This window comes from Pseudomonas avellanae BPIC 631 (assembly GCF_000444135.1).
GTDB classification, from domain to species: Bacteria; Pseudomonadota; Gammaproteobacteria; order Pseudomonadales; family Pseudomonadaceae; genus Aquipseudomonas; species Aquipseudomonas avellanae.
Map to the genome: position 1 here is coordinate 1 of NZ_ATDK01000322.1, position 42,369 is coordinate 42,369.

The following is a 42,369-nucleotide window of genomic DNA, read 5'->3' on the forward strand; positions in this document are numbered from 1 at the left end:
TGTTTTCGAAAAAATCAGCCACCAACTAACGGAAAATTCAAATCTTATCAATAGCTTAGCTTGCAGGTTATGGGTAACTTATTTCGAAAACAGTACACTAGCGTGAACCTGTGCTTGGCTCTGGACACCGCCACATTGACCATACGCGAATCGTCCACAAAACTCAGGCGCCTTGGGCTCTTGTACTTGTCCAGCACTGTAGAAAAAACGATTTCGTCGCATTCCCTGCCCTGAAATTTATGCACGGTATCTTTGACGAAATCAGTTGGCAGATAGGCGCTTGAAAGCGTCGCCTGATTCTTGAATGGTGCAATGAACCCTCTGCCATCTTCGCCCTCCCAGAGGCTTTCACCGCTGCCATCAAGCACCGCCAGCAAAGAATCAAGCTCTCTGAGATTGGAATTATTGCGCGTATGGTTTCCCTTTGCAGTCACCAACAGCGTCAATGACTTTTCGCCATTGTCCGTTGTCATAGGCACGAGCTGATTATCGTAGAACTGCTGATTACAGAACTGAATGATCCGGGGATGGCACCGGTAGTGCTCTTTGAGCAGCGTTATCGGGATCGAGTCGCCGAACACCCTTACGCATGAGTCCAACAGACTGTACCTTTCGCAGTCATACCAAGGCGCTGGCGCTTCCAGACCCAGTTCATCCGGGATGTGCGCAAGTTGCTTTCTGTCACCCACGATAATCAGATTTTTCGCACAACTCAGCGCCAGCACACCTGGGACAATGTCCTGTTGCGACGCTTCGTCGATGATGACGTAGTCGAGGACTGCCTTGCCGCCGAGGGAATTGACGATAGAATGCGTACCACTACCAATGACAGGGTAGCGCTTCAGGAACGCGTCAAGCCGCTTTTTGTAAGTAATGTCGAAGGTATCGTCACTGGAAATATGACCATGCAGATGGTGTTTCAGATGGCGCATCGAAGAAGAGGTCAGCTCATCCAGCAGCGCCTTGAAGTTACCGACTCGCAACGCCTCCTCTTGGCCAGCCAACTCAGCTCTCTTTTCCTGCAGAACCTTATCGTAATAGTGGCGCTGCAGGCTGTAGAAGGCAGACATGCGCTTTTCCCAATTATCGAACGGTCGGGTGCGCAGAATCCTGAAGTTGAACAGCAGCTCGATACGGTCCCTGATTCTAATGCGCTGACTAGCAAGCTGCTCAAGGTAAGCCATCAAGTCCGTCGTTTTTTCCGGCGACAGCTTGTATCGGTCCAGAGATGGGCCGACCACGCCGTTCTCCTGTTGCCACTCCACGAGATAGCGCCGTTCTATCTCCAGCTCGTTAATCTCGACCTGTAATTGCGCCACTGCGTTACGAGCCCCCAGATAGCGTTTGAGCTGCTGCAGGACGCTTTGAATACTTTCCAGTGAGGGCGCAGGTTCGGGGTCCGCCGAAGGTCGTAACGAACGTTCGGCAAAAAAAGCTTTCTGGTTCTGCACGCTGCCTAACCTGGCAACAAGATAATCGAGCCCGCACTTCCCCAGCTTTTCATAAATATTCTCGACCGCAGGGTTGTTGTTTGACACCACCGCAACGGTTTTCCCTTGTAAAAGGATATTGGCAATGATGTTCAGAATCGTCTGCGTCTTGCCAGTGCCGGGGGGACCTTCGATCACACTTATCTGCGAACGGAAGGCCTCCTCCACGGCCTTGAGCTGACTTTCGTTGAGGCCGAAAGGAAAGATGAAATTGCCCGGCGACTCCAGCTTTCCATGCTGCCCTTTGCAGTAGGCATGTAACGCTGTGGCTGGGGACAACGAAATTGTCTCCATTTGACGGTTAATATTTTCGGCTATGCTCTTTTTATCACCAGCAGCGGCAACGCTGACCCGAGCTACGGCCACCGAGCGAAAATAAGTGAATGCGGGTTCATCAGTGATAGACGTCGGGGAAACGAGCTCGATGTTGTCCATTTTGAACAGGTATTTTTGAGCGTTTCCCGAGTATTGAACGAGAGCATATTTTTCACCGTAGATCACCACGCTTTCGACAGGATCGAACAGAGAGCTTCCTTTCTTCAAAAGAAGCATGTCATTCAGTTCAAGGGTAGGAACGACCGTACAATCGCCAAGCGGGGTCTCTTCAGGTTTTTTTGAGGGATAATGGCATGTCAGGGAAAACTCACCCTTGACATTCTTTTTTATTACCCAGTCACTGATCTGCCGGGTCTTATCCTCGCCACACACATAGATGGAAACCATAAATCCCTTACACAGGCTTGACCGCCGCCTGACGCGTCCGTGCTGTAAAATCCGAACCTGATAATTCAGGGTATCGGTACCATTTTGGCAAGACTGTTTGAATGGGTAATATTGTGCGCTTGGGATTACGACCACAGCGCCCTAATAACACAACCAGCCATACCCACCCAAGTCAATCATTTGATTTCATACCCTCTACGCTGATCAAACTGCTCGTACTTTTGAGATATTGCAGGATCACTAAACTCTCCTTCAATAATATCTGAAGAAGCGATCCCATCAAGCCCACGAATAGCCTGAATGGCAACCTCCCAACCGGCCGGATCGAGCGGAGGTGCTATGAAATCTTTCAGATACGCATCCAGAATACCTTTATCGGGCGTCTCGATTTCTTCGCCAAGAGCAGAAAGGTAATCTGACTTGCCTGTCCTCGCCCAATGAATCGAAAAACCGGCGCGATGGCATAACACGGTATGAACGACAAGCATGGTGCGACCATTGCCATCCAGAAAAGGATGAGCGTAAGCAAACAGCCCCATGACTACACCCGGCGATTTTTTCAAGGTCACCCCGTCCTGAGCAAGCTTCAAGCCTTGCTCTACCGCTCGCTGCGAATCCTTCGGATGACAAAAAAAAGTGTCAGCCTTTGAAATGGCTTTGTTGGGCGTGGTTTGCAGTCTGTCCTGGCCCGCCCACGGGTAAAACTCTCCAAATAGAATCTTGTGAACGCATAAGAAATCGACATACTCAATGAAAGGCTTGCTGGCGAGGTACACCATTGCATCCGACAGGTTTGCCGCAAAAAGGTCATGCTCCAGCCGCTTCACTATGTCGGGATTCTTTTCACCCTCGATATTCCGCAAATAGCCTCTCGCTTCAAAATCGTTGAAAGGATCAAACAACTTCTTTCTCCCTGAGATAATAAGTCAGCAGCTTGACCATCTCCCTGCCGGACACCTTTTTGTATTTTTTTAGTGCGATGACCAATTGCTCTACGGCATCGGTTCTTACCTCGTCGCCCGCCAATCTGGAGACGTCCTCGGCCCATGTGTCGGCAAATGTTTTGACGTAGGTAACCTGATAACGCCTCGCAAGTTTCAGCACGTAATCACGAACACCTGTAGTAGGAATAATCAGTTCGCCCGTTTCAGGATTGCGTATGGTCGTATTTTCACCGACCTTGCTGGCGGCGTGATCATAAACGTAAACAACCGTCTTTTCCCCGATAGACAGCTTTCGCTTTATACGTCGTCTACCCGCCACACGCACCCTCACCTCGTTTCCGAGTGTGAGCAGTGACGACTCCCCCAGCGCCTCCTTTTGAGGAATCCAGACTTCATAACCAAGCCTTTTCAGAGCCTCCAATGCAAGATGCTGGAGGTCTACAACGGGGCTTACTCTGCCCGTAGCTGGATCTTTGGACGACTTTGCGTATATACCTGTTCCTATTCTGGTGACATCTCCATCCCTGACTAGCTGGTCCAGCACACCATTAATGCGGGAGGGGCTGCCTAATCCGGAGAAGTCAGCGCGCAGCAGCACATTGCCTTCTTTACGAACCACGACTCTGCGCACCTTGTCTTCGATCGTCATGCAACCTCCCGGAATCTACCGAGGACTTTATCACCTTCAGAAAAAAAGCGTCCCACATCTACAAACCAATGGTCACATACCAAAAAGCCCCCCCGGCCATAGAAGGACGGAGGGCTTCGAAGTGCCTCAGACAATGCCTACGAAGGCTATGCCATGAGGATAACGCTCAAGTACGTCACTCCCACTCAATCGTAGCCGGCGGCTTGCTCGACACGTCATAAGTCACCCGCGAAATCCCCTCGATCTCGTTGATGATCCGGCCGCTCACGACCTCCAGCAGCTCATAAGGCAGGTGCGCCCAACGAGCGGTCATGAAGTCGATGGTTTCTACCGCGCGCAGCGCCACAACCCAGGCGTAGCGACGGCCGTCGCCGACTACGCCGACCGATTTGACTGGCTGGAACACGACGAACGCCTGGCTGACTTTGTGATACCAGTCGGCCTTGCGCAGTTCTTCGATGAAGATGTGGTCGGCGCGACGCAGGATGTCGGCGTATTCCTTTTTCACTTCACCGAGGATGCGCACGCCCAGGCCTGGGCCTGGGAATGGGTGGCGGTAGACCATGTCGTACGGCAGGCCGAGTTCGAGGCCCAGACGGCGGACTTCGTCTTTGAACAGCTCGCGCAGGGGTTCGACCAGCTTGAGGTTCATTTCTTCCGGCAGGCCGCCCACGTTGTGGTGCGACTTGATGACGTGTGCCTTGCCGCTTTTCGCGCCAGCCGACTCGATGACGTCCGGGTAGATGGTGCCTTGCGCCAGGTACTTGATGTTGTCCAGCTTGCAGGATTCGGCATCGAACACGTCGATGAAGGTGCGGCCGATGATCTTGCGCTTTTTCTCTGGATCGCTCTCGCCTTCCAGGTTGTTCAGGAACTGCTCCTCGGCGTTGGCGCGAATCACCTTAACGCCCATGTTCTCGGCGAACATGGCCATCACTTGCTCGCCTTCGTGCAGGCGCAGCAGGCCGTTGTCGACGAATACGCAGGTCAGTTGATCGCCGATGGCCTTGTGCAGCAGCGCCGCGACGACGGAGGAGTCAACGCCGCCGGACAGGCCCAGCAACACGTTATCAGTACCCACCTGAGCGCGAACCTGAGCGATAGCGTCTTCAGCAATCTTCGAAGGGGTCCACAGTGCTTCGCAGCCGCAGATATCGAGGATGAAGCGCGACAGGATGCGACCGCCCTGCTTGGTGTGGGTCACTTCCGGGTGGAACTGCACGCCGTAGTAACCGCGAGAGTCGTCAGCCATACCGGCAATCGGGCAGCTAGGGGTACTGGCCAGAATGTGGAAGTCTTCCGGCAGTTTGGTGACCTTGTCACCGTGACTCATCCATACGTCGAGGCCAAACAGGCCGTCCGCGTCGATATGGTCTTCGATACCATCGAGCAGACGGCTTTTGCCGACTACGTCAACGCGAGCGTAGCCAAACTCGCGCAGCTCGGAACCCGCAACCTTGCCGCCCAACTGCTCGGCCATGGTCTGCATGCCGTAGCAGATACCGAAAACCGGCACACCGAGGTCAAATACCGCTTGCGGGCAGCGCGGGCTGTTGGCTTCGTGCACGGACTCGGGGCCGCCGGCGAGGATCACGCCTTTTGGAGCGAATTCGCGAATCGCTTCGTCGTCCATGTCAAACGGATGCAGTTCGCAGTACACGCCGATTTCACGCACGCGGCGGGCGATCAGTTGGGTGTACTGGGAACCGAAGTCGAGGATCAAGATACGGTGGGCGTGAATGTCGAGGGCCATGGAAACTCTCTGAGCAGCTGCAAGCTATAAGCTGCAAGCGGCAAGTTGTCGGAATCAATGCGGTAGTTACCTTTGCGTAACTACCGCTTGTAGCTGATTGCTTGGGGCTTGAAGCTGGAGGCGTTAGCCGACGCGATAGTTCGGCGCTTCCTTGGTGATCTGCACGTCATGGACGTGGGATTCAGCCATGCCTGCGCCAGTAATGCGGACGAACTCGGGCTTGGTGCGCATCTGCTCGATGTCGGCACTGCCGGTGTAGCCCATGGAGGAGCGCAGGCCGCCCATCAACTGATGGATGATGGCGGACAGCGGGCCTTTGTAGGCAACACGGCCTTCGATGCCTTCCGGCACGAGCTTCTCGGCGCCTGCGGACGAGTCCTGGAAGTAGCGATCCGAGGAGCCTTGCGCCTGGGACATTGCACCCAGCGAACCCATGCCGCGATAAGCCTTGTAGGAACGGCCCTGGAACAGTTCGATCTCGCCTGGCGCTTCTTCAGTACCGGCGAACATCGAGCCCATCATCACGCAGGAGGCACCGGCCACGATGGCCTTGGACAGGTCACCGGAGAAACGGATACCGCCGTCGGCGATCATCGGCACACCGGTGCCTTCAAGGGCAGCGGCTACGTTGGCAATGGCGCTGATTTGCGGCACGCCGACACCGGCGACGATGCGCGTGGTGCAGATGGAGCCTGGGCCGATACCGACCTTGACCGCATCGGCACCCGCAGCGACCAGCGCCAGGGCAGCTTCGCCCGTGGCGATGTTGCCGCCGATGACCTGCACTTGCGGGAAGTTGTCCTTGACCCAGCGAACGCGGTCGATCACGCCTTTGGAGTGACCGTGAGCGGTGTCGACCACGACAACGTCAACACCCGCGGCGACCAGCGCAGTCACGCGCTCGCCAGTGTCCTTGCCGGTGCCGACAGCAGCGCCGACACGCAGACGGGCTTGATCGTCCTTGCTGGCCAGCGGGTAAGCCTTGGCTTTTTCGATGTCCTTGACGGTCATCATGCCTTTAAGGGCAAAGTTGGCGTCGACGATCAGGACTTTTTCCAGACGGTGCTTGTGCAGCAGCTCGCGCACTTCGTTCTTGTCGGCGCCTTCACGCACGGTGACCAGACGCTCTTTGGGCGTCATCACTTCGCGGACAGGGACATCAAGACGGTTTTCGAAGCGTACGTCGCGGGACGTCACGATGCCGACCAGGTCGCCATTGTGCAGCACGGGTACGCCGGAAATGTTGTGCATGCGGGTCAGTTCGAACAGATCACGAACAGTGGCATCGGCTTCAATCGTGATCGGGTCCTTGACGACACCGGCCTCGAACTTCTTGACCTTGCGCACTTCGGCAGCTTGCTGCTCGATGGTCATGTTCTTGTGGATGATACCGATACCGCCTTCCTGGGCCATGGCAATTGCCAGACGGGCCTCGGTGACTGTATCCATTGCAGCAGAGACCAAAGGAATATTCAGCTCGATGCCACGGGTCAAACGGGTTTTCAGACTGACTTCGTTGGGAAGTACCTCGGAATAACCGGGCACAAGGAGAATGTCGTCGAATGTAAGGGCTTCTTGCTTGATACGCAGCATCGCGGGGGCTCCCGGGCGGGAAATTGGAAGCGCGCCATTATACCCACAGACCCCGCCCGGCTCAATGTAAACCTCAGCCTATTATCAAAGCTGTTTATAGACGCACATGAACGAAAGACACCGGGCGATCCAGACGTTCGGCGAAGTCGTCGAGAAAGGCCTGGGTGAAGGAGGCGTCCAGCCAGTTGTTGAAGATGAAACCGAGGTTGGAAAACCCGCAGGCGTCCAGGAACAGAAAGCCGTTGATGTCGTCTTCGTGGCGGCATTCAGGGCAGGTGAAATTGTCGGTGTGGCCAGGCATCCAGTCTTCAAGGCTATCGAACAGCGCCTCGCCGACTTCGCGACGACACTCCGGGCAGCCGGCCTCTTCGGCGAAGTTGTTCAGAGGCGTGAAGATGCAGCGCTTGGTGACGATCTCCAGCCCGTTGATGACCTGCCCGAACGGCAAGGCCTCGGGATTTTTCACGACCTTTCTGGCGCCAGGCGCCACGGCATAGGCCATTTTGTTGTAGGTACGGCCGCAGGTGGTCAGCTCGGGCTCGACCACATCGAGCTTGACCAGCCAGCGCAGAATCAGGCGCGCTCGGGCCTCGTGGCCGGGAAAGGTGGAGATTTGCGGAACGATGATGCTTTGGGTGTTCATGGCAGAGCGTCACTGAAAAGCTGTTCGAGGCCGCAGCTTAATAGGCCACAACCTCAGGTCAAGGCCCAATCCCGTTCACGCGGCGAGGTAGCGGACGATCAGCGCAAGGCCGCTGACCAGCACCAGCCAGGTCACCAGCCTGACAAAGGCTTCGCGGGAGAGCTTTTTAATCAGCGCCCTGCCCGCCAGCGACCCCAGCAGCATTGCGGGCAGCAGACATGCGGCCAGCACGAGCAACGAAATATCACTGTAGACCCCGGCGATCATGAACAGGGTAAGGCGCACCACCGTGCTGCAGCTGATCAACGCACTCTGTGTCGCGCGCGCCTGCTCTCTGGCGGTCAACCGGCTGTTGAGATAAATCGCATAAAGAAAACCGCCGCTGCCGAACAATGCCCCGAACAGACCGCCGATGACACCTGCAGGGATCGCCCAACCGGCGGCGAGTTGGGTCGGCCGTACCTTGACCGCCAGGCTGTACACGGCATACCCCGTGACAAAAAGCCCCATCAACAGCAGCAGGAGGTCGGATTTCAGGTTGAGCAGAAACAGCACGCCGAGTGTGCAGCCTGCGGCCATGCAGGGCAGCAGGCGCATCAGTTCGGACCTGACCACCGATTGCCGGGAAGGCAGCAAATTGCCGAACGCTGCGAGGAAATCCAGCATCACCAATAACGGGATGATCCGCGACAACGGCATGAAGTGAATCAGGATCGGCCCGGCCACCAGCGCCGTGCCGAAACCAGCGACTCCGAACACTATATAAGCAGCGACGATGGCCAGTTCGATCAGCAGCCAGTCGAATGGCGTGAAGCCCAATTGCGAGAATGCTGCGAGTACGTCGGTGTGGCTCACAGATGCTTCCTTCCTGGAGTGTGCTTGAAACGGTGGCGATGAGTGATGATCCAGCGTGCTGCGCAGTAAAGCTGCTCTGGGTGTGCAGTGCCAGGGAAAGCGGCGACCTCGATTTGCCTGATGTACCGTGTGAACCGGTTTTTCTGCCGGTTCCCGGCAGTTCGCGGACAAGCGAAGCGACGCCCGGTCCCGCCTACATCCGGACAGGCGAAGTGTCGCTCGGTCCGTACAGAGCCGTTGTTATTCGTCATCAATAGCAAGCTCGCTCCCACGTGGCATTACCATTATGATGCTGGCCATGATCAAAGACCCTTTCGCAAGACTCGGCCTCGACCGGGAAGTCCTTACTGTCAGCCAGCTCAACGGCCGTGCCCGGGTGTTGCTGGAGGATGTGTTCAGCAGCATCTGGGTCGAGGGCGAGATTTCCAATCTGTCGCGTCCGGCGTCGGGGCATGTGTACTTCACGCTGAAGGATTCCGGCGCGCAAGTGCGTTGTGCGTTGTTCAGGCAGAGCGCTGCACGCGTGCGCCAGGCGCTCAAGGACGGTTTGCAGGTCAAGGTGCGCGGCAAGGTTTCGCTGTTTGAAGGCCGTGGCGATTATCAACTCATTCTCGACACTGTCGAACCTGCCGGTGACGGTGCTTTGCGCCTGGCATTCGATGCGTTGAAGGCCAAGCTCAGCGATGAAGGACTGTTCAGCGCCGAGCGCAAGGTTGCCTTGCCGCTGCACCCACAACGTATCGGGATTATCAGTTCGCCGACGGGCGCGGTGATCCGCGACATCATCAGTGTGTTTCGTCGTCGCGCGCCGCGGGTCGAGCTGACGCTTATCCCTACCGCCGTTCAGGGCCGTGAGGCGATCAATCAGATTGTTCGCGCGCTGAAACTGGCGGATGCCAGAGGCTTTGATGCGTTGATTCTCGCCCGGGGCGGCGGATCGCTGGAAGACCTGTGGTGTTTCAACGAGGAAGCCGTGGCCCGCGCCATTGACGCCTGTGTAACGCCGATTGTCAGTGCCGTCGGGCATGAAACCGATGTGTCCATCAGTGACTTCGTGGCCGATGTGCGAGCCCCGACGCCCTCCGCTGCGGCCGAGTTGTTGGCCCCGGATTCCAGTGACCTGCACCGCCGCGTCGATAATCTGCACCGTCGGCTGGTCAGCCGCATGCAGGATCGCCTGATGCGTGAGCGGTTGCGTCTGGAGGGGATTTCCCGGCGTCTGCGTCACCCCGGCGAGCGATTGCGCCAGCAGTCCCAGCGCCTGGATGATCTGGACATGCGCCTGCGCCGCGCTTTCGAGCAGAGCATGCATAAGAGGCAGGTGCGTCTCGCGCACATGGAAAGTCGTCTGACTGCGCAGCACCCAGGCCGGACCCTGGCCTTTTTGCGTCAGCGCCTCGATGCGCTGGCCGAGCGTCTGCCGAGAGCCATTCGCGAGCAGATCAAGGCGCGCAAACTGCAGCTGCAAAGCCAGATGCAGACCCTCAACGTTGTCAGCCCGCTCGCCACACTGGGCCGTGGCTACAGCATCCTGCTCGATGAGCGGGGTCATGCGATCCGTAATGCCGCGCAGACACAACCCGGCCAGCGACTGACCGCAAAGTTGGGCGAAGGCGAGCTGCAAGTACGCGTCGAAGACAATCACCTCACGCCTGTGACCCTCTCCCTTCTGGACTGACTGCCGATGCTACGTTTTATCGCCCCGCTGTTCGCCCTGCTGCTCTGCCTGCCCGCCCATGCCGACAGTTTTATCACCCGCGCACTCGACAAACCGGTGCCCGGTGGCGTCGCCGTGATTGATCTGGGCACTGGCGCGCAGGCACCGACTGCCACCTATCAGGGCAAACCGGTGCTGGTGGTCAAGGAACAAGGCACTCGCTGGCTGGCCATCGTCGGCATCCCGCTGACCGTCAAACCCGGCACTCAGCAAGTCACCTCGGGTGGGCGCACGCTGAACTTCAAGGTCGGTAGCAAGCAATACCCGGAACAGCACATCACCCTCAAGAACAAGCGTCAGGTCAACCCCAACCCTGAAGACAACAAGCGGATCGAGGGCGAACTGGCCGAGCAGATCCGCGCCTACCGCAGTTTCAGCCCCGGCACGCCGAGCAATCTGATTCTGGACAAGCCGGTCAACGGCCCGCTATCGAGCAAGTTCGGTGTGCGTCGCTTCTTCAACGGCGAAGAGCGCAACCCGCACTCGGGACTGGATTTCGCCGTACCGGCTGGCACACCGATCAAATCCCCGGCAGCGGGCAAAGTCATCCTGACCGGCAATTACTTCTTCAATGGCAACACCGTGTTTGTCGACCATGGGCAAGGCTTCATCAGCATGTTCTGCCACATGTCGAAAATAGACGTGAAGGTCGGTGATCAGGTGCCTCGTGGCGGCGTGGTCGGCAAAGTTGGTGCGACCGGCCGGGCAACCGGTCCGCACATGCACTGGAACGTCAGCCTGAACGATGCACGGGTTGACCCGGCAATTTTCATTGGTGCGTTTCAGCCCTGAATTCATTCGCGAGCAAGCGACACCGCGCTTGTTCGCAATGGCCAGAGCCGCAAACTATCGTTGCGCACATTGTCTTTAGCTAACAATAACTGGCAATTAAAGCTGGAAAACGCGCTATAAAAAATCGGAAAAATGGTAATGACGAGAATATATTCCGATTTTTTTCAAGTGCTTGCCATTGTTCCTGCCAATGGTTACGGTTGGCCTCATGAAAAACCCTCAAACCCTTATTCTGTTGCGCCAACACCGGTGCCTCAGCCTGGTCAGTGCCCGACTGCCAGGCTAGATTGCTGTGCCTCGCCCCTGTGTTCGCTACCCCTATATTTTTAGAACGGCAGGCCGCCTTTATCCGGCCCCTTCACTACAAAAGGATTTCCAGATGACCATGCTCAACGACCCATCGAAGAAGTACCGCGCATTCCCGTCCATCGACCTGCCTGACCGCACCTGGCCATCGAAAACCATCAATGCGGCGCCGATCTGGTGCAGTTCCGACCTGCGCGACGGCAATCAGTCGCTGATCGAGCCGATGGATTCGGTCAAGAAGCTGCGCTTCTGGAAAACCCTGGTCAGCGTTGGCGTCAAGGAAATCGAGGCGTCGTTCCCGGCGGCTTCGCAAACTGACTTCGATTTCGTTCGTACCCTGATCGAAGATGGCCACATCCCGGATGACACCACCATTCAGGTGCTGACCCAGGCGCGTGAAGACCTGATCGCTCGTACATTCGAATCGCTGCGTGGCGCCAAGAAGGCCATCGTTCACCTGTATAACGCCACCAGCCCATCGTTCCGCCGTATTGTCTTCAATCAGGACAAAGCCGGCGTGAAGGAAATCGCGGTCAACGCTGCCAGGCTGTTCGTGAAATACGCAGCCCAACAGCCAGAAACCCAGTGGACGTTTGAGTACTCGCCAGAAACCTTCAGTGCTACCGAGCTGGAGTTCGCCAAGGAAGTCTGCGACGCGGTCATCGAAGTGTGGAACCCGACGCCCGAGAACAAGGTGATCCTCAACCTGCCGGCCACCGTTGAGGTCGCTACACCCAATATCTATGCGGACCAGATTGAATGGTTCGGCCGCCACATCACTCGCCGCGACAGCGTGCTGATCAGCCTGCACACCCACAACGACCGTGGTACTGGCGTGGCCGCGACCGAGCTTGGCCTGATGGCAGGCGCGGATCGCGTCGAAGGCTGCCTGTTCGGCAACGGCGAGCGTACCGGCAACGTCGATCTGGTCACTGTCGCACTGAACCTTTACACCCAGGGCATCAACCCTGAACTGGACTTTTCGGACATCGACGGCGTGCGCAAGGTCGTCGAGGAGTGCAATCAGATTCCGGTTCACCCTCGTCACCCATACGTTGGCGACCTGGTTCACACCGCATTCTCCGGCTCGCACCAGGATGCCATCCGCAAGGGCTTCACGCAGCAGAAGGAAGGCGAGTTGTGGGAAGTGCCTTACCTGCCTATCGACCCGGCTGATATCGGTCGCAGCTACGAAGCCGTGATTCGCGTCAACAGCCAGTCAGGCAAAGGCGGCATCGCCTACCTGCTGGAACAGGAATACGGCATTTCTCTGCCACGTCGCATGCAGATCGAGTTCAGCCAGGTGGTTCAGGGTGAAACCGATCGCCTGGGCCTGGAAATGACCGCCGAACAGATCCACGCGCTGCTGCGCCGTGAATACCTGCAGGCCAACACGCCTTATGCGTTGATCAGCCATAGGTTGCAGGAAGAGAACGGCAACAGCGCGGTAGATGCTGAAGTGCACGTGGATGGCGAAACCCAGCACTGGCGCGGCAAGGGCAAAGGTGCTCTGGAAGCACTGGTCGCCGGCCTGCCGGTTGCCGTTGAAATCATGGACTATAACGAGCATGCCATCGGTTCGGGCACCACGGCCAAGGCCGCTGCCTATATCGAATTGCGCGTGAATGGCGACCGTGCCGTGCACGGCGTAGGTATTGACGAAAACATCACCACGGCCAGCTTCCGCGCCCTGTTCAGCGCATTGAACCGCTCGCTGAGCCAGGCCCAGGCCAAAGCGGCCTGAGTCAACAATGACGATGGCGGACGCAAGTCCGCCGTCCCTTGATCTGTTCTGAAACGCCCTCTTCCTCTCGCAAGCCTGTCGGCTCAGCCTCTTGCAGTCTGTGCATGACCCTGCCTGTTTCGGCATAATCTTTTTCATTTATGCTGTGGTAGCATGCTGCTCTTATCCGAGAATGGCCATAATCCAACAGCAATTCATATGCTGACGATGCCGATCCGGACTTTCCTGCCAGCGACACCTTTCTTATAAAAACCAAGACGACCACTGCATTGATTTCCGGACGAAAAGAATGCTCGGGCAGACTCACCGTGCATTGAAATTACTATCGGCCTCGGTAATGCTGAGCTGATCCAATCACATTTGGAGCGATTATGCCCAAGGCTTCCCATCAAGATTTGCGCCGCAGTTTCCGTGCGCTTACCTCGTCGAAATCGTGCTTTCACACAGCCTCGGTATTTGACCCCATGTCAGCGCGAATCGCGGCAGACCTGGGCTTTGAAGTAGGCATCCTCGGCGGCTCGGTCGCTTCGCTGCAAGTACTCGCCGCCCCTGACTTCGCACTGATCACGCTCAGCGAATTCGTCGAACAGGCCACGCGCATCGGTCGCGTCGCACAGCTCCCGGTGATCGCGGACGCAGACCATGGTTATGGCAATGCCCTTAACGTCATGCGTACCGTTGTGGAACTGGAGCGTGCCGGTATTTCGGCACTGACCATAGAAGACACCCTGCTGCCTGCGCAATTCGGGCGCAAATCCACGGACCTGATTTCCACCGCTGAAGGCGTTGGCAAGATCCGCGCGGCACTGGAAGCACGCGTCGATCCGGAAATGTCGATCTTTGCCCGCACCAATGCGGCGATCATCCCGGTTCAGGAAGCCATCAGCCGTGTGCAGCAGTACCAGGCCGCCGGGGCTGACGGCATTACCATCGTCGGCATTCGTGACTTTTATCACCTGGCACAGATATCAGAAGGCATTACCGTGCCACTGATGCTGGTGACCTACGGCAACCCGGAGCTGCACGACAACGCGCGCCTTGCCGAAATGGGAGTGAGGGTCTGCGTGCATGGTCACGCTGCGTACTTTGCCGCAATCAAAGCCACTTACGACTGCCTGCGCGAGCAACGCCAGATACTGGGCAGCGAGTCGAACATGAGCGCGACAGAACTGACCCACACCTATACCCAGCCTGAAGACTATGTCGAATGGGCCAAGAAGTTCATGAACGTAAGCGAGTAAGAGCGAGGGTTGTTGGTACCGTATAGGGCGCTCTGCACAGCACGATGACGCGCGGATGCAGAGCGCCACGAACTGCACACCAACACTTCAAGGTGTTGGCATGTCAGTTTCTTGTATTACGCAGTGGTATTGACGCCGCCTTGGGTCTCCAACTGCAGTAACGATGCCTGCAGCGTCTGCAAGGTCGCGCTGGTACCGGAGATCTGGGCTTGAATGGCCATCGCCTTTTGAGCTTTCTCTTCAGGTGTACCTTTGCCGCTTTGCGCCGCTGCCAGCTGCGCTTGCTGCTGAGCCAGTTGCTTCTGCGTATCCTTGATCTCCTGCTTCAATTTCTCGATGCTTTCATCAAGGGCCGACTGGCTCGAACCGCCAACGCTACCGCCACCACCGGCCGCCCCGGCTTTGCCGCCTTCTGTAGAGGCCTGATCCGAGCTTTTTTCTGTCTCAGTGGTGGTCGTCGCAGTAGCAGCCGCCTTGGTTGCTTCGGCGTCGGTAGGCTTGACTGCTATCGTCAACGAGCTGGCATAGCTGTTCAGTGTAGAAGTATTGATGGTAGTCATGACGGTCTCCTAGGGTTCTGAACAGCCTATCGGCCGACTCGTAACATTCTGAAGTAATTTTATTGAATATTAAAAGAGTCAGCGTCCAGCCCTGCTGGAAAGCGCGTGCGATAGGCCTGTAGGTCCGCGGCACTCAGTGTGGCGCGGAAGACGCCGTCAGCTTCTCCGACGCCCAACAGGCTCTCGCCCTGAAAGTCCAGCACCTGACTGTCGCCGGTGTACGCGAAGCCCTTGCCGTCCGACCCGACCCGATTGACCGCCGCGACGTAGCACAGGTTTTCAATCGCCCTGGCAGGTAGCAACCGGTTCCAGTGCAAACGTCGAGCGCCGGGCCAGTTGGCGGTATACAGCAACAAGTCCGTACCCTCGGCATCACGGCTCCAGACCGGGAAACGCAGGTCGTAGCAGATCAGCGGCCGGATGCGCCAACCATTGAGCTCAAACGTCACCTGACGCTCACCCGGCGTGTAATGCTCGTGCTCGCCAGCCATGCGAAACAGGTGGCGCTTGTCGTAATGCAGTAACTCGCCATCCGGCCGCGCCCACAGCAGGCGATTACGATGACTGCCATCGGCGTCGCGAATAATCACACTGCCGGTCACAACCGCATTGATGCGCTTGGCTTGTGCCAGTAACCACGTCGATGTCGGCCCTGCCTCCGGTTCCGCCAGCACCTCGGACTCCATCGAAAACCCGGTGGTGAACATTTCAGGCAGGATCACCAGATCGACACCTTGCGCCTGATCCAGCAACGGCTCGAAATGTTCGAAATTGGCTTCGCGGTCATGCCAGGCCAGCATCGTCTGAATCAGCGCGATGTTCAGGTTTGGCAGCTCGCTTATATCGCGCATAGTTTCTCCGCAGCCAGACGCAGCGTTTCTTCCTGTTTGGCAAAGCACAGACGGATCAGACGCTGCCCCGGCGGCGGGCTCTGATAGAACACAGAAATGGGAATGCTCGCCACGCTGTGCTCACGAGTCATCCACAGGGCCATGTCGACATCGTTCAGGTCAGGCCTGATCTGCGAGTAATCCACCAACTGGAAATACGTGCCGCCAACCGGCTTGAAGCTGAAACGTGAATCCGCCAACTGACTGCAGAAGTAATCCCGCTTGGCCTGATAGAACCCCGGCAGCTCATCCACGTGTTCAGGATGCTCGGCCATGAAGTCGGCCAGCGCGTATTGCAGCGGCGTCACGCCGCAGAAACTCACGTACTGGTGCACCTTGCGCAACTCGGCGGTCAACGCTGGCGGTGCGACCACATAGCCGGTTTTCCAGCCAGTGACGTGGTAGGTCTTGCCGAACGAACTGACCACGAACGCACGCTGATACAACTCATCGTGATCAAGCACGCTGACATGCCGCGCGCCGTCGAAGGCCAGGTGTTCGTACACCTCGTCGCTGAGCAGGTAAACATCACGGTCGGCAATCAGTACCGCCAGCCGATCCAGCTCGGCACGACTGATCAGTGCGCCGCTCGGGTTGTGCGGGCTGTTGATAACGATCATGCGCGTGCGAGGGCTCAGCGCAGCGCTGAGTTTTTGCCAATCGATGGAGAAGTCGTCCAGCCCCAATTGCACATGCACGCAGCGCCCACCGGCCAGTTCGACCGCAGGCTCATAGCTGTCGTAGCAAGGGTCGAAAATGATGACTTCGTCGCCAGGACGAATGACCGAATGGATGGCGCAGAAAATCGCCTGGGTCGCGCCGGGGGTGATGGTGATTTCGCTGTCCGGGTTGATCTCACGCCCATAGCTGCGGGCGATCTTGGCCGCGACCTGCTGACGAAGAGCAGGCAGACCGGTCATGGGTGAATACTGGTTATGGCCTTGAGTAACATGTCGGCAGACCGCATCGCGCAGCGCCTGCGGCCCATCAAAATCGGGAAACCCCTGGGACAGGTTGATCGCGCCGGTTTCGGCGGCCAGCTGTGACATGACGGTGAAGATAGTGGTGCCCACATTGGGCAACTTGCTGTCGATCATGGAACCCTTTCCCTGCAATCTCTCCGCAACCAGAACGGCCCGGGCCAACCAGAATAGCTCAAAAAACACGTACAAAAAAAGGCGCCGAAGCGCCCTTTTTGAAGAGACCGACTCAGCGCTTGTCGCGGCGCTTTTTGTCGGCTTTTTTGTGGTGCGACATCATTCGACGCTTCTTGTTGACCTGACGGTCAGTCAGCGTGTTCTTGTTGCCTTCATACGGGTTCTCGCCACCCTTGAACTCGATGCGGATCGGCGTACCGACCAGCTTGAGCACACGGCGATAGGTGTTTTCAAGGTAACGGACGTAAGACTTGGGTACTTTCTCGACCTGGTTACCGTGAATCACGATCAACGGCGGGTTGGCGCCGCCCAGGTGAGCGTAGCGCAGCTTGATGCGGCGGCTGCCGACCATCGGTGGTGCGTGCTCGCTGACCGCATCTTCCAGAATCTGGGTCAGGCGGCTGGTAGGCCAGCGCGTTACCGCAGACTTGAACGAGTTCTGTACCGACTGATACAGGTTACCCACACCCGTGCCATGCAAGGCCGAGATGAAGTGGATATCCGCGAAATCAACGAAGAACAACCGGCGTTCCAGCTCGATTTTCACAAAGTCACGTTCGCCCGGCGTCATGCCATCCCACTTGTTCAGTGCGATGACCAGTGCACGCCCTGCTTCAAGTGCGTAGCCCAGCAGGTTGAGGTCGTGGTCGACCACACCTTCACGGGCGTCCATCACGAAGATCACCACGTTGGCGTCCTTGATGGCCTGCAGCGTCTTGACCACGGAGAACTTTTCTACTTCTTCGTGGATCTTGCCGCGCTTGCGCACACCGGCGGTGTCGATCAGCGTGTACTTCTCTTCGTTACGCTCGAAGGGAATGTAGATACTGTCGCGAGTGGTGCCGGGCTCGTCATAGACGATAACCCGGTCTTCACCGAGCATGCGGTTGACCAGCGTCGATTTGCCGACGTTCGGGCGGCCGATGATGGCGATCTTGATGCCGTCTTTTTCGCTCGGGCCGGGAATGCGCTTGGCTTCCTGACCTTCGGCAACTTCCTCGACTTCACCTTCTTCGAGCTCGTCCTCGTCCTTGGGGAATTCGCGCAGGGCGATTTCGAGCATCTGCGAGATGCCGCGACCGTGGGCACCGGCCACCGGAATGGCATCGCCCAGACCCATCGGGCTGAACTCGGCACGCGCCAGGTTCTCATCGATGTTGTCGATCTTGTTGGCAACCACGTAGGAACGCTTGTTGCGCTTGCGCAGGTGCTCACCAATCATCTGATCAGCGGCGGTATAGCCCGCACGGGCGTCCACCAGAAACAGCACCACATCGGCTTCTTCAATGGCAAGCAGCGACTGCTCGGCCATTTTTTCGTCCATGCCATGCTCGTCACCGGAAATACCGCCGGTGTCGATCAGAATATAGGAGCGCCCTTGCCACTTCGCCTCTCCGTATTGGCGATCACGGGTAAGACCGGACAGATCGCCGACAATAGCGTCGCGGGTCCTGGTCAGGCGGTTGAACATGGTGGACTTGCCGACGTTCGGTCGACCCACCAGGGCGATTACGGGAACCATTAGGCTCTCCACTTCGTTATTTCAGAAAATACAAAAGCCGCTGCAGGGCAGCGGCCGGAGTTCGGAGCGGTGCACAAAGACACCGCAGCCTTGCCTGAGCAAGGGCACCCGGGGCCAGCAGCCCCGGGCATGGACACTTATTGCTTGATGGACAGGGCTTCCAGTTTGCCGCTGTTGCCATACACGTAAATCATGTCCCCAACCACCAGCGGACGAGCACGCAGGCCGTCGCTGTCAATGCGCTCGCGACCGACAAAACGACCGTCGACCTGGCTCAACAGGTGAAGGTAGCCTTCCATGTCACCCACTGCTACATAGCTTGAATACACTTCCGGCGCGCCCAGTTGGCGGCGAGCCAGCGATTCGTTGCTCCACAGCGCAGAGGACGAACGCTCGTCGATGCCTTCGACCGTGCCGGAAGCCAGGGTTGCGTAAACACTGCCAAAGCCCTGGGCAACGCCCGAGTAGCTTGAAGCATCACGCTGCCAGAGCACACGACCGCTTTCCAGTTCCAGGCCGGCAACGCGACCCTGATAGGTAGCGACATACAGTGTACCGCCGGACAGCAGCAGGCCACCGTCGATATCGACCACGCGGTCCAGTTCCGAGCGACCTTTAGGGATCGCTACGCGCTGTTCCCAGATCGGCACGCCGTTGGAAATATCCAGCGCGACGACCTTGCCGGTCGACAGACCCGCTACAGCGAGGCGGTTGGTGGCCAGTGGAGCGCCAGTGCCGCGCAGGGTCAGTACCGCTGGCGTGCTTTCGTAGATCCAGAGCTGGGAGCCGGTGGAGGCGTCGAAGCCGACAATACGGTCATCCTGAGTCTGAACCACAACCACGGAACCGTTGGTGGCAGGCGGAGCCAGCACTTCACTGGTCACGCGGGCGCGCCATTTCTCTTCGCCGGTGGAGGCGTCCATGGCGACCACTTCACCCTTGAGGGTGCCGATCATCACCAGGCCGTAACCCACGCCCACAGCGCCGGAAACCGGAAGATCGAGATCTTTCTTCCAGATCACGTCACCGGTCAGACGATCCAGCGAAAAGACTTCGCCCGTGACGTCAGCCGCATAAATACGGTCGCCATCAATGGCCGGCACCATCATGTTGTAGGTCTTGCCCTGGCCGTCACCAATCGAGCGGCTCCACTGCTTGTGCAGAACCACTTCTTCTTTGAAGTCGGTCAGCTCGGCCGGAGGCAATTCCTTTTTGCTGTTGCTGCTGCAACCCGCGGCCAGAATGGCCAGAGCCAGCAATGCTGCATGTTTCCAACGAATCACGTCACGCATCCCCTTTCGCCAGATCGTCGAGCTTCATTTGCAGGCCGCCTACCGCTGCGTCTTCGGACAGCGCAGATTTGGCCTTTTGGTATGCAGCATGTGCCTCGTCGGTACGACCCAACTGCTCCAGCAGGTCACCCTTGAGTTCTTCACGACTGGCGAGGAATGCCTTGTCGGCATCGCCGGCGAGCAGTTTCAGCGCGTCATCGGTCTTGTTCTGCGCAGCCAGCACGCGAGCCAGACGCTGACGGGCGATTTCACCCAGCGTGTCGTTGGCAGGCTTGTCGGCCACAGCTTTAAGCTCGGCAGCAGCGTCGTCCAGCTTGCCGGCATCGACCGCCACCTTGGCGACGAACAGGCTACCGAACTGTGCGTAGGTAGTGCCACCGAATTCGCTCTTCAGTTTGCCGGATATCTCGGCAACACGCGCGGTGTCGGCCTGACCACTCGGCGTCAATGCGGTTTCCAGCAGTTGCTGATAAAGCATCGAGGCGCCCTGCGACTGGCTGGCTTGATACCTGTGCCAGAACTGCCAACCCAAGACCACGACCAGTGCCAGCAAGCCACCGGTCAGCAAAGGTTTGCCGTTGCGCTGCCACCAGTCCTTCATTACCGCCAGCTCTTCATCTTCGGTACCCGACACCCCAATACTCCTATTCGCTAAACGGCTGTTAATCAGCTTCAACCCTGCACAACGCAGGAGGCCAGGTGCTCTGACAGAGCGTCCCAGGCAATATTTTGTTGTTCACCCTGACCACGCAGGGGTTTGACACCTATGATCTTCGCAGCAAGTTCTTCTTCACCGAGGATCAGCGCGTACAGCGCGCCGCTCTTGTCAGCCTTCTTGAACTGGCTCTTGAAGCTGCCAGCACCCGCGTTGACCTGCAGGCGCAGGTTGGGCAACTGATCACGGACCTGTTCGGTCAGCGCCAACGCAGCCAATTCGGCCGCTTCGCCGAAGGCGCACAGGTAGACATCGACCTGACGGCCAATTTCTTCGGGAACCTGTTCAAGGGTTTCAAGCAGCAATACCAGACGCTCGATGCCCATTGCAAAACCGACGCCGGCAGTGGGCTTGCCGCCCATCTGCTCGACCAGACCGTCGTAGCGACCCCCCGCGCAGACCGTACCCTGAGCACCCAGTTGATCGGTGACCCATTCGAAAACGGTCTTGCTGTAGTAATCCAGCCCGCGTACCAGCTTGGGGTTGATGACATACGGAATGCCGGCAGCGTCCAGACGGGCCTTGAGGCCTTCGAAGTGGATGCGCGACTCGTCATCCAGGTAATCCGCCAGCTTGGGCGCATCAACCAGCACAGCCTGGGTTTCAGGGTGCTTGGTGTCCAGTACGCGCAGCGGATTGGTTTTCAGACGACGCTGGCTATCTTCATCCAGTTGATCAAGATGGGCCGAAAGAAACTCGACCAGCGCATCGCGGTAACGCGCACGCGCATCGCTGGTGCCCAGGCTGTTCAGCTCAAGCTTGACCGCATTGCGAATGCCCAGCATGCCCCACAGGCGCCAGGTCATGACGATCAGTTCGGCATCGATGTCCGGACCGTCAAGATTGAAAACCTCGACACCAATCTGGTGAAACTGGCGATAGCGGCCTTTCTGTGGACGCTCGTGGCGAAACATCGGCCCGATGTACCACAGTTTCTGAACCTGACAGCCACCGGTGATACCGTGTTCAAGAACCGCACGCACACAGGCGGCAGTGCCTTCCGGGCGCAGGGTCAGAGAGTCGCCGTTACGGTCGGCGAAGGTGTACATCTCTTTTTCGACGATATCGGTCACTTCGCCGATAGAGCGCTTGAACAAGTCGGTAAATTCGACGATAGGCATACGAATCTGCCGGTAACCGTAGTTATCCAGCAAACGCGAAACAGTGCCTTCAAAGTGACGCCACAGTGGCGTCTGCTCGGGCAAAATGTCGTTCATGCCACGAATGGCTTGTAGAGACTTACTCACAGAAAATCCTTAGCAATCCTGGTTAGCCGCGCACGATGACCGAGGCGTCGGCTGCGGTCTTTTCGGCCGCTTTCTCGCGGATCAAGCGTTCAAGCTCATCCACGAGATTGTCATTGGTCAGTTTCTGCGCGGGCTTGCCGTCGATGTAGATCAGGTTCGGCGTACCGCCCGTGAGGCCGATATGCGCCTCCTTGGCTTCGCCAGGACCGTTGACCACACAACCGATCACCGCGACATCGAGTGGCACCAGCAAATCTTCGAGGCGACCTTCCAGCTCGTTCATGGTCTTGACCACATCGAAGTTCTGCCGCGAGCAGCTCGGGCAGGCGATGAAGTTGATCCCACGGGAGCGAAGGCGCAACGATTTGAGAATGTCGTACCCGACTTTCACCTCTTCGACCGGGTCAGCGGCCAGCGAGATGCGGATAGTATCGCCAATCCCCTCGGCAAGCAGCATACCCAGACCGACAGCAGATTTCACGGTGCCTGAACGCAAGCCACCGGCTTCTGTGATTCCCAGGTGCAGCGGCTGGATAATCTGTTTGGCCAGCAGGCGATAAGCAGCGACCGCCATGAACACATCGGAGGCCTTGACGCTGACCTTGAAGTCCTTGAAGTTCAGGCGCTCAAGGTGCTCGACATGACGCAGCGCCGACTCTACCAACGCCTCTGGCGTGGGCTCGCCATACTTCTTCTGCAGGTCTTTTTCCAGCGAACCGGCGTTGACGCCGATACGGATCGGAATGCCGCGATCACGCGCCGCATCGACAACGGCGCGCACGCGGTCCTCACGACCGATGTTGCCGGGGTTGATACGCAGACAATCGACACCCAGCTCCGCCACGCGCAACGCGATGCGGTAATCGAAATGGATATCGGCGACCAGCGGCACCTTGACCAGTTGCTTGATGCGACCGAAAGCCTCGGCAGCGTCCATGTCCGGTACGGAAATACGCACGATATCGACACCGGCCGCTTCCAGACGATTGATCTGCGCAACAGTGGCCGCCACATCATTGGTGTCGCTGTTGGTCATGCTCTGTACGGCAATCGGCGCGTCACCGCCGACCGGTACAGAACCGACCCATATTTTTCGGGATTCGCGACGTTTGATCGGAGATTCGCCGTGCATGACTTATTGCCCTAGCTTCAGGCGAGCAGTCTCGCCGCTGGTGAAAGGTGCCACGTCTACCGCCTGACCGTTATAGCTGACCTGCGCACCGCGCGCGAAGCCCAGACGCAGGGTCAAAGGTGGCTTGCCGCTGACGTCGAGGGTCTCGCCCTTGCGCTTGAGGCCGCTGACCAGCACCTTGCCGTTTCCGTCAGTGACCTGGGTCCAGCAATCGGCGACGAACTGCACGCTGACCTGACCCGCACCGGCCATGACAGGCGCGGGTTGCTCGGCAGGGGTTGTCGGCATGGACGGCACGTTGGGCGAGGCCACTGGCGCTTGTGTGGTGCTTGCAGGCGGCGTCGCCACGGCAGGGGCTTGCGCCTGAGCAGCAGCGTGACCGGCAGCAGGAGCAGCAGGAGCAGCGCTTGGCGCCTCACTGGCAGGTGCACCGGCGTTCAGCGGTAACGAGGTCTGACCTGCGGGCGGGGCTTCAACCACGGCAGGCTCTTCCGGTTCGTCGAGCGGGTGGATCTGGGTGGTGCCGTCGGCGCTCTCGACCTCGACGTGTTCCATGTTCAGCCCGGACTGATCCTTGCCGCGCAAGGAAGCCTGATCCTGCCACCAGACAAACCCGCCACCGACCAGTATCACCAGCAATAACAGGCTGACGATACGCAAAATGTTGTGTGACAGCCTGACAGGCTCTTCGATACGGCCCAGGGCGTGAACAGAGCTGCCCTTGCCGTCGGTGCCGGTGAACTGATCGAACTGTTCGACCAGTGCGGTTTGATCAAGGCCAAGCAGTTTGGCGTAGGCACGCACATAGCCCCGGGCAAACGTATGCCCAGGCAGCTTTTCAAAATTACCGTTCTCCAGATTGCTCAGGGAGGTCACGGTGAGGTTCAGCCTCAAAGCCACATCTGGCAGCGACCAGCTCCTGCTCTCGCGGGCCTGGCGCAATGTTTCTCCAGGGTTCACGCGGGTGGTTGCTACAACTTCGGGATGCGCCGCTTTCATCATTGCTCCGACAGGTATTGCTGATATTCCGGCGTACCGGGATAGAGTCTTTTCAATTGCAGGCCATAGCTGGCTGCCTTGTTGCGGTCATCGTAGACCTTCGCCAAACGTGTGCCGAGCAATAGACTACGTGCATTTTGCTCACTGAGTTGGCTAAAACGGTCGTAATAATCACGCGCGGGCACATATTGCCTGTCTTCGTAATACAACTGAGCCATTTCCAGTAACGAACGCGGCTGTTGACGATCCAGACGCAGCGCCTTGGTGAATTGCTCGCGGGCCTGCTCACGATTGCCCAGCTTGAGCGAGGTCATGCCCAGACTTTCAAAGACTCGTGACCGCTCAGGATACAGGTTGTCGGCAGCGGCCTGCTCAAACCGCTCGTAAGCTTCCTGGTAACGCTTTTGCTCAAACAGAAAGCTGCCGTAATTATTGACGATGCGTGTTTCGTTGTTACTGGAAGCCAGTGCCTTGCGAAAGTATTGCTCGGCCAGTTGCGGCTCCATTTCGGTCTGAAACACCAGCGCCAGCGCAGCATTGGCCTGCGCATCTGAACTGTCGAGCTCAAGTGCCTTTTTCAGCGGAACCTTGGCGCGCTCGGTCTGACCCTGCTGAAAGTAGCCCAGCCCCAGTTGCACGTAGGCCCTGCGCGCCTCTTCACGCCCCTGCGTCGTGGTCATCGGGTTGACGTTGCCCGTGGACACGCAACCCGTCAACAACACGACAGCACATAGCAGCAACGAGGCACGCACAGACATGGAGTCTCTCTTGGTCAGGTTCGCAGTCAGGTTCGAGTGCCTGCAGCCGGCGCCGTATCGGCGTCGGCGCTCAACTCACGCACAGCAATGTAGCGTTCACTACGGCGCGTGCGATCCATCACCTGCCCGACCAGTTGGCCGCATGCAGCATCGATGTCTTCACCGCGCGTGGTGCGCACAGTGACGTTATAACCGGCCTGATGCAACAGGTCCTGAAAACGACGGATTGCGTTGTTGCTTGGGCGCTCGTAACCGGAGTGCGGAAACGGGTTGAACGGGATCAGGTTGATCTTGCAAGGTGTGTCCTTGAGCAGCTCGATCATCTCGACCGCGTGCTCGACCTTGTCGTTGATGTCCTTGAGCATGGTGTACTCAATGGTGAGCACACGTTTTTCGCCAAGACTGGACATGTAGCGACGGCAGGACTCGAGAAGCATCTGCAACGGGTATTTCTTGTTGATCGGCACCAACTGGTTGCGCAGCGCGTCGTTTGGCGCGTGCAGCGACAGGGCCAGCGAGACGTCGATGTGCTTGGAAAGCTCGTCGATCATCGGCACCACACCGGAGGTGGACAACGTCACCCGGCGTTTGGAAATGCCATAACCCAGGTCATCCATCATCAGATGCATGGCGGCAATGACATTATCGAAGTTCAGCAGCGGCTCGCCCATGCCCATCATCACCACGTTGGTGATGGCACGGTCGACGGTAGCCGGGACGCTGCCAAAGGATTTGTTGGCAATCCACACCTGGCCGATGACTTCGGCGGCGGTGAGGTTGCTGTTGAAGCCTTGCTTGCCGGTGGAGCAGAAACTGCAATCCAGGGCACAGCCCGCCTGGGACGAAACACACAAGGTGCCGCGCTTGCCCTGCGGAATATAGACGGTCTCGACACAGCTGCCGGACTCTACACGCACCACCCACTTGCGGGTGCCGTCGGTGGAGATGTCCTCGCTGACCACTTCAGGACCGCGAACTTCAGCGCAGGCCTTGAGCTTCTCGCGCAGGGCCTTGCTGACGTTCGTCATTGCGTCGAAATCATCGACGCCGAAGTGGTGAATCCACTTCATGACCTGACCGGCACGGAAGCGCTTCTCCCCGATAGAGTCGAAGAATTTCTCCATTTCCTGTTGAGTCAGCCCCAGCAGGTTGGTTTTACCAGTCGATGCAATCATGAATTCACCCTTCACTCGTCAGTCAAAAATGACTTAGCGAGCGGTTACTTCGGTAGCTGCGAAGAAGTACGAGATTTCGCGAGCAGCGGCGGCTTCCGAATCGGAACCGTGAACAGCGTTGGCGTCGATGGAATCAGCGAAGTCAGCGCGGATGGTGCCGGCAGCAGCTTCTTTAGGGTTGGTAGCGCCCATCAGCTCACGGTTCAGAGCGATAGCGTTTTCGCCTTCCAGAACCTGAACGACAACCGGGCCGGAGATCATGAAAGCAACCAGGTCGCCGAAGAAACCACGAGCGCTGTGCTCAGCGTAGAAACCTTCAGCTTCGGCCTTGGACAGCTGCTTCAGCTTGGAAGCGACAACGCGCAGACCGGCTTTTTCGAAACGAGTGGTGATCTCGCCGATTACGTTCTTTGCAACGGCGTCAGGCTTGATGATGGAGAAAGTACGTTGAACAGCCATGGTGAAACTCCAGAAACAGTGATTGAAGCGAAAAATTAAACCCGCGAATTATACGCGGGTTCTGGTGTATTGCCTAACGGCGTACGTTACTGAACGTCAATCCAGCTCTTCGATCCACAATGTCTGGATCGCTTCAAGGACTTTTTCCCCGCTGCGGTCCGGGTGGTCATCGAATTCAGGCAAGGCCATCACCAGGCCACGCAGCTTGGGGAAACTCACAGTGAGCGGATTTACTTCCGGGTGGCTTTCAGCCAGCTGGATAGCAATTTCCTGCACATCAACCCATTTGAGACTCATGAGCAATCCTTGAATCAGTGCGGCGCTTCGGCAGCATGGTTGAGCGAATACTTGGGAATTTCGACGGTCAGGTCTTCCGTGCCGACAATTGCCTGACAGGATAGACGCGATTGCGCTTCCAGGCCCCAGGCTTTGTCGAGCATGTCCTCTTCCAGCTCGTCCGCTTCATTCAGCGAACTGAAACCTTCGCGAATGACGCAGTGACAGGTGGTGCAGGCACACACGCCACCACAGGCGCTTTCGATCTCGATGTGGTGCTCGTGGGCGATCTCGAGAATAGACGTACCGGGCTCCACTTCTACAACCAGCCCGTCCGGGCAATGCTCGGCGTGGGGCAGAAAAATCACCTGCGGCATCAGTTATTCCTCAATCTCATTCAAGTTGCGCCCGGCCAGTGCGGCTTTTACCGTCGAATCGAGGCGTCGGGCTGCAAATGCATCGGTCACTTGCGACAGACGCTTGGTCTGCTGCTCGATGGCGTAACCATCGGTGCCTTGCATCAATTCACGTAATTCGTCCATCTGCAGATTGATGACCATGCGCTCTTCCTCATCGAGGAGGCGCTCGCCATCGGCGTGCAGCGCGCCCTGAACAGCTTCAAGCAGACGCTCGGCGTCAACCTGATGCTCACGCAGCACGCGGGCAACCTTGTCATCACCGGCGTACGCAAAGGAATCCTTGAGCATGCGGGTGATTTCGCCATCGGTCAGGCCGTAGGACGGCTTGACCTGAATGCTCGACTCGATGCCCGAGCCCATTTCACGCGCTGAAACACTGAGCAAACCGTCAGCGTCGACCTGGAACGTGACGCGGATCTTCGCCGCACCCGCCACCATCGGCGGGATGCCACGCAATTCAAATCTAGCCAGGGAACGGCAATCGCTGACCAGCTCACGCTCGCCCTGCAGGACATGAATTTTCATGGCCGTCTGACCATCTTTGTAAGTGGTGAATTCCTGACCACGCGCTACAGGGATCGTGGTGTTACGCGGAATGACCTTTTCCATGAGCCCGCCCATGGTTTCGAGCCCCAGCGACAGCGGAATCACGTCGAGCAACAGCAGTTCGCCGCCATCTCGCTTGTTGCCTGCCAGTGTGTCGGCCTGGATCGCAGCCCCAATGGCCACCACTTGATCCGGGTCAATCTGGGTCAGCGGCTGACGGCCGAACAATTCGGCGACGGCCTCACGCACACGCGGAACACGGGTCGAACCACCGACCATGACCACCGCTTCGACCTCTTCAAGCTCGATGCCGGTGTCGCGCACCGCACGACGGCAGGCTTTGAGGCTGCGCGCGATCATCGGCTCGATCAACGCATTGAGCGCGTCGCGAGTCAGGGTGCCGCGCCACTCGCCGTGAGCAACCTCGACGGACTCGGCGTCAGTCAGCGCCTCCTTGGCCGAGCAGGCTGCCTGTAACAGGCTGCGCTGTGCGGAAGGGTCCAGATCGGCAGACAGGCCGGCATCGGTGACGATCCAGCTGGCAATCGCATGATCGAAATCATCACCGCCCAGTGCGGTATCACCGCCAGTGGCCAGTACTTCAAAGACGCCGCCCGTCAGGCGCAGGATCGAAATATCGAAGGTCCCGCCGCCCAGGTCGTAGATGGCGATCACGCCCTCGGCTTTCTGGTCGAGACCATAGGCAACGGCCGCAGCGGTCGGCTCATTGAGCAGGCGCAGCACGTTGAGGCCGGCCAGTTTGGCGGCATCTTTGGTCGCCTGACGCTGAGAGTCATCGAAATAGGCCGGAACGGTGATGACCGCACCGACCAGTTCGCCGCCCAGCGCCGCTTCAGCACGCTGACGTAACACCTTGAGAATGTCGGCAGACACTTCAACCGGGCTTTTCGGCCCCTGCACAGTGTCAATGAACGGCATGTGCGATTCACCGCCGACGAAGCGGTACGGCAACTGCTCGCCCAACTGCTTGACGTCGGACAAGCCACGGCCCATCAGGCGCTTGACCGACAGCACGGTGTTGAACGGGTCCTGCGAGGCTGCGGCTTTCGCCGTCAGCCCCACTTCGACGCGACCCGCGTGATAGCGAACGGCAGACGGCAGGATAACCTGCCCTTCTGCATCGGCCAGCGGTTCGGACAGGCCGCTGCGCACTGCAGCAACCAGAGAATTGGTGGTGCCAAGGTCGATACCCACAGCCAGACGACGCTGGTGCGGTTGAGGACTCAGGCCGGGTTCGGCGATTTGCAGTAAGGCCATGCTGTTCAGAATAATCACTGGCGCGCAGCCGGAGCTGCGCGGGGTTAATCGTCGAGGCGCTCTTCTAGCTGGCGCACTTCGTGAGAAAGCTTGTCGAGAAACTGCATACGCCGCATCAGCTTTTCAGCGTGCTCGCGCTGTGCAGCGTCATTCCAACAGGCAGCGAAGCTCTGGTTCAGCTCGTCCTGAGCGACCTTGAGCTGACGCTTGAAGGTCGCCACACCGGCAAGATCGGCCTCGTCCTGCAGGTCCTCGAGATCTTCGCGCAATTGCATCTGCTGCAGAAGAAATTCAGGATCATGCACGGTGACCTCAAGCGGCACCTCGTTGCCATTCATCGCCAGAAGGTAACGCGCCCGTTTCGGCGGGCTCTTCAGGGTCTGATAGGCTTCGTTGAGACTGGCAGAACGCTCCAGCGCCAGACGTTGCTCACGCTCGGAAGCGTCAGCGAAGCGGTCCGGGTGGACGTTGCGCGCCAGTTCACGGTAGCGCGTTGCCAACTGGTCGAGATCAAGCTGAAACTCGGGCTTGAGTTCGAACAGGGCAAAATGACAGGGACTGCCCACAATAAAAAGCCTCAGACGTTGAAGCTTTCGCCACAGCCGCACTCACCGCGCGAATTGGGGTTGTTGAACTTGAAGCCTTCGTTCAACCCTTCGCGCACGAAGTCGAGCTCGGTGCCATCCAGATAGACCAGGCTTTTCGGGTCGATGATCACCTTGACACCGTGCAATTCAAATACGGTGTCTTCGCTGGCCGCCTCATCGACGAACTCAAGCACATAGGCGAGACCTGAACAGCCTGTGGTGCGAACACCCAGACGAACGCCATCACCCTTGCCGCGCCCGTCAAGGGAACGGCGTACGTGGTTAGCGGCAGCTTCTGTCATGCTGATAGCCATCGGAGCTCCTTACTTGTCTCTGACTTCTTTTGGAAGACCCGCTTACAGCAGGCCTTTCTTCTGCTTGTAGTCGCGAACAGCCGCCTTGATGGCGTCTTCGGCGAGTACCGAGCAGTGAATCTTTACCGGCGGCAGGGCCAGTTCTTCAGCCAGCTGAGTGTTCTTGATGGTCTCTGCTTCATCCAGAGTCTTGCCCTTCATCCACTCGGTCGCCAAGGAGCTGGAGGCAATTGCCGAGCCGCAGCCGTAGGTCTTGAACTTGGCGTCTTCAATAACGCCGTGCTCGTTGACCTTGATCTGCAGGCGCATCACGTCGCCGCACGCAGGAGCGCCGACCATGCCGGTGCCAACATCAGGGTCTTCCGCGTTCATCTTGCCGACGTTGCGCGGGTTTTCGTAGTGGTCGATGACCTTTTCGCTGTAAGCCATGATTCTGTTCCTCTCACATCAGGGGACCGCTCTGCAGGTCACGCAAGTTGCACATGACCTGTCTTGGAGGCGGCTTTAAATTAGTGCGCCGCCCACTCGATCTTGGAGATATCGACGCCGTCTTTGAACATGTCCCACAGCGGCGAAAGTGCACGCAGCCTGGTAACAGCCTCGCACACCTTCTGCGCGGCGTAATCGATCTCTTCTTCGGTGCTGAAACGACCGAAGGTGAAGCGAATCGAGCTGTGCGCCAGTTCGTCGTTACGCCCCAGAGCGCGCAGTACATACGAAGGCTCAAGCGAGGCCGACGTACAGGCTGAACCGGACGATACCGCCAGGTCCTTGAGCGCCATGATCAGCGACTCGCCTTCGACATAGTTGAAGCTCAGGTTCAGGTTGTGCGGTACGCGGGCAATCATGCTGCCGTTGACGTAGAGCTCTTCCAGATTTTCGACCTGTTTGTAGAAGCGATCGCTCAGCGCTTTGATACGCACGCTTTCAGCGGCCATTTCCTCCTTGGCGATACGGAACGCTTCACCCATACCGACAATCTGGTGCGTCGCCAGTGTACCGGAACGCATGCCGCGCTCGTGACCACCACCGTGCATGGCCGCTTCAAGGCGGACCCGCGGTTTGCGGCTGACATACAGCGCGCCGATGCCTTTGGGACCGTAGGTCTTGTGCGCCGAGAACGACATCAGGTCAACCTTGAGGCTGGCCAGATCGATTTCAACCTTGCCGGTCGACTGGGCGCCGTCAACATGGAACAGCACGCCACGCGAACGGGTCAGCTCACCAATGGCAGCGATGTCGTTGATGGTGCCGATTTCGTTGTTCACGTGCATGATCGACACCAGAATGGTGTCGTCGCGCAGTGCGGCTTCAATCATCGATGGCGTGATCAGACCGTCTTCGCCCGGCTCGATGTAGGTCACTTCAAAACCTTCACGCTCCAGTTGGCGCGTGGTGTCCAGCACAGCCTTGTGCTCGACCTTCGAAGTGATCAGGTGCTTGCCTTTGCTGGCATAGAAATGCGCAACACCCTTGATCGCCAGGTTATTGGATTCGGTGGCACCCGAAGTCCAGACGATTTCACGAGGGTCGGCACTGACCAGATCGGCGACCTGACGACGAGCGTTCTCGACCGCCTCTTCAGCTTTCCAGCCAAAGACGTGGGAGCGCGATGCAGGGTTGCCGAAGTTTCCTTCGACCGTCAGGCATTCGATCATTTTCTGCGCGACACGCGGGTCGACCGGGGTCGTCGCGGAGTAATCGAGGTAAATCGGCAATTTCATTGAAGCTCTCCTATCAGGCAGGCGCACCGCTCATTCATCTGCGTTCATTCGACGGCGGACGTTTCGATCTTACCCAGTTGCGACGTGTGGTTATGACCACGACGCATATCCTGGCGCTGAGCGACTTCTTGTACCTCACGGCGAGTGACAAGATCCGCCAAGCTGATACCGCTTAGAAATTCGTGAATCTGCTGGCTCAGGTCGCACCACAAGTGGTGGGTCAGGCAGGTATCGCCAGCGTGGCAATCACCCAGCCCCTGACACCGCGTGGCGTCGACCGATTCGTTGACCGCGTCGACAACCTGAGCGACCTGGATGCCTTTCATGTCACGAGACAGCTGATAACCGCCGCCCGGACCGCGAACACTGGAAACCAGGTTGCCGCGACGCAGTTTGGCGAACAGCTGCTCGAGGTAAGACAGGGAAATACCCTGCCGCTCGGAGATGTCGGCCAGAGACACTGGCCCGTTCTGCGCATGCAACGCCAGGTCAAGCATGGCTGTCACAGCGTATCGGCCTTTAGTAGTCAGTCGCATGGCGTATACCGCAGAGGTTCGGAATGAGAGCGAGTATGTTATTCCCGAGCAAATCAGTCAACTATTAGACCAAGTAAAACAGTCGGGATTAGCGAAAAGTGCGGGCCGCATCATAGCAAAGCTGCAGCTCAATGGCACGCGCCACGCAGCCTGGGTACGCTAGCCGACGGTGTCTTCGCGAGCATCCTTGACGCAGTCGAATACCTCGTCGCGTAACTCGGGAAGGTCTTTGGCGCAATAATCGCTGCCCAGCCTGCCGAGGGCGTCGCACATGCCTTCAAGACGGCCATCGACCGCCTGCAGGTGATCCAGCATCTGGCCGATGGCACGGGCGATGGGGTCTGGCATGTCGCCACTGACACCATAGGCATCGAAGCCGAGCTTTTCAGCCATGACCTTGCGCCTGGCTTCGGTTTCATCGTCGGACTTGATGATGATACGCCCCGGAATACCCACGGCGGTCGCGCCCGCAGGCACGGCCTTGGTCACCACGGCGTTGGAACCGATCTTGGCGCCTGCGCCCACCGTGAACGGCCCTAGCACCTTGGCACCGGCACCCACGACCACACCGTCTTCCAGCGTGGGGTGGCGCTTGCCGGCGTTCCAGCTGGTACCGCCCAGGGTCACACCCTGATAAAGCGTCACGTCATTGCCGATTTCGGCGGTTTCGCCGATCACGATGCCCATGCCGTGATCAATGAAGAAGCGACGGCCTATGCGTGCGCCCGGATGAATCTCGATACCGGTCATCCAGCGGCCGAAGCTGGACACCACTCGCGCAAGCCATTTCCAGCCATTGCGCCACAGAACATGAGCGAAACGGTGCAGCCAGATGGCGTGCATGCCCGGGTAGCAGGTCAGGACTTCAAAAGCGTTACGCGCCGCAGGGTCGCGATGAAATACGCTTTGAATGTCTTCTCGCAGACGCTCGAACATTACTGGTCCTTCCGTTTGTAGGGTTCACCGCGTGCGGCTTTCTGGGTTTCGGTGAGGACGCCGCGCAGAATACTCAGCTCGGAGCGCTCCACTTCACTGCGACCGAACAGCCTGCGCAGCCGTGCCATCAGGTGCCGTGGTTTTTCCGGGTCAAGGAAGCCGATGTCCACCAGCGTGGTTTCCAGATGACCATAGAAACCTTCCATCTCATCCATCGTCGCCAGCTCGGCATTATGCGCCGACGCAGCCTTGGGCGTTTCGCCCTGACCTGCCTGCACCGAAGCCGCCAGCCAGGCCATGCGCACTTCATAGCTGAGCACTTGCACGGCAGCGGCGAGGTTGAGCGAGCTGAACGTGGGGTCCGACGGAATGTGCACATGGAAGTGACAGCGCTGCAGCTCTTCGTTGGTCAGGCCTGCGTGCTCGCGACCAAAGACCAGCGCCACTTCAGCACCCTCCCCGGCCTGTTCGATGACCTTCTCACCGGAAGCGCGCGGATCAAGCAACGGCCACGGCAGGCTGCGATCACGCGCACTGGTGCCCAGCACAAGGCGACAGCCGACCAACGCCTCTTCAAGCGTCGCAACCACCTGCGCGCCTTCCAGAATATCGGTGGCGCCAGACGCCCGTGCATCGGCATCGGGCGAAGGAAAGATTCGCGGATCGACCAGTACCAGACGCGCGAGCCCCATGTTTTTCATGGCGCGAGCGGCCCCGCCGATATTACCGGGATGGGTAGTGCCGACCAGGACAACACGGATGTTCTGCAACAAAGCAAATGCTCACTGATGCGAATTAGGGGGGCAAATCTTACAGAAACGACTCGCCTAACGCTATGAAGCCGTAAAGCCCTGAAGATCGTGACAGCGCGCCCGAGAGGCGAAAAAACACACGCGAACCCGACAACCGTAACAACGCAAGGCTGGAAATAATTCGAATCAGCCCATAGAATGCCCGGCTCTCTTTAACAACCTTAGGTGAATTGTCCATGCAGCCCATGCTGAATATCGCGCTGCGCGCCGCCCGCAGCGCCAGCGAATTGATTTTCCGCTCCATCGAGCGCTTGGATACCATCAAGGTTGACGAAAAAGAAGCCAAAGACTACGTCACAGAGATCGACCGTGCCGCCGAGCTGAGCATCATCACCGCCCTGCGCAAGGCCTATCCGACTCACGGCATCCTTGGCGAAGAAAGCGGCATGCACGAAGGCAGCGGCGAAGGCACCGACTACCTGTGGATCATCGACCCACTGGACGGCACCACCAACTTCGTTCGCGGCATTCCTCACTTCGCGGTCAGCATCGCCTGCAAATACCGCGGTCGCCTTGAGCAAGCCGTCATTCTTGACCCGGTTCGCCAGGAAGAATTCACCGCCAGCCGTGGTCGCGGCGCAGCCCTGAACGGTCGCCGTCTGCGCGTCAGCCAGCGCAAGAGCCTGGAAGGCGCCCTGCTAGGCACGGGCTTCCCGTTCCGTGACAACCAGATGGACAACCTCGAAAACTACCTGGGTATGTTCCGCAGCCTGGTCGGCCAGACCGCCGGCATTCGTCGTGCAGGCGCTGCCAGCCTCGACCTGGCCTATGTCGCTGCCGGCCGTTTCGATGCGTTCTGGGAGTCGGGCCTGTCCGAGTGGGACATGGCCGCAGGCGCACTGCTGATTCAGGAAGCAGGCGGCCTGGTCAGCGATTTCACCGGCGGTCACGACTTCCTTGAAAAAGGCCACATCGTCGCCGGCAACACCAAGTGCTTCAAGGCCGTTCTGACAGCCATCGCACCGCACCTGCCCGCTTCGCTCAAGCGCTAAGCTGCAGATGTAAAAAAACCGGCTTTCGCCGGTTTTTTTATGCCTTGAAGAAGCTCAGCGGCAGGCGTTATTGCGCCTGACCCAATATCAGCTGACCTTCCTTGTCGACCGGAATCCGGCTGCCCGGATCGCTCGCCATACGAACCTGACCAACCTTCTCGTTCAGCTTGTACTTGACGTTGTAGCCCACTACCTTGTCGCTCACATCGTTGACGGTGGTGCAACGGTTCTGCGTCGTGGTGTAGGTATCACGCTCCTGCATGCCTTCCTGCACCTTGTTACCTGCGTAACCGCCACCGACCGCACCCGCTACGGTTGCGAGCTTCTTGCCGTTGCCGCCGCCGACCTGGTTGCCGAGCAAACCGCCAGCAACTGCGCCGATGACGCTACCCACGATCTGGTGCTGGTCCTTGACCGGCGCCTGATGGGTAACGGTTACGTCCTTGCAAACTTCACGGGGGGTTTTGATCTGCTGATTAATTGGCTCGACCGCCAATACGTCCGCATATTCAGGACCACCCTTGACCAGGCTATAGGTGGCAACGGCGCCGCCAGCAGTTACCACAGCAGCACCTAACACAGCACCAACAAGCATAGACTTGTTCACTTGAACCTCCTGACCAATCGAAACGCAGCATGACTGCGCAATGCCTAGCCTTGGAGCATAAAAAAAGGCGCGAGTTCAGCACTCGCGCCTTTTTTATGATGGCCGGACCTACGGGAGGTCGTCAGCCTTCTCGACAACCACCGGCGGGATCAGATCCTCGGTGGTCAGGTTCAGCCAGATCAGCACCACGTTGGCGATGTAGATAGACGAGTAGGTACCCGCCAGCACACCGATGAACAACGCAATGGAGAAGCCTTCCAGGCTGTCGCCGCCGAACGCCCACAACGCAGAGATCGCCAACAGGGTCGAAACCGAGGTGGCAACGGTGCGTAGCAGTGTCTGCGTGGTGGAGATGTTGATGTTCTCGATCAGCGAAGCCTTGCGCAGCAGGCGGAAGTTTTCGCGAACCCGGTCGAAGACCACGATGGTGTCGTTCAGCGAGTAACCGATGATCGCCAGCACCGCCGCCAATACCGTCAGGTCGAAGGTAATCTGGAAGAACGACAGGATACCCATCGTCACGACCACGTCGTGGATCAGCGAGATGATCGCGCCGACGGCAAACTTCCACTGGAAGCGGAACGCCAGGTAAATCAGAACGCCGCCCAGCGCCATCAGCATGCCGAGGCCACCCTGATCACGCAGCTCTTCGCCGACCTGCGGGCCGACGAACTCGACACGCTTGACCACCGCCGGGTTATCGGCACCGGCCTTGCGCAACGCTTCAGCGACCTGAGTGCCCAATTGCGGGTCTTCACCCGGCATGCGCACCAGCAAGTCAGTCGTTGCGCCAAAGCTCTGCACAACAGCTTCGTGATAACCGGCCGAAACCAGCTCCTGACGAACCTTGCCCAGATCGGCTGGACGCTCGTAGGTCAGCTCGATGAGCGTACCGCCGGTGAAGTCCAGACCAAAGTTGAGCCCTTTATGGAACCAGCTGAACAACGCCAGTGCGGTAAGGAGCATCGTGATGGCGAACGCAACATTGCGAACGCCCATGAAGTTGATGGTACGTAACATGGCAGCCCCTTAAATCCACAACTTCTTGAAGTCACGACCGCCGTAGATCAGGTTGACCATAGCGCGGGTCACCATGATGGCCGTGAACATCGAGGTAAAGATCCCGAGCGACATGGTCACCGCAAACCCTTTGACCGGGCCGGTGCCCATCGCAAAGAGAATGCCGCCGACCAGCAGCGTCGTCAGGTTGGCGTCGAGGATCGCCGTGTAGGCACGATCGAAACCTTCGTTGATAGCGCGTTGCACCGTCATGCCATTGGCGATCTCTTCACGGATACGCGAGAAGATCAGCACGTTGGCATCCACCGCCATCCCCATGGTCAACACGATACCGGCGATACCCGGCAGGGTCAGTGTGGCACCCAGCAAGGACATCAGCGCCAGCAACATGACCATGTTCAGGGCCAGGGCAACGGTAGCGATCAGACCGAAGAAACGGTAGATCGCCATGATGAAGATGGATACGAACAGCATGCCCCACAGGGAAGCGTCGATACCCTTGGTGATGTTGTCGGCACCCAGGCTCGGACCGATGGTGCGCTCTTCAGCGAAGTACATCGGCGCAGCCAGACCGCCAGCGCGCAACAGCAGGGCCAGCTCGGAAGATTCACCCTGACCATTCAGGCCGGTAATCCGGAACTGACTGCCCAGCGGCGACTGGATGGTCGCCAGGCTGATGATTTTCTTTTCTTCCTTGAAGGTCTGCGCCGGCACGTCTTTCTCGACGCCGTTGACCATCTGCTTGGTGTAAGTGGTGGTCGGACGCTGCTCGATGAAGATCACCGCCATGCTGCGACCCACATTGCTACGGGTTGCGCGGCTCATCAGTTCGCCACCGTGACCATCAAGGTTGATGTTCACCTGTGGACGGCCATGCTCGTCAAAGCTGGCCTTGGCATCAGTCACCTGGTCGCCGGTGATGATCAGACCACGCTCCACTGCCGCTGCCGGACGTCCGCCCTCGCGGAATTCGAACATTTCGGTGGTGCCCTTCGAATCATCCGGGCCTGCGCCCAGACGGAACTCGAGGTTGGCGGTCTTGCCCAGAATACGCTTGGCTTCGGCCGTGTCCTGCACACCCGGCAGCTCGACCACGATGCGGTTGGCACCCTGACGCTGAACCAGCGGCTCGGCAACACCCAGCTCGTTGACCCGGTTACGGACGGTGGTCAGGTTCTGCTTGATCGAGTATTCACGAATCTCGGCCAGTTTGGCCGGGGTCAGCGCCATGCGCAGTACGGGAATACCGTTCAGCTCGGCAGGCGTGATCTCGAAATCGGTGAAGGTCTTGCGCACCAGTGCACGAGCCTGCTCGCGCTCTGCATCATCGGTAAAGCCCAGCTGGATCACGTTGCCCAACTGCGGCAGGCTGCGATAACGCGCCTTTTCCTTGCGCAACAGGGATTTGACTTCGCCTTCGTAGACTTTCAGACGCGCATCGATCGCCTTGTCCATGTCGACTTCCAGCAGGAAGTGCACACCACCGGACAGGTCGAGGCCGAGCTTCATCGGGCTTGCGCCCAGGTTACGTAACCAGGTCGGCGTGGTACGCGCCAGGTTCAGTGCGACAACATAGTCATCACCCAACGCCTTGCGCACGACATCCTTGGCTGGCAACTGATCTTCCTGCTTGCTCAGACGCAACAAACCGCCCTTGCCATTCTCGGCCAGAGAAGAAGCCTTGACCGAGATGCCGGCATCGGTAAGCGCCTTGGCTGCACGATCCACGTCTGCCTGATTGACTTGCAACGCAGTGCTCGCGCCGCTGATCTGGATGGCAGAATCATCAGGGTAGAGATTGGGTGCGGAATAAATGAAACCGACCACCAGCACCGCCAGGATCAGTACGTATTTCCACAGAGGGTATTTGTTCAGCATCACGCCGCCCGCTTAAAACGCGGGGCGCCTTGCGCGCCCCGTCGATGGGTAAAAGTTGCTACTCAGATCGCTTTCAGGGTGCCTTTAGGCAGAGTGGCCGCGATGGCGCCTTTCTGGATTTTCAGCTCAACGGTGTCGGACACTTCGATTACCACGAAGTCATCGGTCACTTTGTTGATCTTGCCGGCGATACCGCCGCTGGTCACGACTTCGTCGCCTTTCTGCAGGTTGCCCAGCAGGTTTTTCTGCTCTTTGGCGCGCTTGGCCTGTGGACGCCAGATCATCAGATAGAAGATGACCAGAAAGCCGACCAGAAAGATCCACTCGAAACCACTGCCCGCAGGACCGGCAGCAGGTGCAGCAGCATCCGCAAAAGCGGGAGAGATGAAAAAGCTCATTTGTCGCTCCAGTTACATAATTAGTATAAAAAGCAGGAAAAACTCGTTCTGTTTCAACCCAGAGGCGGCGTTGGAAGGCCGCGTTTGGCATAGAAGGCATCGACGAAGGCGGCCAATGTACCCTGTTGAATAGCCTCGCGCAAACCAGCCATCAGCAGCTGGTAGTGCCGCAAATTGTGGATCGTATTGAGCATGCTCCCCAGCATTTCGCCGCACTTGTCCAGGTGATGCAGATAAGCGCGCGAGAAGTTCTTGCAGGTGTAGCAATCGCAGGTCGGATCCAGCGGCGTATTGTCGTGGCGATGGAACGCGTTACGGATTTTCAGCACACCGGTATCGATGAACAGGTGGCCGTTGCGGGCGTTGCGGGTCGGCATGACACAATCGAACATATCAACGCCACGGCGCACACCTTCGACCAGATCTTCAGGCTTGCCTACACCCATCAAGTAACGAGGCTTGTCTGCTGGCATAAGGCCCGGCAGGTAATCCAGCACCTTGATCATCTCGTGCTTGGGCTCGCCCACCGACAGACCGCCAATCGCCAGGCCGTCAAAGCCGATCTCATCCAGGCCTTCAAGCGAGCGCTTGCGCAGGTTCTCGTGCATGCCACCCTGGACGATGCCGAACAGCGCGGCTGTGTTTTCGCCGTGCGCGACCTTGGAACGCTTGGCCCAGCGCAACGACAGCTCCATGGACACTCGCGCTACGTCTTCGTCGGCCGGGTACGGCGTGCACTCATCGAAAATCATCACGACGTCCGAGCCCAGGTCACGCTGGACCTGCATCGACTCCTCCGGGCCCATGAACACCTTGGCGCCATCGACCGGAGAGGCGAAGGTCACGCCCTCCTCTTTGATCTTGCGCATGGCGCCCAGGCTGAACACCTGAAAACCGCCGGAGTCGGTCAGAATAGGCCCCTTCCACTGCATGAAATCGTGCAGGTCGCCGTGGCCCTTGATGACCTCGGTGCCGGGACGCAGCCACAAGTGGAAGGTATTGCCCAGAATCATCTGCGCACCGGTGGCCTCGATATCACGCGGCAACATGCCCTTGACCGTACCGTAGGTGCCCACCGGCATGAACGCCGGGGTCTCGACCACGCCACGCGGAAAGGTCAGGCGACCGCGACGGGCCTTGCCATCGGTGGCCAACAACTCGAAAGACATACGACAGGTGCGACTCATGCGTGATCCTCTGGTGCCGATTCCTGTGGGGCCGTCGGCGCGGGATTGCGGGTGATGAACATGGCATCACCGTAACTGAAGAAGCGGTACCCGTGCTCGATGGCCGCCGCGTAGGCCGCCATGGTTTCGGGATAACCGGCGAACGCCGAAACCAGCATCAGCAGCGTGGATTCAGGCAAATGAAAATTGGTCACCAGGGCATCAACCACATGAAACGGCCGCCCCGGATAGATGAAGATGTCGGTGTCGCCGCTGAACGGCTTCAACTGGCCATCACGCGCGGCACTCTCCAGCGAACGCACGCTGGTGGTCCCGACCGCAATCACCCGTCCGCCCCGCGCACGGCACGCCGCCACGGCATCGACCACGTCCTGGCTGACTTCCAGCCATTCGCTGTGCATGTGGTGATCTTCGATCTGCTCGACACGCACCGGCTGGAACGTACCTGCGCCGACGTGCAACGTGACGAAAGCGGTCTCGACGCCCTTGGCGGCAATCGCCTCCAGCAACGGCTGGTCGAAATGCAGGCCGGCAGTCGGCGCCGCCACCGCACCGGCGCGTTGGGCGTAAACGGTCTGGTAACGCTCGCGGTCCGCACCTTCGTCCGGGCGATCTATATAAGGAGGCAACGGCATGTGCCCGACACGATCCAGCAACGGCAGCACTTCTTCGGCAAAGCGCAACTCGAACAGCGCGTCATGCCGCGCCACCATCTCGGCCTCGCCGCCGCCATCGATCAGGATCGACGAACCCGGCTTGGGCGACTTGCTGGCACGCACATGCGCCAGCACACGATGGCTGTCCAGCACGCGCTCGACCAGAATCTCCAGCTTGCCGCCGGACGCCTTCTGCCCGAACAAACGTGCGGGGATGACACGGGTATTGTTGAACACCATCAAGTCGCCAGAGCGCAAATGCTCAAGCAAATCGGTGAATTGACGATGTGCCAGCGCGCCCGTCGGCCCATCAAGGGTCAACAGACGACTGCTGCGACGCTCGGCCAACGGGTGACGAGCAATCAGGGAATCGGGGAGTTCGAAGGTAAAGTCAGCGACGCGCATGATCGGGTTCGTTTAGCAGGGCCGGGAAGTTTATCCGGTTTGACGGCATTAGTAAAAAACCTGCGTAAATCCCTGTTGACCAACGGAAAACTCATCCTTATACTTCGCCGCCATTGAGCCCTGATGGCGGAATTGGTAGACGCGGCGGATTCAAAATCCGTTTTCGAAAGAAGTGGGAGTTCGATTCTCCCTCGGGGCACCACCATTGAGAAAAGACCTTGAAATTCAAGGTCTTTTTTTTCGTCTGGTAGAAAGTGGTCTCACGCCGTGCCACTTGCTCAGGAGTGGCATGAAGCGCCATCCGCTCTTGCAGAGCATGCCCCTGCTCCAAATTTAGCGCCGACATTTTCGCATGACGGCCGTGCCATAGCGTGGCCTCTCCATCCACTGAATCGAGCAAAAATGGAACCTGATACCTCTCGATGACCACGCAGCGTCTTCAGATTCGCTGAGGTGCACGATGAAAAACTCATTAGATCTTCTTGTCGACGGTTTGGCGAAAGACTACAGCATGCCGAATTTGCCGAACAAGAAACATGACAATGAAGTCTATTGCTTCAAATTCCAGAGCGGGCTCGAAGTAAACATTTATCAGGACGACTGTCGATGGGTGCATTTCTCCGCCACAATCGGACAACTTCAAGACGCCAGCAATGACACGCTCAGCCACGCACTTCAACTGAACAATTTCAGTCTTGGAAAGCCCTTCTTCACCTTTGGAATGAACGGAGAAAAGGTCGGCGTACTGCACACACGCATTCCATTGATTGAAATGAATACCGTTGAAATGCGCAAGGTATTCGAGGACTTGCTCGATGTAGCAGGCGGCATCAGAGCGACATTCAAGCTCAATTAAAACAAGCAAGTGGACGGCAGCTCGACAGCACTCTTGAGCATGTGCTCATATCGCGCTTCGCAAAACGGAGCAGTTGTACATCGCCCACAGGCGTGCTATCGCAATAAAGCCGTACCGGTGCACCCACCGCACACGCTGGCACTTTAGAAAAGGATATTATGATGAGTACTATACCTGACACCTCGGGCGCTCACCCGATTTATAGCTCAACTGCCATCCCACGAAACATGTCAGGCTCGCCCACACCGAGTCATCGTATTGGCGGGGAAACCCTGACCTCTATTCATCAGCTCTCGGCCAGCCAGAGAGAACAGTTTCTGAATACTCATGACCCCATGAGAAAACTCAGGATTAACAATGATACGCCACTGTACAGAACAACCGAGAAGCGTTTTATACAGGAAGGCAAATTGGCCGGCAATCCAAAGTCTATTGCACGTGTCAACTTGCACGAAGAACTGCAGCTTAATCCGCTCGCCAGTATTTTAGGGGGGCGGTTTCAGAGGCTGAGTGCAACACCCGGCTATTGAGTTAGGGATGGACTCTCATGATGCTTGGACATCATTGCCGTCATCATTTCGATAGG

The 42,369-nt window shown here is 58.1% G+C and carries 41 protein-coding genes, 1 tRNA gene and 1 pseudogene; 8 read left to right on the plus strand and 35 right to left on the minus strand.

What is annotated here, in order from left to right:
- Window positions 1–95: 95 nt before the first annotated feature.
- The 7 genes and pseudogenes from DW49_RS0119480 to DW49_RS0119510 form a co-directional block, all read right to left on the minus strand.
- Window positions 96–2,213: pseudogene (locus DW49_RS0119480) on the minus strand (DEAD/DEAH box helicase); the annotation flags it as partial.
- A gap of 176 nt (window positions 2,214–2,389) precedes the next feature.
- The gene (locus tag DW49_RS0119485; protein WP_024420587.1) at window positions 2,390–3,115 is read right to left on the minus strand and encodes a Fic/DOC family protein; all 726 of its coding nucleotides are present in this window, start codon (window positions 3,113–3,115) and stop codon (window positions 2,390–2,392) included.
- Window positions 3,108–3,806 carry a hypothetical protein gene (locus DW49_RS0119490; protein ID WP_024420588.1) on the minus strand — a complete coding sequence of 233 codons (699 nt, stop codon included), beginning with the start codon at window positions 3,804–3,806 and terminating at the stop codon, window positions 3,108–3,110. Before DW49_RS0119490 ends, DW49_RS0119485 begins: the two co-directional genes overlap by 8 nt.
- A 175-nt stretch (window positions 3,807–3,981) precedes the next feature.
- Window positions 3,982–5,559 carry a glutamine-hydrolyzing GMP synthase gene (guaA, locus tag DW49_RS0119495; protein ID WP_005615796.1) on the minus strand — a complete coding sequence of 526 codons (1,578 nt, stop codon included), beginning with the start codon at window positions 5,557–5,559 and terminating at the stop codon, window positions 3,982–3,984.
- 123 nt (window positions 5,560–5,682) lie between these two features.
- Window positions 5,683–7,152, minus strand: coding sequence for an IMP dehydrogenase (gene guaB, locus DW49_RS0119500; protein WP_003380633.1), 1,470 nt, complete (start codon window positions 7,150–7,152; stop codon window positions 5,683–5,685).
- 94 nt (window positions 7,153–7,246) lie between these two features.
- Window positions 7,247–7,795 (minus strand): hypothetical protein, encoded by a 549-nt coding sequence (locus DW49_RS0119505; RefSeq protein ID WP_005615795.1) that lies wholly within the window; start codon window positions 7,793–7,795, stop codon window positions 7,247–7,249.
- 75 nt (window positions 7,796–7,870) lie between these two features.
- Window positions 7,871–8,650: a sulfite exporter TauE/SafE family protein gene (locus DW49_RS0119510; RefSeq protein ID WP_005615794.1), complete on the minus strand. Its 780-nt coding sequence runs from the start codon at window positions 8,648–8,650 to the stop codon at window positions 7,871–7,873.
- Window positions 8,651–8,948: 298 nt separating this feature from the next.
- Between DW49_RS0119510 and xseA the strand changes: the two genes are divergently transcribed.
- The 4 genes from xseA (at window position 8,949) to DW49_RS0119530 (ending at window position 14,450) form a co-directional block, all read left to right on the plus strand.
- On the plus strand, window positions 8,949–10,328 hold the full coding sequence (gene xseA, locus DW49_RS0119515; RefSeq protein WP_003380627.1) for an exodeoxyribonuclease VII large subunit: 1,380 nt from the start codon (window positions 8,949–8,951) through the stop codon (window positions 10,326–10,328).
- Between the two features lie 6 nt (window positions 10,329–10,334).
- Window positions 10,335–11,159, plus strand: coding sequence for a peptidoglycan DD-metalloendopeptidase family protein (locus DW49_RS0119520; protein WP_005615791.1), 825 nt, complete (start codon window positions 10,335–10,337; stop codon window positions 11,157–11,159).
- A 379-nt stretch (window positions 11,160–11,538) separates the two neighbouring features.
- Window positions 11,539–13,209 carry a 2-isopropylmalate synthase gene (gene leuA / locus DW49_RS0119525; protein ID WP_005615790.1) on the plus strand — a complete coding sequence of 557 codons (1,671 nt, stop codon included), beginning with the start codon at window positions 11,539–11,541 and terminating at the stop codon, window positions 13,207–13,209.
- A gap of 371 nt (window positions 13,210–13,580) precedes the next feature.
- Window positions 13,581–14,450, plus strand: coding sequence for an isocitrate lyase/PEP mutase family protein (locus DW49_RS0119530; RefSeq protein ID WP_005615788.1), 870 nt, complete (start codon window positions 13,581–13,583; stop codon window positions 14,448–14,450).
- Window positions 14,451–14,566: 116 nt separating this feature from the next.
- Here the strand turns inward: DW49_RS0119530 and DW49_RS0119535 are convergent, their stop codons facing one another.
- From DW49_RS0119535 to trmJ, 22 genes are all read right to left on the minus strand, one after another.
- On the minus strand, window positions 14,567–15,010 hold the full coding sequence (locus tag DW49_RS0119535; protein ID WP_003380621.1) for a hypothetical protein: 444 nt from the start codon (window positions 15,008–15,010) through the stop codon (window positions 14,567–14,569).
- A 59-nt stretch (window positions 15,011–15,069) separates the two neighbouring features.
- Window positions 15,070–15,861: an amidohydrolase gene (locus DW49_RS0119540; RefSeq protein ID WP_005615786.1), complete on the minus strand. Its 792-nt coding sequence runs from the start codon at window positions 15,859–15,861 to the stop codon at window positions 15,070–15,072.
- Window positions 15,849–16,997 (minus strand): pyridoxal phosphate-dependent aminotransferase, encoded by a 1,149-nt coding sequence (locus DW49_RS0119545; RefSeq protein WP_005615784.1) that lies wholly within the window; start codon window positions 16,995–16,997, stop codon window positions 15,849–15,851. The genes DW49_RS0119540 and DW49_RS0119545 overlap by 13 nt, the downstream gene beginning before the upstream one ends.
- A 112-nt stretch (window positions 16,998–17,109) precedes the next feature.
- Window positions 17,110–18,579, minus strand: coding sequence for a ribosome biogenesis GTPase Der (gene der, locus DW49_RS0119550; RefSeq protein ID WP_005615782.1), 1,470 nt, complete (start codon window positions 18,577–18,579; stop codon window positions 17,110–17,112).
- 137 nt (window positions 18,580–18,716) lie between these two features.
- Window positions 18,717–19,871, minus strand: coding sequence for an outer membrane protein assembly factor BamB (gene bamB / locus DW49_RS0119555; protein ID WP_005615780.1), 1,155 nt, complete (start codon window positions 19,869–19,871; stop codon window positions 18,717–18,719).
- Window positions 19,864–20,505 carry a YfgM family protein gene (locus DW49_RS0119560; RefSeq protein WP_003380615.1) on the minus strand — a complete coding sequence of 214 codons (642 nt, stop codon included), beginning with the start codon at window positions 20,503–20,505 and terminating at the stop codon, window positions 19,864–19,866. Before DW49_RS0119560 ends, bamB begins: the two co-directional genes overlap by 8 nt.
- A 38-nt stretch (window positions 20,506–20,543) precedes the next feature.
- Entirely contained in the window at window positions 20,544–21,833 is a 1,290-nt protein-coding gene (gene hisS, locus DW49_RS0119565; protein WP_005615778.1) for a histidine--tRNA ligase, read from the minus strand.
- Window positions 21,834–21,855: 22 nt separating this feature from the next.
- On the minus strand, window positions 21,856–22,965 hold the full coding sequence (gene ispG, locus DW49_RS0119570) for a flavodoxin-dependent (E)-4-hydroxy-3-methylbut-2-enyl-diphosphate synthase (RefSeq protein WP_005615776.1): 1,110 nt from the start codon (window positions 22,963–22,965) through the stop codon (window positions 21,856–21,858).
- Between the two features lie 3 nt (window positions 22,966–22,968).
- Window positions 22,969–23,964, minus strand: a complete 996-nt coding sequence (locus DW49_RS0119575) for a RodZ domain-containing protein (protein WP_005615774.1) — start codon at window positions 23,962–23,964, stop codon at window positions 22,969–22,971.
- A complete protein-coding gene (gene pilW, locus DW49_RS0119580; protein WP_005615773.1) occupies window positions 23,964–24,722 on the minus strand; it encodes a type IV pilus biogenesis/stability protein PilW in 759 nt (252 codons plus the stop codon). The genes DW49_RS0119575 and pilW overlap by 1 nt, the downstream gene beginning before the upstream one ends.
- 26 nt (window positions 24,723–24,748) lie before the next feature.
- On the minus strand, window positions 24,749–25,897 hold the full coding sequence (gene rlmN / locus DW49_RS0119585; RefSeq protein WP_003380610.1) for a dual-specificity RNA methyltransferase RlmN: 1,149 nt from the start codon (window positions 25,895–25,897) through the stop codon (window positions 24,749–24,751).
- 33 nt (window positions 25,898–25,930) lie between these two features.
- On the minus strand, window positions 25,931–26,356 hold the full coding sequence (gene ndk / locus DW49_RS0119590) for a nucleoside-diphosphate kinase (RefSeq protein WP_002552482.1): 426 nt from the start codon (window positions 26,354–26,356) through the stop codon (window positions 25,931–25,933).
- 96 nt (window positions 26,357–26,452) lie between these two features.
- Window positions 26,453–26,653: a Fe-S cluster assembly protein IscX gene (iscX, locus tag DW49_RS0119595; RefSeq protein WP_003314176.1), complete on the minus strand. Its 201-nt coding sequence runs from the start codon at window positions 26,651–26,653 to the stop codon at window positions 26,453–26,455.
- A 14-nt stretch (window positions 26,654–26,667) separates the two neighbouring features.
- Window positions 26,668–27,009: an ISC system 2Fe-2S type ferredoxin gene (gene fdx / locus DW49_RS0119600; RefSeq protein WP_005615771.1), complete on the minus strand. Its 342-nt coding sequence runs from the start codon at window positions 27,007–27,009 to the stop codon at window positions 26,668–26,670.
- A gap of 3 nt (window positions 27,010–27,012) precedes the next feature.
- On the minus strand, window positions 27,013–28,875 hold the full coding sequence (gene hscA, locus DW49_RS0119605) for a Fe-S protein assembly chaperone HscA (RefSeq protein ID WP_024420320.1): 1,863 nt from the start codon (window positions 28,873–28,875) through the stop codon (window positions 27,013–27,015).
- Between the two features lie 44 nt (window positions 28,876–28,919).
- Entirely contained in the window at window positions 28,920–29,441 is a 522-nt protein-coding gene (gene hscB, locus DW49_RS0119610) for a co-chaperone HscB (RefSeq protein WP_005615768.1), read from the minus strand.
- 11 nt (window positions 29,442–29,452) lie between these two features.
- On the minus strand, window positions 29,453–29,776 hold the full coding sequence (gene iscA, locus DW49_RS0119615; RefSeq protein ID WP_003380604.1) for an iron-sulfur cluster assembly protein IscA: 324 nt from the start codon (window positions 29,774–29,776) through the stop codon (window positions 29,453–29,455).
- Between the two features lie 42 nt (window positions 29,777–29,818).
- The gene (gene iscU, locus DW49_RS0119620) at window positions 29,819–30,205 is read right to left on the minus strand and encodes a Fe-S cluster assembly scaffold IscU (RefSeq protein WP_003380603.1); all 387 of its coding nucleotides are present in this window, start codon (window positions 30,203–30,205) and stop codon (window positions 29,819–29,821) included.
- An 80-nt stretch (window positions 30,206–30,285) separates the two neighbouring features.
- Window positions 30,286–31,500: an IscS subfamily cysteine desulfurase gene (locus tag DW49_RS0119625; protein WP_005615765.1), complete on the minus strand. Its 1,215-nt coding sequence runs from the start codon at window positions 31,498–31,500 to the stop codon at window positions 30,286–30,288.
- A gap of 44 nt (window positions 31,501–31,544) precedes the next feature.
- On the minus strand, window positions 31,545–32,036 hold the full coding sequence (gene iscR, locus DW49_RS0119630) for a Fe-S cluster assembly transcriptional regulator IscR (RefSeq protein WP_003380601.1): 492 nt from the start codon (window positions 32,034–32,036) through the stop codon (window positions 31,545–31,547).
- 159 nt (window positions 32,037–32,195) lie between these two features.
- Window positions 32,196–32,972: a serine O-acetyltransferase gene (gene cysE / locus DW49_RS0119640; RefSeq protein WP_005615761.1), complete on the minus strand. Its 777-nt coding sequence runs from the start codon at window positions 32,970–32,972 to the stop codon at window positions 32,196–32,198.
- Window positions 32,972–33,745, minus strand: a complete 774-nt coding sequence (gene trmJ / locus DW49_RS0119645; protein ID WP_005615758.1) for a tRNA (cytosine(32)/uridine(32)-2'-O)-methyltransferase TrmJ — start codon at window positions 33,743–33,745, stop codon at window positions 32,972–32,974. The genes cysE and trmJ overlap by 1 nt, the downstream gene beginning before the upstream one ends.
- Before the next feature lie 215 nt (window positions 33,746–33,960).
- Here trmJ and suhB point away from each other — a divergent pair, with 215 nt between their 5' ends.
- The gene (suhB, locus tag DW49_RS0119650) at window positions 33,961–34,776 is read left to right on the plus strand and encodes a type III secretion system regulator SuhB (protein WP_005615756.1); all 816 of its coding nucleotides are present in this window, start codon (window positions 33,961–33,963) and stop codon (window positions 34,774–34,776) included.
- A 67-nt stretch (window positions 34,777–34,843) separates the two neighbouring features.
- Here the strand turns inward: suhB and DW49_RS0119655 are convergent, their stop codons facing one another.
- The 6 genes from DW49_RS0119655 to queA all read right to left on the minus strand — a co-directional run bounded on the left by DW49_RS0119655 (window position 34,844) and on the right by queA (window position 40,927).
- Window positions 34,844–35,383: a glycine zipper 2TM domain-containing protein gene (locus DW49_RS0119655; RefSeq protein WP_017682696.1), complete on the minus strand. Its 540-nt coding sequence runs from the start codon at window positions 35,381–35,383 to the stop codon at window positions 34,844–34,846.
- Between the two features lie 108 nt (window positions 35,384–35,491).
- Window positions 35,492–36,403: a protein translocase subunit SecF gene (secF, locus tag DW49_RS0119660; protein WP_005615754.1), complete on the minus strand. Its 912-nt coding sequence runs from the start codon at window positions 36,401–36,403 to the stop codon at window positions 35,492–35,494.
- Window positions 36,404–36,412: 9 nt separating this feature from the next.
- Entirely contained in the window at window positions 36,413–38,281 is a 1,869-nt protein-coding gene (gene secD / locus DW49_RS0119665) for a protein translocase subunit SecD (RefSeq protein WP_024420319.1), read from the minus strand.
- 62 nt (window positions 38,282–38,343) lie between these two features.
- Complete coding sequence (gene yajC, locus DW49_RS0119670) at window positions 38,344–38,679, minus strand: preprotein translocase subunit YajC (RefSeq protein WP_002552468.1); 336 nt, start codon at window positions 38,677–38,679, stop codon at window positions 38,344–38,346.
- Between the two features lie 53 nt (window positions 38,680–38,732).
- Window positions 38,733–39,848 carry a tRNA guanosine(34) transglycosylase Tgt gene (gene tgt, locus DW49_RS0119675; RefSeq protein ID WP_005736309.1) on the minus strand — a complete coding sequence of 372 codons (1,116 nt, stop codon included), beginning with the start codon at window positions 39,846–39,848 and terminating at the stop codon, window positions 38,733–38,735.
- A gap of 14 nt (window positions 39,849–39,862) precedes the next feature.
- On the minus strand, window positions 39,863–40,927 hold the full coding sequence (gene queA, locus DW49_RS0119680; RefSeq protein ID WP_005615739.1) for a tRNA preQ1(34) S-adenosylmethionine ribosyltransferase-isomerase QueA: 1,065 nt from the start codon (window positions 40,925–40,927) through the stop codon (window positions 39,863–39,865).
- Window positions 40,928–41,044: 117 nt separating this feature from the next.
- Here queA and DW49_RS0119685 point away from each other — a divergent pair.
- The 3 genes from DW49_RS0119685 (at window position 41,045) to DW49_RS1000000130595 (ending at window position 42,313) form a co-directional block, all read left to right on the plus strand.
- Window positions 41,045–41,129 (plus strand) — tRNA-Leu (locus DW49_RS0119685).
- Between the two features lie 258 nt (window positions 41,130–41,387).
- Window positions 41,388–41,783, plus strand: coding sequence for a type III secretion system chaperone family protein (locus DW49_RS0119690; RefSeq protein ID WP_024421368.1), 396 nt, complete (start codon window positions 41,388–41,390; stop codon window positions 41,781–41,783).
- A 161-nt stretch (window positions 41,784–41,944) separates the two neighbouring features.
- Window positions 41,945–42,313 carry an AvrPphF family type III effector gene (locus tag DW49_RS1000000130595; protein ID WP_229687544.1) on the plus strand — a complete coding sequence of 123 codons (369 nt, stop codon included), beginning with the start codon at window positions 41,945–41,947 and terminating at the stop codon, window positions 42,311–42,313.
- Window positions 42,314–42,369 lie beyond the last annotated feature (56 nt).

Coding starts and splice junctions, on each gene's coding strand:
- DW49_RS0119490 (WP_024420588.1), bottom strand. CDS start 3,806: ATGACGATCGAAGACAAGGTGCGCAGAGTCGTGGTTCGTAAAGAAGGC.
- guaA (WP_005615796.1), bottom strand. CDS start 5,559: ATGGCCCTCGACATTCACGCCCACCGTATCTTGATCCTCGACTTCGGT.
- guaB (WP_003380633.1), bottom strand. CDS start 7,152: ATGCTGCGTATCAAGCAAGAAGCCCTTACATTCGACGACATTCTCCTT.
- DW49_RS0119505 (WP_005615795.1), bottom strand. CDS start 7,795: ATGAACACCCAAAGCATCATCGTTCCGCAAATCTCCACCTTTCCCGGC.
- xseA (WP_003380627.1), top strand. CDS start 8,949: ATGATCAAAGACCCTTTCGCAAGACTCGGCCTCGACCGGGAAGTCCTT.
- DW49_RS0119520 (WP_005615791.1), top strand. CDS start 10,335: ATGCTACGTTTTATCGCCCCGCTGTTCGCCCTGCTGCTCTGCCTGCCC.
- leuA (WP_005615790.1), top strand. CDS start 11,539: ATGACCATGCTCAACGACCCATCGAAGAAGTACCGCGCATTCCCGTCC.
- DW49_RS0119530 (WP_005615788.1), top strand. CDS start 13,581: ATGCCCAAGGCTTCCCATCAAGATTTGCGCCGCAGTTTCCGTGCGCTT.
- DW49_RS0119535 (WP_003380621.1), bottom strand. CDS start 15,010: ATGACTACCATCAATACTTCTACACTGAACAGCTATGCCAGCTCGTTG.
- DW49_RS0119540 (WP_005615786.1), bottom strand. CDS start 15,861: ATGCGCGATATAAGCGAGCTGCCAAACCTGAACATCGCGCTGATTCAG.
- DW49_RS0119545 (WP_005615784.1), bottom strand. CDS start 16,997: ATGATCGACAGCAAGTTGCCCAATGTGGGCACCACTATCTTCACCGTC.
- der (WP_005615782.1), bottom strand. CDS start 18,579: ATGGTTCCCGTAATCGCCCTGGTGGGTCGACCGAACGTCGGCAAGTCC.
- bamB (WP_005615780.1), bottom strand. CDS start 19,871: ATGCGTGACGTGATTCGTTGGAAACATGCAGCATTGCTGGCTCTGGCC.
- ispG (WP_005615776.1), bottom strand. CDS start 22,965: ATGCACGGCGAATCTCCGATCAAACGTCGCGAATCCCGAAAAATATGG.
- DW49_RS0119575 (WP_005615774.1), bottom strand. CDS start 23,964: ATGAAAGCGGCGCATCCCGAAGTTGTAGCAACCACCCGCGTGAACCCT.
- pilW (WP_005615773.1), bottom strand. CDS start 24,722: ATGTCTGTGCGTGCCTCGTTGCTGCTATGTGCTGTCGTGTTGTTGACG.
- rlmN (WP_003380610.1), bottom strand. CDS start 25,897: ATGATTGCATCGACTGGTAAAACCAACCTGCTGGGGCTGACTCAACAG.
- ndk (WP_002552482.1), bottom strand. CDS start 26,356: ATGGCTGTTCAACGTACTTTCTCCATCATCAAGCCTGACGCCGTTGCA.
- iscX (WP_003314176.1), bottom strand. CDS start 26,653: ATGAGTCTCAAATGGGTTGATGTGCAGGAAATTGCTATCCAGCTGGCT.
- fdx (WP_005615771.1), bottom strand. CDS start 27,009: ATGCCGCAGGTGATTTTTCTGCCCCACGCCGAGCATTGCCCGGACGGG.
- hscA (WP_024420320.1), bottom strand. CDS start 28,875: ATGGCCTTACTGCAAATCGCCGAACCCGGCCTGAGTCCTCAACCGCAC.
- iscA (WP_003380604.1), bottom strand. CDS start 29,776: ATGGCTATCAGCATGACAGAAGCTGCCGCTAACCACGTACGCCGTTCC.
- iscU (WP_003380603.1), bottom strand. CDS start 30,205: ATGGCTTACAGCGAAAAGGTCATCGACCACTACGAAAACCCGCGCAAC.
- DW49_RS0119625 (WP_005615765.1), bottom strand. CDS start 31,500: ATGAAATTGCCGATTTACCTCGATTACTCCGCGACGACCCCGGTCGAC.
- iscR (WP_003380601.1), bottom strand. CDS start 32,036: ATGCGACTGACTACTAAAGGCCGATACGCTGTGACAGCCATGCTTGAC.
- cysE (WP_005615761.1), bottom strand. CDS start 32,972: ATGTTCGAGCGTCTGCGAGAAGACATTCAAAGCGTATTTCATCGCGAC.
- suhB (WP_005615756.1), top strand. CDS start 33,961: ATGCAGCCCATGCTGAATATCGCGCTGCGCGCCGCCCGCAGCGCCAGC.
- secF (WP_005615754.1), bottom strand. CDS start 36,403: ATGTTACGTACCATCAACTTCATGGGCGTTCGCAATGTTGCGTTCGCC.
- secD (WP_024420319.1), bottom strand. CDS start 38,281: ATGCTGAACAAATACCCTCTGTGGAAATACGTACTGATCCTGGCGGTG.
- yajC (WP_002552468.1), bottom strand. CDS start 38,679: ATGAGCTTTTTCATCTCTCCCGCTTTTGCGGATGCTGCTGCACCTGCT.
- tgt (WP_005736309.1), bottom strand. CDS start 39,848: ATGTCTTTCGAGTTGTTGGCCACCGATGGCAAGGCCCGTCGCGGTCGC.
- queA (WP_005615739.1), bottom strand. CDS start 40,927: ATGCGCGTCGCTGACTTTACCTTCGAACTCCCCGATTCCCTGATTGCT.
- DW49_RS0119690 (WP_024421368.1), top strand. CDS start 41,388: ATGAAAAACTCATTAGATCTTCTTGTCGACGGTTTGGCGAAAGACTAC.
- DW49_RS1000000130595 (WP_229687544.1), top strand. CDS start 41,945: ATGAGTACTATACCTGACACCTCGGGCGCTCACCCGATTTATAGCTCA.